This window comes from Bacillus cereus group sp. N31, from assembly GCF_016483245.1.
GTDB classification, from domain to species: domain Bacteria; phylum Bacillota; class Bacilli; order Bacillales; family Bacillaceae_G; genus Bacillus_A; species Bacillus_A toyonensis.
Genome location: NZ_JAEHCH010000019.1, coordinates 57672 through 115342, shown reverse-complemented (window position 1 = coordinate 115342; position 57671 = coordinate 57672). Strand labels below are relative to the sequence as shown.

Sequence of the window (57671 nt, the reverse complement as noted above, 5' to 3'; positions counted from 1 at the left end):
TTTCACTTCATTTTTATAAAAAGCAAACAATGGTTCAATGGCTGGACTAGATAAAAGAGGAATTGCCTTCTCAATCAATTCTCTATCCCAATCAAACCAACGCATTTCCATTAGCATATTAATTTCTGTATCAGTGAACCGTTTCTTTATTTCCTTAGCAGGATTTCCACCTACTATTGTATAAGGTGGAACATCTTTACATACGACAGATCCAGCTGCAATAATTGCACCTTCGCCAATAGTAACGCCAGGCATTATAATAGCATTCATACCAATCCAGGCATCGCTTTTAATGACTGTATCACCCTTCGGTTCATATGATTGTTCTATTTGCTCAATGAATGGATAAACTGTAATCCATTCAGGGTGATGATTATGATTCCCACCCATTAAAATGACAACTCCACTTGCAATACAAACATAATTTCCAATAATGAGTTTATCAAGTTGCCAACCCATCTGTTCAATTGGATTGAAAAGTACTCGAGACTTAGCATCGCCCCATAAATATCTAACGCAACCATCTTCAAAATTTTGATCGCCATAATATCCTGAATAATAGGAGTACTCTCCTACTTCAATAAGTGGATTTGTTACTATATCTTTTAAATACTTCGTTTCAGACCAATGATTATATAATGGATGCTTCATAATTACATTCCTCGCTTCTAAGTATGGTAGATTTAATAATTTACTTAGAAGCTTAATACGACAGCTACATTTTTAAACTTTTTCAAACGACGAATCATTATCTTCAAGCCTTTCTTTTATACTAAAAAAAGCATAACGCAATAAATTACACTAGTCAAATTGTTTAATTTTGAACACATCTTAAACAGCGTAATACTGCAACAAGAACATTAAAACACTCTAACTTTGATACAAATAATATATTGATTACATTTAGTTCATATTTTGTAAAAAAATTTTAATTGCCATGACAAAGCAAACAATAACCACTATTGGTCGTATTAATGACGTCCCTTTTGTAAGCACCATCTTTGCCCCAATATATGACCCTATAATTTGACCAAGCATCATAATCAGCCCAATTGTCCAATCAATTTGGCCAAAAATAATAAAATATAACAAAGCAGCGAAATTACTAGTAAAATTCAAAATCTTAGCATTTGCAGTTGCTCTTGTAGCACTATATCCACATAAAAGAATGAACGCTAAAGCAATTAAGCTACCTGTTCCTGGGCCAAAGAAACCATCATAAAATCCAAGGAATGGAGCCACTGTTAACGCAAATAACAACATACTTATTTTTCTCGGTCGATCTTCGTTTGCTATATTTGGAGATAATAGAAAATAAAGACCAATAATAATAAGTAAGAAAGGTAATATCATGATTAAATATTCTGCTCGTATCTGTAAAATAAGCCATCCACCCAAAATAGATCCAAAAAAGGTCATTAAGATAGACAAACGCATTTCTTTGAGATTAATTTCTTTCTTCTTAATAAAAATCACAGTTGCCATGAGGGTTCCGCTACTCCCTTGTAGTTTATTAGTTGCTATCGCTACAGAAGGAGACATACCTACTAATAACATTACTGGGATAGTTATCATACCACCGCCCCCAGCAATTGTATCTATCCATCCTGCTAAAATAGCTACTAAAAATAGTAATATGAGTAATTCAATAGTAAAATCCATATAAAGGAAATGGGAAGGTTTGAGCTATTACAGCCCAAACCTTCCCATTCTCCCTCCTCTCTTTAAACTAGTTTATGATATCTGTAAAGTAACTCTCTTTCTGGTCGCGTAATCGGCTGGAAACGTATTGCCTGCAAACAATTCTACGTCCATACTTATTATCACCAATCGGAATTTTATATTCTTCCTCCGATAACCTTTCTCTACCATGGGTTACATTTGTTTGCTTACCATAGTATGAATTTGGCATAATCAATAAATCTTCAGATGTAAGCGGGACTTTATAAGTAGGCATTGTCCGTAACAGTTCCAAAAACATGTCGAATTTTAACTTTTCTTCTTCACTTCCCCCCACATAAATCAATCTATTTTCTGCTCCATTCAAACAAGTTGCAATAATATCACCATTATCATCCAAAAATATAATTTGGTTTATTTCCCCTACGAATCCCGATATTTCACCATCCGCCATTCCTGCGATATGAGCAATAGGCATTTTACTTATCGCCAATATATCATCTTTACTGAAGTGATTTTCTTCAAGATGCTTTTGAAGTAATTTTGGTGTTCCAATATGAGTATTGGTTTTTAAATTTAACACCCCTTTTAATAAAAGAGCATCAACCCTCGTAAATTTGCCGCAAGTAATTTCCGAAACTATTAGTTCGACGGATTTATTAAGTCTATTCGATACAATGTCTAAATTCGTATTGAACGATTTCAATCTTTCTTCAATATGTAATTGATCTTTCATATCTGTATACACTGTCGCATCGTTATGTTGATAAAAGTTTCCGCCACCAGTGCTTGCACCGATATTTCGCAAAACTTCATCATTGTTTAAAGGGGAAATGAGATGAAATCTATTTTTCCCTGCATGTTCGGACGGATGAATCAAAGCATCATAATTAAAAAGTGTGGCAAAAAGCCATGTGACCCATTCAGCATAAAAATATTTTTTCATTCTATCGTGTTCGTTTTCACCATAATTAAAGCCTTTGCGATTTTCTCCAGGTAATAGGGTTTCCATAGGATCACACGGAATATTTTTAATAAGGATATGCGGTACGTTTCCACCACAATTCGCTTCTTTTATCATATGAAGTAGTTTTTTTACATCTGAATTCGGAGTTTTCTTTGAATAGTCAATCAAACAAATGAGCCACTCTTTTGAAAAGCTTGCAGCTATTTCTTGATCACAAGTATAAGGATTATGAGTTTTTAATTCATTGTCTATCAGATTCTTGATTTTATCCTTTAATACATTAGGAATAGTAATTTCTTCAATTTCCGTAATCTGCAGTATTCCTTTATTCATTATAAAACCTCCGTTATTTTATTTTTCTACACCATATCTCCTGTTAAATGAACTACCCACTTCTTTTTTGCTCCTTTGCTTTTCGTCAGAACTATTAGAACCACCAATTTACAGATACTAAACGTGAATGATACGAGATTTCCTCTTAGTTACATTTCTCCAACGAATTCCCCTTGAATTAGCATATTTAATTTAAAAATCTAATTCATTTTCTAAAAATTTCTGAAAATAGAAATCAGAATTTTCTTCATACTAACAGTAAAAATATAACACGAAACCAAAAAATGTAAATAGTTAGGATTTTTTATAAAAAATAGTCAGACTACTTTTAGGCTAATTCGCATTTCATTGGACCAGCTATTCCCCTCTATTTTATTTATAACAATTAAACAACCTGTCTTTGCAATAAAAAAAGTCCCCTGAATGATAGAGGACCTTCTTTACAAGTATATTTTATTTTAAAGTTCTTACTTATCTTTTATTTTAAAAGATATTGCTGTAACTTCTTTATTAACAGTTCTGTTCCCTCTGGACTTACAATAATCTTCCCATTCGCTAACGAAATATTCTTATCTGAAATATCACCTGTAATTGCACAAGCTTGTGAAGATTGATATTTCCGCAAAATAATCTGATCATCTTCCACAAACATTTCTAGCGCATCTTTTTCTACAATTCCTAAACTCCGTCTTATTTCCATTGGAATAACAATACGCCCCATACTATCTGCTTTACGAGTACTCCCTCTTGATTTCATAAAATGTCACCCTTTATTTTTATCTACTACTACAGGACTTATTTTAGCAATAAACAGCAATAAGGAATAGTTCGTATTACAGCACTTATTTTAACAGGAAATTCCAATAAGGAATAGCTCATATTAAAGCTTTCTCTTGTTTATTTCTGGTTTTTAAAATATTTATCATTGATTATCTTAATATATTGTTTTCTTTCTGTTAGTTCAAAAATAAATAAAGCCTTATTAATATAGTTAAAACCATCTTCACTAGATTGCTGAAGTTCTAATAAATTTGAACCTTTTTCGAAATTTAGTTCCCCTAATAAGTATAAACTATTTATATTAATGGCTAATTTAATACCTATATCACTGTACTTTATTGCTTCTACATGTTCATATGTAAGATGTAAACATTTTGTTAAGTTATAAATAATTCTTAATTTAATTTCTTTATTTCTAGGAAATTCTATCTTATTAAAATTACTTAAACATTTCTTTAATATGCCTATACTTTTTTCATATTCTCCATTTTCCGCATAGATTACTGCCATTGTATGCATAATATCTATTTCTCTTTCTGATAAAAAATCAGCATTGGTTACAGTTAGTTTTAATGCATGATTTAAAAGATTTAAAGCAGTTTTTGTTAATCTGTTCACCATAAATATAGCAATTGCTTCATGCCATAGTAGAAATTGTTTATTTTCTTTTGACTCGAAATTATTTTCGTTTTTCTCTTTTTTCACTATTTCATAAAGCTCTTCATATTGTTTTTGTTTTATGCAATCTCTTATTACATATTTTACGTTTTCTACATATTTTAATTTTTTATTTTGAGTTAGCGCAAATATATAATTCGGATCAATACCAAGTCTTTCAGATAATTGATACAACAATATGCTAGATGGATAAATAATACCTTTTTCTATCTTACTAATCTGACTTTGTGAACATATTCCCCGACATAGTTCAGATTGTGATATATTTTTTTTCTTTCTAAGTTCTTTAATAATAATACCGAGATTATAGAATTCCATTTCTCCCCCTCAAATGTAACAATTTATGAGTATAAGAATATTTTCCAACTTTTAATGTGATGTAAAATTAATATAGTTACAATTACTAATTATATTGATTTATAGTTTCTTTTACAAACTTGTATTAAAATGAGAGAAATTATTACAATTAAAGGGAATAAAGAGTATTTGATATGATTTTTCAGCTTTATTTCAAATAATAGTTTCTTTTGATTTTTATATGAATAATTTCGAAGGAGCTTATTTTATGAAAAGAATGTTAACCGAAAGAGAGTTAGAAGTGGCTATTTATGTAGCAAAAGGATTAACAGATGCAGAAATTTCCAAAAAGATATATATTAGCCCTAGAAGAATTTCAACGATAATTAATCATATTAAAGAAAAATGGCGTATTCATTCTAGAGTGGAATTAGGTATTTTAGTTTATCATTTTGGGTTTATAGATGCACCCTTATTTTCAAATAAAGAAAGTCATTTATTTGAAAAGATTGCACAATAATTGGCCAAGTATAATTCGTTTAAGTTACAAATAAAAACAGAAAAACCGCTGAACTTTTATTATTTATGGTAATTCTGCATTCTGAAGTTGATGGGCATGTATGGATTGTTAAAAAAACATATAAATCTTATTCTTATAGATATTTTAGTAAGAATGATTGTACTAGAAACTTTTAAAAGGTGAAAACATACCTTTAAACAATGTTTCTTCCGCAACAGCAAGTATAGCTTTTCATTTAAAAAACCTATCCATTTTGATTAAGATTTTTTCAAAAAGGGTAGGTTTCTTCAGTTTATAGGAAAGTTATACTAAACTCATAAAAAAATACAATAAAATAGGTAAAAATGCTATCGCGTCTTTACCTATCCTATGGATAAACAGATTCTCATAAGAAATAGACAACTTCCCAAAGAATTATAAATATATTATTTTAAATTAATTGGTTGTTGTTGAGTAATACAATGAATCATACCACCATTTTTATACAGCTCTCTTACATCTATCCCCAACACTTTACGATCAGGATAAAGTTTTTGAATCATCTCATTTGCTATTTTATCATTAGGATCATTATAGTTTGGAACTAAGATGACTTCATTCGCTATATAATAATTGATATAGGAACCTTTATAATCAAGCTTCTTCCCATTTTTTAATGTAACATTATTCTTACTTAACGGTAGATATACATACTTGTACTTATTACCTGTAGCATCTTTTGCCTGCAGCAACTTGTTAATATCTTTGCCAGACGCTCCCCATTCAGCCAAATCTTTTTCTTTTAACGTTATAATAGTAGATTTATCGTGGAATTTGGCAAATCCATCAATATGAAAATCAGTAATATCTAAGTTAGGTGCTCCATCTAACCAAATAAAATTTGTTACCCCAAGTTCACTAAAATATTTTTCAATATCCTTTTCTGACAATTTAGCGTTCCTATTTTTATTCGTCACAGCACTTCTAGTTAATAAAACAGTTCCATTACCATCCAATTCAAATGCGCCACCTTCAAGAACAAATTTATTCCAATTTATTCTTTCAATGCCTAACTGATTGCTAAGATTCTCACGAAGACGAGCATCTTTCTTATATGGCGTTTTCTTTCCCCATCCGTTAAAGCCTGGATCTAATATCTTTAAATTTTTGTCATTATCGTAAACAAAAATTGGACCAGTATCTCTAGCCCATACATCGTCAGTAGGTGCGATAAAGAAATCAATTTTCTCCATATTTACCCCTTGATCCGTTAGAACTTCAATAATTCTTTCTTTCTCTTCTTGATCATATGCAACAATATGAACTTTTTCGCCTTTACTTAAAGATTCTGTCATTTGAATCCAAATCGGTTCTACTTCTTGCTGATATTTTGACCCGTATGTAAGTTCATGAGGCCATTGTAGCCATGTTCCTTCATGTTTGCTTTTTTCATCTGGCATTGTATACTTTCCTACTATTTTTTGCGCCTCTACTTTCTTCCTATCTTCTCTCTGCGGTTTTTCAATTTCCTTCGCCTGGACTTTCTCAATTCCCTTAATTTGAGCATAACCACTAATAATAGATGTGGTTAGTACAGCACTCATACACAATTTCGTTATTTTTTGCATTTCTTAACCTCCTTTTCTGTTCCACTGTAAACCTTTACATAGTGTTAAGGTCAAGCTTTTTTAATTAAATTATTACGTATGAAGCACGATTTAAATCGAACAATATCTTTCTGCGCAAAATGCAAAAAATCCACTCCGGGGGTGGTATGAAATGTTAACTTGATGAGCATGTGTAACTCCACCATTTATAAAAACTTTGGAATGCATATAAAAAGGTTGGAGAATTAGCTTCTCTAACCTTTTTATATGCACTATTATGTTTATACCTCTAACATCAATCCTTTTGCCTTTTGCCTGTTCCATGTTCAACCTCATATAAATAACAAATAAGAATCAACAATTCCTACTATAATCACCATTGACCCCTATAACATCTCGCGCTTTTTTTCACTTGTTATCTTTTCTGCTCCGTCTACTGTATTTTTTATGAATGTATTCATTTCTAAAACTAATACAGTACATGAAATTTCATATTACATACGTATATATTTATTCAGTTTATAATTAACTATTCAAAAGCAGTTACGATTCTCTCTTTCATTTTCTGTATTACTTCACTGCTTACTATTTTTTGACCAGCAGGAAGTTTTAATATAGCAGCAGCCCCCTTACTAAGGTATATTTCTTGGTCATTATTTTGATTTACTATCAATATTCCTTGCCCTTCAAATTCAAAATAACTAAGATTTTTTGATTCATTTGTATTATTTGTTATTGCTTTATATAACTCATATAAATCTTTACTTCTATTTTCTCCACCCATTCGAATCGGTTCAGCATCATTCGCAACTATTAGTCCTTCTGGCTGCTCACCCTTCATAATAAACCACAGCTTTTCATTTGTTGGTAATAGTATATGCTTAAATTCAGAGCTATTTAAAATTTGCTGTGCTGAAATTGTTTCATAGATTGGTAACGAAAATGAAGAGGTTGTTATTTTTTCAAAACTTACATTTTCAGAAGAACTACTCTTACTATATTGATAATCTTTTAATGCAATCGATTGTACTGGTTCACTTTTATTTTTTGATGCATAACTAATTTTACTAGCGAAAATAATAACAGTCATTAAACAAATGCATGGTATCACAAGCTTAAGTAGTTTTCCCATTCATGAACCCCCACACTTTTAATATTATTAGTTTGCACGGATATTATAAACAGTTTCATTCCACCAAAAATTATTATTGTTATGGAACATACTGAAATTATGATTATAATGATCACCATACCAAGGGTCCATGTAAGTTATATAGTCTGTTCCATTTGTACCTTTATAGAATCCATCAAGTACTAGAAAGTGTCCGATGTTAGCTCCATTTTGCCACATAATGAGTGCAATCATCGGTTGATTACTATTAATTTGATTTTTGAACCAATCATACGATTTTGCTCCAGAACTTATAGCTGAGCTAACACCATATCCCGATAATCCATATTGTATTTCACGTGAAGTTGCAGGATTATTATATGATCCACCTTTGACATATCTAACATACTGGTCTTGTGAAGGAGTTTTCCCAAAATAATTTAAAACTGAAACCGAAGTGCCCGCCCAACACCAATTTGATCTTTCTTGTAATATGTTAGGAACAGATAATTTACGATCTGTTGATGTATTTGGAGGATTTCCATTAATATAAGCTGACGTTACATATACTTTTTTCCCATCTTTAAAATAATAAAACCAACGATTATCTAAATTTCCTGTCCAGTAATCTTTAACCGCTTCACCATACTCCCATCCTTTAAAAGATACTTTTGTATTTCCGGGAATCACATCTAAAATATTTGCATTCAAACTTTTTTCTTCTCTAACATTTACATTCAATGGAGCAGTTGTTCCTGAAAATTCAACTTCTTCTGCTATTACTTTGTGAACACCAGTGAAACTAATTGTGAAGAACAATAAAAACATACAAACAATACATTGCTTTCTTCCCTTCATTTCTCCACCCCTTCATAAGTACTAAAAAACATCAACAATTCATCCTTATTAATTGTTCAAGCTTAATATTACATACTAACGAAAAAAGACTTCTCATAAAGTGAAACTTTAATTAGTGGGGGTTTTATTCATCCCCCACTGATTATTAGTTAAACCAATCGGGCTTTTATGGGCAGTTGATTCCCCACCTAACTTCTTTGCTCTCGCTGAATGTTGAGGTGGGGAATCAACTGCCCGGCAAATAGCGGGATAAATTCCAATACAAAAAAGTAGCCTATAAATTTTTATAGGCTACTTTTCATTTTATCGTTATTACTTAGCTAATTCTTTCGTTCCCTGCATTACATCAACGAAGAATCCCCAGTTGTTCACAACAGAAGAAATACTAATATGCTCATCTGGAGTGTGAACGTTGAATATATCTGGCCCGAATGAAATTGCATCTAATTCAGGCATCTTTTGAACGAATACACTGCATTCAATCCCTGCATGTACAGCAAAGATTTCAACATTTTTATTGTATTTTTCTTGATGTACTTTTTCAAACAAATTACGAATTTGTGAGTTTGGATTGTATGGCCACTCCGGATATTCTGACTCTAATTCAAATGTTGCTCCAACTAATTCAGCAATATATTTAATTTCATCGGCAATATGTCGTTTTAAACTACTTACAGAACTTCTTACTTCGTTTCGCAATTTAATTTCATCTTGCAGCGTTTCAATAACTCCTAAATTTGTTGAACTTTCTACAAGTCCTTTAATATCCATGCTCATACTTTGAATGCCATTTGGAATTAAGAATAATGATGAAATAAGCTGTTTTTGTGTTTCTTTAGCAAATACTTTTTCTACTTTTTCTACTTTCTCATCTAATTTTGTAAGTGTAACATGAACATCTGGATCAACAGCACGCATTTCTTCTTGTAATACTCGTGTCCATGATTTTAACTTTTCTTCAACTTTCTCTACATCTTCTTGACGTAATAAAATTGTAGCTATACTTTCACGTGGAATTGCATTCGTTTTTAATCCGCCATGAGCCTCACTTATATCAAATTGAATATTTATTGATAAATCACGTAAAACTCGTCCTAGTACTTTGTTCGCATTCCCACGTTGTTTATCAATTTCCATACCAGAATGTCCGCCCTTAAGTCCACCAACATATAGACGGTATGTATCCATATCAACTGGTGCCTCATCCCAAATTACTGGAATTGTTTCAACTGCTTTCGCACCACCTGCGCTACTTACAAGTAATTTATGATCTTCTTCAGAATCAATATTTATAAAAATCTTTCCATCAAAATGGTCTGCATCAACAGCAAAAGCTCCGCCCATTGTCGTTTCTTCTTCAGTAGTGATTACTACTTCAAGTGCTGGATGCGGAATATCTTTTGAATCTAATAAAGCTAATGCATATGCAACAGCAATACCGTTATCAGCACCTAAAGTTGTTTGATTCGCATATAGCATGTCTCCAATAATTCGTAACTCAATTGGATCTTTTTCAAAATCATGTACTGTTGCTTGATTTTTTTCACAAACCATATCCATGTGACCTTGAATGATAATAGCTGGTACACTCTCATAGCCAGCAGTTGCGTCTTTTTTAATAATGACGTTTAATGCTTCATCTTGAATCACTTCTAAGTTACGCTCTTTTGCAAAGCCCACTAAATAATCACTAATTTCCTTTTCATTACCTGATCCTCTAGGAATCTTTGAAATTTCTGCAAAATGATAAAATACAGGGTGCTTTGTTAATTTTTCTAAAGTAGAATACATTTTTCAAGCTCCTCTCAAAATGAAAAAATAGTATGTAAGTCTTTTATCATTATACCATGATTCATTATTTTACCTTTCTTTAAACGTATTAAAAATTTATTATGAACAGTTCAATTTAATCCTTCTGCGCTCTATACCTTATACTCTTACATCATTATTAGAATGTTGTAATCTATATCGATTTTTCTAATTTAACAATAGTTGTATACTTTTTAAAGAAACAAATTGAAGGAGATAAATAATATGAAAAAGCTTTTTGCTGTTATGACACTATGTTTATTATTTTCAAGCATTACTATTGGATGTGAGAGAGCATCACTAAATAGAATTGGTAAGGATGTATATTACGTACAGATAAAAGGTGAAGGCGCTATCGAAAAAGTAGAAGGCAGAAGCTTACGGAACTATACGTGACCCGCATATGATGAAGACGGAGTAAAAAAACAAATTACATTTAGAAGTACAAAAAAGAAAACGACCATAAATGAAATGATAATGCGTTTTTACGCCTTTATGTATATCAAGATGATACAGATAAAAATGAAATATCATCTATTGAAATGAAGTCCTACGTAGAAATTCAAAAAGTAGATTTACCTGGAAAAGTAAAAGAAAAATTAAATGTTAACTAATTTGAAACTAATCGGAAAATAACGGAATAAAAAACAAAAGAAAATGCTCTATGCATTTTCTTTTGTTTTTTGTACTCGTATATATTTTGAACTGCTATTATTCATAAGTTTTTCTAACCGATTTATATTTTCCGTTAATGCACCTTTCACAAGAGAGAAATCTGTATTTGATTCTTCTTTTTTTTCTTTAAAAAACGAAGACTTTTGTACATTTATTTCAGCCATCTCTTCTCCCCCTTTTCAAAAAGATACAATCTTCTATTTATATTATATAGCAAATAAAGACAGAGTGTACACGAATCATTTTCTTTTTAATTCTTCTTCTAACTTTTCTACTTGCTGCAACGTATCTCCTTTGATTAAAGAGAAATCTGTTGTATCTTCATTTTCTTCTTTGAAAAAATCATTGTCATAATCTTTTATCACTACAATCACCTCTACGTGCTAGTGTAGGAATGATTGTCCCATTTTATTCAACTTTGTCGAATTTTGTTTTGAATTTATGTATAGAAGAAAAGGACAGAAAAACAATTCTGTCCTACTTACTAAAATAACTATGATGTATTGTTAAATTATAGACATTTTCAAAATCTCGATCCTGCAGGCTATTCTTCTTCCCATCAATCACGATAAAAACATCATTCATTATTTTTGCTGGTATAATTCCCACGTTTTCTACTTGCACTGCTTTTTGTTCATTCAATTGCTCTATATGCTCTATAGGTATTGTAATACTAAATTGAGAACGAATACCACGAAAGCCCGTATTTAATTCATTCGCTGCTTCAAATACAACGATTTTCGCTCCAATTTTTTCCCCGTATGAATCTAAAAATGCGTTTAAGCTTTTTGTATATTCCTCTTCCGTATGCCATTCCATCGTCCCAAATGCTGCTGGATTAATATTTTGGATAATGTTCGTATATATTTCTCCTCTTGCTTTTGAAGCGATTAATGACCGCTTTATGGATTGAACAGTTTTACCGATATCGCTAAATTTCGCTCCCCATATTTCGGAAATATTAGGTGTTAAAATAAATGAAATATCAACAAAAATGACCATCGCAGTGAACATTAATAAGTTTTTCCAGAGGGTTAAATCGATTCCTTTAATCATGAAATAAACTGTGACTGATGTTATGAATAATCCATACCAAGTTTTTCGAATTCGCTGCTTTTTCTCTTCATATAACTCTTCATTTCTCCAATAAAAGAAAACAAGAACTACAAAAACGATTGCTAAAATAAATAAGCCAATTCGAATGTTAGAGATCGTCAATTACATCACCCTCCATTCAAAAACTACTCACGATATCATTACATGCGCAAGTAGTTCTCTTTATGACAAAAGACGTGGACAAGCTTCTAAATTTAGCTACATCGCATATACATTAGAAGGAGGCCACGTCTTTTATCATGAGTCTACATTGTATATGTAGACAAGCATGCATTTCAAATTTTCATGTTAAAAAGAAATATGTTTCGGAATTTCCCCTTCAGGTACTTCTCCATCCATACTTAAGTAATAATGGCGAATCGGACGTAAATTTTCGTCTAATTCATAAACGAGCGGAATGCTAGTTGGAATATTTAATGAAACCACACCATCATTTGAAAGGTTGTCTAAGTATTTCACTAGCGATCGAATTGTATTACCATGTGATGAAATAATTACTTTCTCACCACTTTTTAATGATGATGCAATTTCTGAATGCCAATACTCCAGCACTCTCTTCTCCGTATCCTCTAAACATTCCGTCAATGGAAATTCACCTTTTTTGAGCGTTTTGTATCTCGGATCGTTCGCTTCATATCTAGGATCTTCTTCAGTAAGAGCCGGTGGTCTTACATTGACACTTCTTCTCCAAATATGAACTTGTTCTTCACCGTATTTTTTTGCAGTTTCTTCTTTATTCAATCCTTGTAGCGCTCCATAATGCCTTTCATTTAGTTTCCATGATTTATGTATAGGCACCCAAGTAAGATCCATTTCATGCAGAACAATCCATACAGTCCGGATTGCTCGTTTTAATACCGATGTGTAAGCAACATCGAAAGTATAACCGTTTTCCTTTAATATTGCTCCTGCTTCTCTTGCTTCACTTAATCCATTCTCTGATAGATCTACATCCGTCCATCCAGTAAAGCGATTTTCAAGGTTCCATAAACTTTGTCCGTGACGAATAAGTACAAGTTTTATCATTATAATTCCCCTCTCGGAAATGTGAATTTTATTGTTCCATCGCGTACACGTATAAAGTATCTAGTAATGCATTTTTTTATCCATTCACTCTATGATTTACCCATAGTTGCCAAATGCATGGATAAAATTCTTTCTTTTTCAAACTATAAAGAAAGGCCTATTTCTCATTATTTTTGATCAACTGGAATTTCTCTTTTCGATATCCATGCATCATGACCTGAACGGCTATTTGCCATTTCGTTCATAACTTGATGCCAATTCTCTTCACATGATTCACCAAATTTTGAAAAAATAGCACCCATTTGCTTTCTTTGAACATCACTTAGTTTTTTCTCTAAATCTGTACCTTCTTCTGTTAAGGATAATTGTTTTACTCGACGATCATGAGTAGCTTCATTACTTTCAATTAGTCCTTTTTCCACAAGTTGACGCAGTGGTCCGTGAAGAGCTTGTTTACTTATTTCTAATAGCGATAGTAACTCATTTACACTTATCCCTGGAAAACGTGCGATAAAAAATAAAATTCGGTGATGTACTCGTTGTATACCATACTCTTTTATAATTTCATCTGGCTTTTCAGTAAATGTTTTATATGCAAAATAAAATAATGCCAATGCCTCATTCATCTGTTCTTCTTTATGTCGTGTCATCTACTTTCCCCCTGTATGTAAATTATACCACAATCCAGTAATGAATATTTTAATCAACGCACTTGAACTTCTGTAATCCATTGAAGCATTCATTACACGAACTAAAATAATTAGGAGATGATTCTCTTGAAAACGCAATACACTGTAAGTACATATTTATTAGATCGATTACATGAATTAGGAATTGAGCATATATTTGGTGTTCCTGGTGATTATAATCTTGCCTTTTTAGATGATGTGATTGCACATGAAAATTTAGAATGGATTGGTAACTGTAATGAATTAAATGCGGCATATGCAGCAGATGGATATGCTCGCATAAAAGGCGTCGCTGCTCTTATTACCACTTTTGGTGTCGGGGAATTGAGCGCCATAAACGGCATTGCCGGCTCGTATGCCGAAAACGTACCAGTTATAAAAATCACCGGTACACCAACAACAAATGTAATGGAGAATGGAGAACTCGTTCATCATACATTAGGTGATGGAAAGTTCGATCACTTTTCCAATATGTATCGAGAAATTACGGTAGCACAAACAAATTTAACCCCTGAGCATGCCGCTGATGAAATTGACCGTGTATTACGTACATGTTGGAATGAAAAACGTCCAGTTCATATTAATTTACCGATCGATGTATATAATAAACCAATTAATAAACCTACGGAATCAATCTTAAATCATCCCATAGTAATTAATAAAGGCGCATTAGAAAAAATGCTTCTACATGCTATTTCAAAAATAAATAACGCCAAAAAACCGGTTATATTAGCTGATTTTGAAGTGAATCGTTTTTATGCTGAAGAAGATTTACATCAATTCGTAGAAAAAACTGGCTTCCCTATCGCATCACTAAGTATGGGAAAGGGCATATTCCGAGAAAAACATCCTCAATTTATAGGAATTTACACTGGCGATGTTAGTCCTCCATACTTGCGAAAAAGAGTTGATGAATCTGACTGTATCATTAGTATCGGTGTGAAATTAACTGATACTATTACCGGTGGCTTTACACAAGGTTTTACGAAAGAACAAGTTATTGAAATCCATCCCTATACTGTGAAAATTATAGATAAAAAATACGGACCGGTTGTAATGAAAGATGTACTACAACATTTAAGTGATTCAATCGAGCATCGTAATGAAGAAACACTGGAAGTTAAGTCGTTTATTTCAGAATCATCATCTATTACTAAAGAGTTCAATCCAAAAGCACAAATCGTTACACAACAACGTTTTTGGCAACAATTGTATCACTTCTTACAAGAAAACGACGTCTTAATTGCAGAGCAAGGAACACCATACTTCGGTAGTGCCGCTATCCCTTTACCTAATAACGCTTCATTTGTAGGACAACCGTTATGGGGATCTATCGGATATACACTTCCCGCTCTATTAGGAACACAACTCGCTAATGTAACACGGCGTAACATTTTAATTATTGGTGATGGTTCTTTCCAGTTAACTGTTCAAGAATTATCCACTATGTTACGTCATAATTTAAAACCAATCATATTTTTAATTAATAACAACGGATATACTGTTGAACGAGCGATTCATGGACGAGACCAACCATATAATGACATACAAATGTGGGATTATAATAAACTGCCAAATGTATTCGGATCAGAAGAAAAAAGTCTCACATTTAAAGTAAAAGATGAAATAGAGTTAGCAGAAGTCTTAAATAAAATAAGTTTTAATATGAATCGACTTACCTTTATTGAAGTTGTAATGAGCCAAGGGGATCAACCTGAATTATTAGCTAAACTTGGAAAAAGATTCGGCAGCCAAAATTCTTAAAAAGAAAAAGCATCGCTATAAATCATAACGGGTTCAGCTAAAAGTTGTAAAACTTGTTTTGCCACTCAAAATATATGTCAAAAAGGATGGTAAGTGCCATCCTTTTTGACATATATTGAACTTTTACTATTTATAAACCCCTTCTTCGACTAACACCCTGTGTAACAAGCTAAAATTTTTAATCAATCTTTAACTTTATAGCTTTAGTGGCAATAAATGTTTTAATATGCTTATCTAATATCCTTGTTCCACCAAAATCATCCTCGTAAAAACCTGTTATAACAAAACCAGCTTCAATTTGGCCTTGGATTTGGTCTTCTAAAGTATGCGCATATTCTATTGTTTGATTTGAATCGATGTAATCTTGAACTTCATCCTCTGGTAAATAATCCAATGTTGATGAAGGAATTGAATGTTTAACATCAAGAATACCTTTTTGTTCTTGGTTATCATCAAAAATCCATAGTAACGGATTTGTAAATCCAGCAATAAGAATACCTTTATTCTTTAAAACCCTAGAAACTTCATTCCATACAAGATGAACATTTTTTATAAACAAATTAGAAACAGGATTTATAACAATATCAAAATATTCATCCTCAAAATCACCAAGGTCTGACATATCTCCTTGTACTGTTTTCAAAGTCAAACCATCCCGTTTTGCTACCTTTTCATCTTGTTCTAATTGCTTCTTAGATATATCAGTAACTGTTACATCTGCTCCAGCAGCAGCTAGAACTGGTGCTTGTTGTCCGCCACCTGATGCTAAGCAAAGTATCTTTAATCCATCTAATGACTTTGGAAACCACTCTCTAGGAACTGATTTTTCCGTAGTGACTGTAATCTCCCATTCACCTGATGTGCTTTTCTCAATAACCTCGCTACTTACAGGCTGCGTGTATCTAGAACCTTCTTCCACCTTCTTATCCCATGCATTACTGTTTTGTTGTGTAGTATCCATTGCGATTTTTCCTCCTAACTACCTAGTTGCAATTTAATTGTAAGATTATTAACTATTTATACATTCCTTTTTTTATTAACCTACCAGATAGTAAATACTTAGTATATATTTATCTTAACAAATAATCGACCGTAAATATAAAAACATTCTAAATAAACATGAAATTAGACAACTATTCAATTCATTTAAAATAAACGATATTAATTAACAATTCCCCAAAAATGATATACCAACAAAAAAGGCGTTCCAAACCTGTTGACAGTTGGAACGCTTTTTAAAGTTATTTAATTTTTCAAACTCTTAACTGAACACATTATACAAATAAGTGATGCTTCTTTTTTATCCAGCAAGCGTTAACTGCCAAGACACACCATACTTATCATTTAACCAACCAAACTTTTTACTAAATGGATAGGCACCTAAAGGCATAAGAATTGCTCCATCCTGCGCTAGTTTATGAAAGACCGTTTCAATTTCTTCTTCTGTCTCACAAGTTACATAAAGAGACATAGCTGGAGTGAATGTAAAATTATGATTTACATAACTATCAATACACATAAACTCTTGGCCATTTAGCGTAAAAGTTGCATGAATTACAGTTCCCTCTTTACCAGGTCCATTTTCATCGTAGCGAGAAATACTTACAATTTCTGATTGATCAAATAGGGATGTGTAAAAATTCATCGCTTCTTCAGCTTTTCCTTCAAACATTAAAAATGTAGTAATTTTTTGATTTGTGTTACTCATATAGAGACAGCCCCTTGTTATGTATTTATGCAAAACATATATCGGCCAACAAAACCGAACGTACATTCTTATAAATGTATTGTCTATAAAAACGATGAATTTGTCAATTATCTAATTTTCATTTCTTCTTAAACAATGCTGTCCAAAGAAATGATTCCCCAAACATATCATTCGGTTGTTTCATTTGTTTCATCTTCCTAATTTCAATTACTTCAAACTCTTTAAATATCTCTCTCAATTTTTCTTCAGAATATGCAAGACCACCTTGTAAACTCCAACCTCTATATACGTCCCAATCTGTTATTTCTGATCCATTTCGTTCATCCAAATCACCTGCCGCAAAACATGTTAATCCGAAATAACCACCCGATTTTAATGAGTTTTTAATTAAATCCACATAATTTATTCTTCTATGCGGTGGAATGTGATGCAAACAACCCGAATCGTATACAAAATCAAATTCGTTTTGAACCTCTAACTTAAAAATTGAATTACAAATAAAATGAATTTCTATTCCTTTTTCTAATGCCCTCTCTTTAGCCCAATTAATGCCTTCTGCAGATAAATCCACTGCTGTTACATCAAATCCTTGAGTCGCTAAATAAATGGCATTTCTACCTGGACCACATCCAAGTTCTAATACTTTCCCTTTTGAAACTCTCTCTTTTTGTATATACGAAACTAGATTCTCATCTGGAATATTTTCAAAAAACGGAACATCCTTTTCTCTATTGGCATAAAATTCATTCCAAAATGGTTCTGCAGGTCTTAATAATGAATCAAGCATTTTTAAAATGTCTTCTTGTGTATGTAACGTTTCATTTTTCATTTGCACTCCTCCATATTTTAATAGTCAGAAAATCATTATATAACCTCCTGAACATTCAGACAAATAAAACTCCACATTTTATTCTTTCTTTATTTTTCAATTCACTTTAAATACGGTAAATGAAATTATCAACTTTACTCTCATTGAGCAAATGCATACCAACCTAATCTTAAAATACAAAAAGAGCCACAAATTTTTGTGACTCCTTCTGCATTCATAATTGTATCAGGATTTTTTTATTATATATCGATTTCTCTATTAACAAACAATATATCTCTTCATCCCAATTACCACTTCATATTTTAACGCCCACGTCTTTTCTGACCTTGATTTGTACTACTTTTCTTATTGCTTGGCTTATTAAATGATCGATTATTTTCATTTCTCGAATCACGTCTTGAACCTTCGCGGCTATCTCTTTGACGATTTTGACCTGGTTTCTTCGGAGCCGGCTTTGGTACCGGTTTTCCATTTTCATCTACACGTTTTATCTTCGGTTGTTCGATTATTTCTCTTTGTATTGGTGCACCAAGCGTTTTTTCAATTTCTTCTAAATGTTTTTCATCTTTCGCTGCAACGAACGTAATTGCAAGACCTGATCCACCTGCACGTCCTGTTCGGCCAATGCGGTGAATGTAACTTTCTACATCTTCAGGGATATCATAGTTAAATACGTGCGTTACACCATCTACATCAAGTCCACGAGCTGCTACATCCGTTGCGATTAAGTACTGAATTTTAGCTTCGCGGAAACTCTTCATGACTCTTTCACGTTTCGCTTGAGGTATATCACCATGAAGTTCAGCACAATTATAACCTAGTCCTTTTAAATTATCATAAAGCTTACTTGCTCTAACCTTTGTACGACAGAAAATAACTGCTAAAAATGGCTGATCACGATCCATAACAAAACGAAGTGCATCTGGCTTTGCACGATCTGTCGTCTCAATGACACGCTGTTCAATTGTATCTACCGTTACTTCTTCACTTTGTACTTGAATCATTTGCGGCTCATCCATATAACGTTTCGCCAATTTTTTAATATCTTTTGGCATCGTTGCTGAGAATAGCATCGTTTGTTTGCTACCAGGTGTCTCATCTAAAATATCTTCAATATCATATAAGAAACCGAAATAAAGCATTTGATCCGCTTCATCTAGTACGATCGTTGAAAGATTACTTAGATCAATTGTTTCACGTCGTATATGATCTAATAATCGTCCTGGTGTTGCTACAACAATATGTGTATTACCTTTTAATTTTCTCAATTGTTGTGCTACATCTTGCCCACCATAAATCGCTAGTACATTAATATCTTCTCTTTGAACAAGCATTTTTTTAATTTCAGTTGTAATTTGCAGGGCTAGTTCCCTTGTTGGTGCAACAATTAAAGCCTGAACATCACTAGACTCTGTATCGATTTTTTCTAAAATCGGTAACACGAATGCTAACGTTTTACCCGTTCCTGTTTTCGCCTGCCCAATAATATCTTTACCTGACATAATAACAGGAATTGCTTTTTCCTGAATTGGTGTTGCTTCCGTAATTCCATTTTCACGTAATGTATGATTAAAAGTTTCACTAATTCCTAATTCTAAAAAGTTTTTCAAATAGACCACTTCTTTTCCTTATTTTTCACATTAGCTTTTATTGTACCATTTGTTTCGCCAAATATGAAAAATAAAAAAATTCTTATCTTCTTTTTTTATACTCATCATGTACTAGATGAACTAATTTTTTTTGTTTTTTCTCGGAATTTATTAATGCTTTCATGTTAGTAGTAGACAAAATGAACTTTTTAATTTTTCTATTACTCCAAATTAGTCTTGTATACTTTGTATCTTCGTGTAGCTTTCGAAACCACTCGAATTCACTTAACTTTGCAATATGATGTTTTAATTTCATATCATTTCGAGGATAAAATGTAATTATAGCCATTATTACATCAAGCAATAAACTCATCTTTTCCCCTCCTATACATATATATTTCAATGTTAAGGAAACATAGTTACAAGGTGATAAAATTGACCAATACATTCATAAAGATATTTTGTATATTGTTCTTACTATATTTTCAATCGACCTCAATTATTATGGCAAAATCTCAAACAAATGTGATAAGTGAATTTAAACAAGCTTTACTCCAAAATGATAAAAAATTAATGCGGTCATATGTAACAGAAGGGATTGAACTACCTACATTCCAAAAGGAAAAACCTATTCATGAAATTAAAATAATACCATCTCCAAAAGAGGATACTACAATTCTTATTTCCTATTTCAAAGACACTGATGATGAATTTACTATCGGTTACATTTTAGAAATAATAACAAAAAACAATAAAATATCTCAAATTAATCAAATTTATGATGGAACTAATCCTCTAATGAAAGAAGCTACTATTGTAAAAAAATATGAAATGAAGTGTAAGGAGCATATACTTACTCCTACAAAATTCCCGTTCGAAATTCATGAATTTCAAGGGTACATCTATAACGATTACTTAGAACTACGATACTACAATAAAGATAGTAATGGGATTTTTAAAATCACTGTTTCACCAGTTCAACATAAATTAGATCAATATGTACATAAGGGCACTAAATTTTACATTTTAAAACATAATATAAAGGCAGTATATAATCCTCATTTTGATTTAGCATACGAACTTATCTTTCAGAAGGACGGTTTTCAATATAAAATCGCCCTTGGTAACAAACTATACATAAAAAGAAAATACAATGTTATTGATTTAATAAGAATTGCGGAATCTATGAATTAAAAAACCGATCTTTTCAATATAAGAAAGATCGGTTTTTTTATATATTTTATATAATGAGTTTTCCTCCATGATAGCAATAATAACTTGCTGCTTTAAGGTTTTTAATTCTCTTTAAAGATTCTTCCGCTTTTTCTATATCTAAGCAAAAATTTGGATTAGCTATTACTAATTCATTATTATCTTGAACGGCCGCATCCCCTGTAATTACACAGTCTAAGTCCGGAAAATATAATGAAATATGCCCCGAAGTATGTCCTGGCGTCGCTACTATTTGACATTTATCATTCAAAATCATTTGACCATCATATACTTTTTCATCGACAGAAATATGTCTTATATTTTTTAACTGTTGTATAAACCATTCACCAAATTCTTTCTCTTCAATTGGCATATGTTCTAACATTTCTTCAGCTTGAACTAGTCTCTCTGATTTTATTTCACCATTAATGTAGTTGGATTCTATTTCACTAGCAATAACATGAAGTTGAGGATATTTCACTTTGAAATCGTATAAAGACCCTATATGATCATCATCATAATGAGTAATAATTATATTTTTTAAGTTTTTCATCTCATATCCATGTTTTAAAATTTCATTTTCAATTAAAGGTAAAAAATTTTTATAACCTGTATCTACTAAAGTTAATTCATTGTTTAATATAATTAAGCTCGGATAAATCCATTGTTTTCGCCCGTTACATTCAAATTCAATTGGTAATTCTATTATCTTCATTTCCCTTCCCCCATACCGTTTATTAAATGTTTAATAATAACTGCATCATCCACATACATTTTACTATACATATCACGAATTGAAGTATGGGCTTCTTTAGTTTCTGTACAAAATTCAAACTTGGTCTCACTTCCCATCAACAGATTTCCGACAAGCTTCTCGATTAAATCCGTCTGGGTATCTTATTGCTAATTTAGATATATTCATTTGAGCGATGTCATCTAACGTATATTCCACCTCATGAGCCGTGATAGAGATTATAGTACATAATGTCACCCAATTCTAAAGCTAACCTATAAGTATTGCCGTTCTCTTCTCCTAAACAATGAACCGGATCAAATCCATGCCCATGGAAAATAGCCTTTCTTACAATATCAGCAACCTCACCATTTTTGACTACATAAATTTTATTATCCATACTATGTAATGAAACACTGTAGGTCGTTGCATCATAAACATTATATTATTTTGAACAGGTAATTTCCTATTCTTATGGAATTATAAATTAAGAAACAAAAATAAAATTGATTATTCCCTCACTTCTTTGTCCATCCTTTTAAAAAATATATGTTTTTGTAAAAGGAGTGTTTATATGGAGAAACAGACGCTTTGGAAAAAATTCAAAAAAAGCTCCGCAAACCTTGGAAAATCCAGCGTATATGAAAGTATTATTTTATTTTACACAATGAAAAAGAAAACGTTACCTACTAAAGCAAAACTCATAATATTAGCTGCTTTATCCTATTACGTATTAACAATCGATTTCATTCCAGATATAGCTGCTATTATCGGGATTGGCTTATTAGATGATGTTTTAGCAATTGCTGTAGCGCATAAATACGTTATGAGGCATGCAGACGCTGAAATTCGTGAAAAGAGTAAAATTAAAATGGAGTCATTGTTTACTTCGGCACACATTTAACGAAGAAAGATAGGCTCTCGCTTGTCTTTGTTCACTACTTATCCATCATCTATAGCTTTTAATCCAATGATTTGAACAGTGTTAAAACAGAAAAAAGAACTAAAATAATCTTTTAGTTCTTTTTTAACAAATCAATTTATTTTTGAACAATCTTTAAAAAGAGCCTATTTTAATGTACCAACTAATACAGGCTCTTTTCTAATTCAAATTTGCAAAATCCGCATCATTTTACGCTATACTTTGTTACTTCAACAACATTTCTCTTTCATCGCTTTCATCATAGACATAGTTGTCTTCATCATTTCATCACATTCGTTCATTTTTACCATCATTGCCTTATCCATTTCTACATCCATTTGCATCATGTTATTCATCATCATTTTCATACACTTCATTTCACACATCATTTTTTCCATAGACATCATCATGTTTGTTGTTTCTACCATCATAGTTTTTTCCATATTAACATCCCCCTAGAATTTTTATGTTACAAGTATAAAAATTCCTTTTTGTTTTTCTAAAACCTTCTTAGTTTACCTCATACAAATATTTATCAATATATTTCCCTCTCTATTGATCATTGATTCGCTTTATTTATTGTCACGCTGAAAACGTACATATAATAAAAAGCATCTTATTTTAGATGCTTTTTATTATATGATTGACACTATGAGCCCATTTATTTCGTGAACATAGGTTAAATCTATTATTTTTCATAAAATTCATAAATTCGACTATAACGTATTATAGTTTTATTCATATACTGTAGTAGATTACTAGAAAGGAGGCGTATATATGGAAAGTTGTATTGTGTTCGTTAACGGCCAACCTTTTTTAGTACTCACAGTTGCTGGCATCGAAATTGCTAGATTGGAAATTACTCTTCAAGTAGCACTAGCTTTGAGAGTTCTCGGTATTCCAATCTGTGAGTAGTCCATTTAAGTAAGTTTAAAAGAGGGCTTTCGCTCTCTTTTAAACTGTTGTCAATACATGTACTTCTATTCGCTTAGCAAGTGTAAATTATAACTTTATAAAATTTATAAATAATTATTTACGCTAAAAGGACTTTCTGTAACACACACCTGCAAACAATTCAACATCCTCTTCCTATCACGTTCTTTATAATGATTTAAACATGCAATTTGGATCCAATTATTTTTTTGCAAATAAGATGACTCATAATGAACAATGTATCCTTGCAATGCTAATGCATCGCCTACTGCTTTAGAAGTATTCCCTTCATTTAACTGAATGGTGAGTATAATTTGCGCGGTGTGCTCTTTAGGTGAAACAAGCTTTAACCCCATATTAGTAATAGCTTCTTCCATATAAGCATATGTCTCTTTTATTTTTACAAACGCCGTTTCATCCCCAAATTTCTTCAATGCTTCTTGCAGTGCGTAAATTAAATTCCATGAATGAGAATATGGAATACTGTCATTCATTTCATACATACCAATGTCCATATACGCAGGTATTGCTTCGTTTTTCTCTATATTGTGATTATGAAAAACGAAAGATAATCCTGTAAATGATTTAATCGCTTTCCCGCTAACGCCACTTGCAAAATATACATCCTTCAAATCTATCGGTATTGCTCCAATTGAACTAATACAATCTACACATAGTTTCATATGATATTTTTTACAAAAAACATTTAGCTCGTCCAAATTATTTAACATTCCAGTTGATGTTTCATGATGAACAAACCAAAGCCATTCATAATTTCCACTTACAATTATTTTTTCTAATTCGATTTGTTTAAACGGCTCTCCCATTTGTTTTTTATACGTATCAAAATTTAAATGTGCTCGTTTTGCCTGCTCAATTAATCTATTACCAAACTCTCCATTCGCTAAAACTAACCCTTTACCTTTTAAAGAACGTATCTGTAAAGCAATCGCATCATTCGCTAACGTCCCTGTTCCTAACATAATTTGTACATGTTTTGCTTTTGTCATTTGAAGTAATCGTTTCTTTACATTGTCCATTGTCACTTGAAATGACTTAGAACGATGCGAAATAGGCTTAGTAGAAAACGCCTTTTGAACATTCTCTTCCATGTCTACTGGACCAGGTAAAAACGTAAATTCTTTCGTCATAATACCTCCAACACTCGATTCTTCGAACATAGTAGGTGTAACATACATTGGCTGAAAAGCTGCTTCTTCTGTTCCAACTAACGTATGGAAAGATTTGAACCCCATTTGCTCATATAAAGGCAGCTCACGTGTTGTAGCTGAAATGAGTGCCAATTCATATCCATTTAGAAGCAAATAACGATGTAAAAAGCGAATTAATCCTAACAACGCTCTACCATTTCTATATTCACGTTCTACTGAAAGCAAACGAATTTCATATACGTTTTCACCATGTTTGTTTAAATATACATCTAAATTTGAGATTTTATTATGTAATGAGAATGGGCGTTTTCCTCTTACCGCGACCATACCTACTAACTTCTCACCGTCTAAACAAATTAAATATGTATTTTCTTCATGAAATCGATCTATACGAAAACGTTCCTCCGTTTCTTCATGTTGCGGAATTTCTTCTACAAATGTTTTATAGTTCAATTTATGTATACTTTCAAATTCCCAAGCTTGATCAGCAATTTTATAAATTATCCCCATGTCCTATCCCCTTTCTTTCTACTTATTGCTCGTTGTTTAATTCATAAAAATTATAAGTGGAGATACCCCCACTTATAAAGTGAAACTTTAATCAGTGGGGGTTTTGTTCATCCCCCACTGATTATTAGCCTTCACCAATCGGGCTTTTACGGGCAGCCCGACCCCCACCTAACTTCTTTGCTTCCGCTGAATTTTGAGGTGGGGGTCTTACTGCCCGGCAAATAGCGGGATAAAAGGTTCACTTTATTCTCGATTTACATATAAAATAAGAACAATAATAAGTACACTTAATATAGTCGTACCAATAGAGTAAGAATAAAAAACCATACAAATTGGTAAACAAGCGATTGTAATTAACCCTGGCTTTGTAAATCCTTTAAATATTAAATAAAAAACAATAAAAATACCTATGAGGGTAAGCGCTATCAAATAATCAAATGCGATGAGTCCTCCGATAAATGTCGAAATGCCCTTTCCGCCCTTACCTTTAAACAACATTGGGTAAATATGTCCAATAATAACGGTCAATAATGTTAACATTACGAATGTAGCATCTTCAAAAAGATATTTTGCTATACAAACTACAATTGCACCTTTAATCGCATCACCTAAAAATGTAGCGACGAAATACCATTTTCCATATACACGCCCCATATTTCTTGCGCCAGGATTTCCGCTTCCTTCATCCCTAATATCAACATTATGTCTCAACTTTGTTACTATATAAGCGGTCAAGATGTTACCAAATAAATAAGAAGCTATCAAATACAAAAACTGCATACTATTAATCATGTAATCATTCACTTTCTACATGGGAATACATATACACTATTCAATTACTACGTATATTGTACATTTTTCAATCTACATCCCTTTGTACATTTTAACACCATATTTTTTCAAATCATACAAAAATTCTCATTTACCTATTTACACTTTAAAATATAAATCCTTCATTAAATAATATGTTCCTTTCACTGCCATTTCTGATTGTGATACAAATGTAAGTTCTTCAATCCTTTCCTCACAGCACTTCTTAAATACATCATATATTTCAGGAACTAAACGTAATATGCTACCACTTACTGCAATTGGAGTTAAAAACTTACATCGCATCTTATTATAAACATCTACTGTAATTCTCGCTAATTCCTTACCAGCTTGCATCATAATTTCATGTGCACCCTCATTCCCATTTCTCGCTTCCTGAATAACTAATGGTGCGATTGCTGCAACTTTATCTTTTGAAGAAGTATATACTAGGCTTTTTATATGAGACGGTGTCAAAAGTTGAAACTGCCTTTGAATATTCAAGCTTAATGGACAAAGGCTAACTCCTTGATCGAATTGTAATGCCATTTTCTTTAAAGCTTGTAATGCAATCCAATATCCGCTTCCTTCATCCCCTAAAATATGTCCCCATCCACCGCTATACTCGTATACTGTCCCTTTCTTTCCTAGGCAAATCGCACCTGTACCGCCAATTGTTAAAATTCCTTCCTTCCCTTTTAAAGCAGCTGCATGTGCAATCATTGCGTCATTAAAAACTGCAATTTGTGTTCCGTACTTCTTTTTTAAACGTATTGTTAATTCATTTGTATTTGCTCCACTTATACCTGCTAATCCTAAACAAATACAAACGCAATGCTCATTTATTAAACGTTCCCAACATTGATTAATCGCATCTATAATATGTGTGAGTGCATTCTCATAATTTATTACTATATTTCCAAATCCACTCGTACCTCTCGCAAGCTCATTTCCGTCTTGATCAAATGCAATTGCTTCTGTCTTCGTCCCCCCACCATCTACTCCAATCATATACTTCATTTACTTGTCCCACTTTCATCTTCTATTCGTAGGGAAAGTTACATTCCCTAAAACAACCGGTTCCTTAGCACCTGTAGCACTCGGCACATTACTCGGATTACGATGGTACGTTTCGTTTGCTAAAACTGCAAATGCGATTGCTTCTTTCGCCGCTGAAGAATACCCAATATCTTCTTGAATACATATTCTGCATCTTTTTTCTCTTAATTTATTCTGTATCATTTCGACAAGTGTGTCATTATAGCTTCCGCCTCCACCTAGAACTACCTCATCAATTTCATACAATGGAAAAATAAACTCCTTATAATGCTGGACAATTGAACTTGCTGTAAACATCGTGACAGTCGTCAATATACTTTCTTTACTATATTTTTCAAATCGCTTTAATAATTCACTCACAAACTCTTTTCCAAATTGTTCTCTACCTGTTGATTTGGGTGGTTTCATTTTTAAGAATGGATGGTTCATACAGTATGTTAATATTTCATCTACAACTACTCCCTGTTTTGCAATTTCACCATTTTGATCATATGGTAAATGGAATAATCTTTGACACACTTCATCAATTACCATATTTCCTGGACCAGTATCAAAAGCAATAACACTTTTATTACTTCGTTTACTTGGAATGACTGTAACATTACCAATTCCACCAATATTTTGCAGTATCCTATTTTTAGTTTGATGCTGGTATAAAATAATCTCTGAATATGGTACAAGTGGTGCGCCTTGTCCTCCTGCTGCCATATCCATCGTTCGAAAATTAGAGATTACTGTTGTTTCCGTTTCATATGCTATAACGGCTGGTTCTCCAATTTGTAATGTCGAAGAAATAAAATTGCCTTCTTGCTTTGGCTGATGATAAATCGTTTGTCCGTGAGAACCTATTAAATCTAATCGTTCCAATGACAAATTAGCCTTTTTACAAACTTCCTTTACAGCATTAGCAAAACATAAACCAAGCTTAAAGTTCAAACTGCATATCAATTGAACATTAGATGTATCAATTGATAAAGCCTGCTGTATCTCATTTTTTATATCCTTACAAAATGGAACAGTAGTAAAATGAATGAGTTCAACTTTAGAATCTACACCGTTTCCTTTTATATGAACGAGCGCTACATCTATTCCGTCTAACGATGTACCGGACATTATCCCTGCAATATACATACTATGCATGCCCCCTATTCACTAAAAAACAATTATGTAAGTAAACAACGTACAACCTACAGAAAACAATATAAATCTAATAAACAACTGGACTTTCGATACAAAGGTGCCATCAATGAAAGAAACAACGATCGTAAGCAAAACACTTGCCGCAATACTTGTAACGAGCCATATACTATGCATTTGTGATAGATTTAGCATTCTTAATACAGGTACTAAAAGTAAATTTGCACATATTACTCCAAACAATAATATAAATACACCTTTATAACTAAATTTTATATTCATTCCTTTACACCTTCTCTCAGTTTAATATGAAAGAAGTGATAGACAAAAAGTCTATCACTTAAAATAACCGTATAAAGCTTAAGAACTAACAGATTCCCCGTCACCATTCTTTTCAATTTCAAGCATATTTTTGTCATACATTTTAAAGAATGGTAGGTAAATAAGAAATGATATCGCTATATTTATAAAAACTAATACCACTGCGCGCCAATCCCCACCTGTGGCTAAATACGCGCCAATTGGAGCTGGTAATGTCCACGGCGGCATAATATGTGTTGGCGTTACAAATCCCATCGCAGTTGCTGAGTATGCAACAGTTGCTGTTACGAGTGGTGTAATGATAAACGGGATAATTAAAATTGGATTTAGTACAATCGGTAATCCGAAAATAACAGGTTCATTAATATTAAAAATACCAGGAACAATACAAGTTCTTGATAATGCTTTCGAATATTTTGATCGACCAAATACAATCATAACTAATACAAGCCCTAACGTCGCACCAGAACCGCCAATCCATATAAACCATTGATATAACGGTTCTGGTGATATGAATGGCAACTGATCTGCTCCACTAGCAACTGCTTCACCATTTTTCCCTAAGTAAACTTCCCATAATGGCCGAGCAACAGTTCCAACAACCGACACACCATGGATTCCGAATGACCAAAAAAATGTAATTAAAAACACTGGAATGATTACACCGAAGTAACTATCACCAGCTTTTACTAATGGTGCTGCTAATTTATCAACAACATGGTGTAAATCAATGCTAAAAACGACAGTTACTAGACTCATTATAATAATAACGAATGCAGCAGGTATAAGTGCTTCAAATGAACGTGATACAGATGGCGGTACTTGTTCTGGCATTTTAATCATTACATTTTTCGTCTTACAAAACCTTAAAATCTCTACGGATAAAATAGAAACAATCATCGTCACAAATAATCCATGACCTCCGAGATTTGTCATCGGAAGCATAAATCCTTTTTTATCAATTAATTCAGGGGTTAACGTTAATAGCAGTGAACATACCGCAAGCTGTGCTCCTGATAAAGCATCTAGCTTATAACTTTTTGCTAAATTATATCCTATTCCAAATGCTATATATAAAGACATAATAAACATCGTTAACCGATATGGTATTAATATACTTGTTTGATTTTTCAATGCCCATACTGATATGAAACTATCTTTCGGTAATGGTGGAAATGCTACTATTAAAAAGAAACTCCCTACGATAATAAATGGTAACGCCGAAATAACTCCATCACGGATTGCTTGTAAATGCCTCTGTTCAGAAAGCCTTGCCATCGGTCCAGATAAGTTTTTATCAAGAAACGTGACAAACTTATTCATAACGCTTCCCCCTAACTAATTAATTCATTTACAGTTTTCAACAAAGTCGGTCCACCAAGCGGTGTGTATGCTTGCGGTGGAATAATACCGCACGGAATGGATTCCTCTTCTGCAAATTTTTTTACAGAGTCAAATCGGTGTCTTATTTGAGGTGCAACCATTACAACATCCCAACCATTCTTTACTTCTTCCTCTACCTCATTCGTTCCAATTGCATGCACTTCCATGCTCACACCTTTTTTCTCCGCTTCTTTTTTTAAAGCGTTTACAACAATTGCGCTGGACATTCCTCCAGAACAAACGAATAAAACTTTCATTATTGAAGCCTCCTATACTTATAAATTATTTCCTTCAAATGAAAGAAAGTTTCACTTTACTAACAAGCATATGAAGACATGAAACGATTTAGTTATACTGAAAGTAAATTTCACTAAAAATATTTTTCCTATTAAATTAATGTTTCAATATTTATTTTTCTCAATTGCAAGGCCAACCTCACATCATATATTATTTTAAATAATCGTATAATAGGGAGGCGTATAAATGATTATGAAACGTTTATTAATGATGTGTTGTATCATCATCTTGTTTACTCCTTTCTCTTTCATTTCCCCTCACTCTACCTATGCTGAAGTAAATACTACTTACAAAAAGCATGAATTACGCGCTGTATGGATAGCATCTGTTCTTAATATTGATTGGCCCTCAAAAACTGGCTTACCTATCGAAAAGCAGAAACAAGAATTTATAAAATTATTAGACGATGTAAAAAACACTGGTATGAACGCAGTCGTTGTACAAATAAAACCAACCGCTGATGCTTTTTATCCTTCAAATTACGGTCCTTGGTCTGAATACATTACAGGTACACAAGGAAAAGACCCTGGATACGACCCGCTCGCATTTATGATTGAAGAAGCACATAAAAGAAATATAGAATTCCACGCATGGATTAATCCATACCGAATAACGATGAATCACACTGATATAAATCGACTATCAGAAAATCACCCTGCAAGACAACATCCCGATTGGGTTGTACCTTACGGCGGGAAGCTATATTACAACCCTGGTATTCCAGAAGTGAAAAACTTTATAACAGAAGGCGCTTTAGAAATCGTAAAAAATTATGATGTTGATGCAATTCATATGGACGATTATTTTTATCCTTATAAAGTAGTTGGCGAAGAATTTCCTGATCAAAAAACATTTGAATTATATAATAACGGGAATTTTTCAACTATCGAAGATTGGCGTCGCAATAATGTAAATGAACTCGTAAAAGGTTTAAATACTGCTATAAAACAAGAAAAATCATACGTAAAGTTTGGCATTAGTCCGTTCGGCGTATGGCGAAATATAGCTGACGATCCAACTGGCTCTAATACAACCGCAGGTCAAAGAAACTACGATGATCTTTATGCTGACACACGTGAGTGGATACAAAAAGGGTACATTGATTACATTACACCGCAAATATATTGGAATATCGGTTTCACACCTGCTGCATATGACATATTAATAGATTGGTGGGTAAAAGAAACAAATAACAAACCGATTCACCTTTACATCGGTCAAGCGGCTTATAAAATTAATAACAACTCTGTCCCTGCTTGGTCTAATCCAGAAGAATATCCGAAGCAAATCGCATTAAACCATCAATATCCACAAATAAAAGGTAGTATGCATTTCAGTTTAAAAGATATAAATAACAATCCACTCGGAATAAAAGATAGACTCTCCAAAGACATATATATACATCCTGCATTAATCCCGCCCATGCCTTGGCTTGATCATGATCCACCAAAACAACCTATTTTAAAAGGTGCCATTCCAAGAGATGAAGGTATTGCTGTAGGAATAATTGACAATAGAGATAATGACTCTGCTTATTACGCCATTTACCGTGTGAATGAAAAAAATGAAGTGGATATACACAACCCAAAACATTTACTTACCACTGTAAGAAAAACAAAACTTGGAGAAATTTACGTAGATAAAACGGCTATTTCTGGAGAAACGTATACGTATGTGGTAACTGCAGTTGATCGATTGCATAACGAAAGTGTTGCTTCTAGTTATACTACCGTTAAGGCAAAATAAAATCTCAAAAAAAACGCCTTAAAGCTGAGAAACACTTAGCTTTTAAGGCGCTTTTTCTATTTATTCTTAAACTTCTCAGTCGCTGCTCTCATCTTCACATTCAAATCATGATCAATGGAGTCCCGAATATCACGCTCTACTACTTCCATTTCTTTTTTGAAATTTTGCAAGTAGACTTTTAACTCTTCTTCTTTTTCTGGTCGTTGTGACGGAGGTAATTGCACCACTAAAGATAACATCGCAGTTAAATCTTTCATTAAGAACGTTTCAAGTTTATGTTGTTGTTCAAACATACGCTGCTCTTGATAATACGGCAATGCATTTAATACTGAAATTGTAATAGCATCAACTGTTCTTTGTAATGAAGGATTTATCGAGCGTTTATACGTTTGAATTGTATTCAATGCATCTGGATATCGATCATAAAAATACAATTTATAAAACGATAGGTCTGACGGTTTTACAGTTTGCTGCGTTTCTTGTCTTAAGAAATCTTTCACTTTCATCACGGCCACATCGATATCTTCATTTGTAAGCTTTTTCGTTGTTTTTGCCATTACATGCACTTTTTTCTGTTTTTCTTTCGGTAACATTGAAAATACTTGCTCTCTCGTACGTTGACTTGATGTACAGAAAAGAGTATTCAATGTATGTTGTTCTTTCTTTCCTTCTGTACGAATCCATCGATAAAAGAGTGGATGTTGCGTAAACTCTTGTAAAAACGGTGTCGATTTATTCGATAATTTTTCTATAGAATCTTGCGCCCTCTTGTATGGTTTCGTCCATGAAAAATACAGTTTACGTCCGAAATATACTACTAAAACAACGACAGTAAATGCGATTAAAAGTAATGTACCTAATAGTACTAATACTGTTTGAATGAAACTCATTTTTTCACCTCCTCTAATAATCTGTTATTTTCTTGGACGTTGAATGAGTTTCTGCTTCATCTCATCATTAAATGTGTCTAATTCAATGACAAATTTCTTACTAGACTCAATAATACGTTCTGACGATTTCTCAGAAGCTTCAATCGCAGCGAATACATTTTGGAATGATTCACGTAATTTATCCATGCTAATAGCAGGATTTTCAAGCAACTTTGTTGTTTCTTCTGTATTTTGTTTCAATGCTTGAGAGTTACTTAATACCATTGATTCAATTGCTTCATTTGTCGCATTAACAGCATCAATTGTTTTACGTTGATTCGTTAATGCTAGCTGAATAGCAGCTGAAACTGTTACAACGTTTTGCGTCATCGTAATTGCATTACGAATTGCCTCTGTTAACTTTTCATTATTTTTCTTAATGATATCTACAGATGCAATCGATTGTAATAGTACACTTTTCGCTTGCTGCATATTACGTGTACGTACAAGTATCTTTTCTAATGCATCGTTTATTAATGGAATATCTCTTTGACGCTCTGGGTTTTGCTTCTCAGCTTCAAGCATCCCAGCAAGTTTTTTCCCTAAGTATACTTGTTTATCAAGAGCATGAATTTTATCATGCGATTGCTCTTTTAACATTTCAAGGCCAACCGTATCTTCTTGCAAATTGTCACGGCCAATTAGAAGGGATCTAATAATCTCCTCGATTTGCTTATCTATAGATTGGTATTTATGCACATATGTTTCAAGTGGATTTTTTTTGAATACTTTAAACATTATTTTCTTCATACCACTTGCTTTTAATGAATTCGGATCAAGCTCTGATACCACTTTTCGTAACTCTAACAATGTATTTGGAATTTCTTCATTTTTCCCATTCATCATCGCTGTTACAGGACGTTTTAACGCCGATAACGTTTGTCCTGCTGCTTGTTGCTCTTTATCCCCTAAATCTCCTAGCTGAGACAATACTTTTGATAAATCTGTATTTTGCTCGCTATTTAACTTTTGTACATAAAGATCAGCTTCTTTATTCAATTCATCAAGTTCTTCATCTTTTATAACTGTATCAACTACTACTCCTACATTATTATCTTTCACAATTGATACGGGTTCTTTTTTCTCGAGTTCAGTCAACAAAATCGCTCCTTTATTTATATGTGCGAATTTATATGCACTATTTTTCATTTCATTTATCGTATTTCATGTACAATCAGTCTGTTTGAAATCGATTTTTCAAGAAATATCTGCTTATGCAGTCATTCCCTGTTTCTTAGTATAAGTATACCTGTTATCCACATTATTTTCCTCAGACTTAAGACCTAGAGAAGAACATGCTGAAGGCGGATTCTTCGTATGTTATCTATATAATTTACATTCTTTCTGTCATGCTGTAGTCTATCTTTTGACATTTGCCCGCTTTCAATGTGATAATTATATTACGTTCACTTCTATTTATTTTTGCGCGCTACAAATGCTCCCTTTTGAAACGCTAATAACACCGTTTCAAACACATCATCCTCTTCAATCATTTTTATGAAATCAGCTAATTCACTCGCATGGGAAGTTGCATTATCAATAACAAGAAATCCTTTTGGTTGTAAAATACGTTTTATATGCTCAAGCCACCACATGTATTGTGTACGCTCTGAATCTAGGAAAATAAAATCAAATGAATAATCGAGTTGCGAATCTAAAAATGCCCCTGCTTCTTGATTATGAACATCGATTCTTTGTAATAGGTTTGCCTTTTCAAAATTTACAAGCGCCTCTCCCACTCGTTCTGAAGAAAGCTCTACCGTTGTTACATTTCCATTTGTTTTTTCTACCGCATTCGCTAACCACAATGTAGAATAACCATTAGAAGTTCCAATTTCTAAAATTTTTTTTGCATTACACCCTTTTACTAAAATTGATAAAAATTGCCCCATTTCACGAGAAACATTCCGTAATTTTTCTTCCCGTGTTTTTTTATTCCGATCATGCTCTTCTCCATATTGTTCAAGTTGAAATAATAATGAATTTAACGTATCCATTCTTTTCATCGCCTTTCCAAGCAATATGATGAAAAAGCTCTTGCTGCCCGTCTACTTTTCATTATATGCGAAACGAAACCCTTTTTCTCGTTATATGACAAAGATTTTAATTTTTTTATAGCATATTGTTTCGTTTTTTGGTAAAGTTAATTTCTACGTGCAATTATTCCATTCCTATCATTTTACATTAAAATTGCAGTTATTAAATAATATAAACCCCATTTAAATGAATCGGTATTTCAAATTCAATTAAGCGCCCTTTTCGGACGCATTTTCTTTTGTTTATATATTTCTCGAAGAAAGGATGCTTACAATGAACGTGATTAGCTTAGATGCTGCAAGAAAGCGAAAACAGCATAAAAAATTAATGATTACAATACCGATTATTACACGTATTTATGAAGAAGACGGGGAAATTAAATTTGAGGTAGCCGGGGAAAAAGATGTACCTCTTGAAATGTTAGAAAAGTAATAAAATAAAGACGCATTTCAGTTGAAATGCGTCTTTATTTTATATTTTCACGTTTAAATGCATAAGTTTTTCAGGATTAACCATCATATAAATGTTTGAAATTTTCTCATTCTCAAATGCAAATGAAAGTACATAAGTCACTTTATTATTTATAGTAACAATAACTCCTGGTGCACCATTTACCATTTTAAAATTAACATTGTACTCTGCCGGGAATTTTTTCGCAATTCCAAAAAACAAACGTATAATTCTATCTGCAGAATAAATCGGATGAATTGCAGTTGTCACTTTACCGCCACCATCTGCTTTGAATATCGCATCTGTTTTTAATACTTCTAACATGCCTTCCGCATCCCCACACTGTAATGATGATACAAACTTTTCAACATAAGCAGCCATTTTCTTCGTACTTAATTTTGATTGCTTCGGTTTATCCAAAATACTTTTTCGTGCCCGTTGAAAGATCTTCCTACAGTTCACACTACTCTTATCAACAATTGAAGCTATTTCTTCGTATTCATAACTGAAAACCTCTCTTAATATGAATACAATCCTTTCCACTTCAGACAGTTGTTGTAAAAGTAATAAATATGCTGTGGAAAGGGATTCTTTTATTACAAATGACTCTGATGGCTCATCACTCTCTTCTACAAGTGGCTCTGGTAACCACATCCCCACGTACACGTTACGTTTATGCGCTGCCGAACGTAATTTATCGATTGAACGATTTGTCGCCATCTTACACAAATATGCTTTCATATTTTCGATAGACTGTATATCCTCTATATTATCAAGCGAGATAAATACATCCTGAACGATATCCTCAGCATCCATAACACTCCCAAGGATTCTATATGCTAACGAAAATAATAATGGCTGATATGCTTCATATAATTGCTCCGTTTCCATGATGAACACCTTCACTTTCTAATTGCTTTAAAATGTGTAACGCTGCACGTTTTCCGCTTGCTACTGCAGCATCAGCTAATAATTCATCCTGCCCAGTCCAATCACCTGCAACGTAAACACCTGGCATTTCAGGGATATTAGGACCTGGAGTTTCAACTCGTTCAATATGAGAAAAATCATATGCCACTGTTATTTTCGGTAAATATTGCTGCGCAACAACTTCTCTTTTCCAATTTGGATGTAACAACTCCATCGCACTTTCTAACTGTTCTTTATCTTCATGAATATGATTCATCTCTAGCGCAGGATTATGGTACTTAATTAGACTCACTGCAATGGATCCATCTTCACTTAATTTAGCTGCTCTTGATTGATTCGTGAAAAATATAGGTTGATCTAATCCTAATGCAAATTGATGTGTAGGATTGGGTAATCGTCTCAAACCAATATCTAATGCAGCAACGGTAACCGGTACCGATTGTTCACTCCATCTATGCAAACTTGTTCCTTCTGTCCCTTTTATTATTTTACAAGCCTCTTTCGGTGGAGTCGTCACGATGACTGTACCTACTTCAAATACCTCATCGTCAAAACAATGTATTCTTTGTTTATCTTCATCATGCTCTATTTCCAAAACATGCTTTTTAGCCAAAAATTGCACCCCGACATTATTGGCTATATCTCTTAATTTTGTTATAATCGTCTCCCAACCACCATCTACATAAAGTACACCTTCTTTCATAGATAGTTGTGTTTGCTTTAGTACTGAAGAAGCTATTTGTATTGTAGGAGCAAACGTATATGTTGTTGTTCGGCATAGGGCATAAAATATATTGCGAACCATTGGATCTTTTATTTCATTTTCCGCCCATGCAGTTAGGCTCATTTTTGGAACTTCTCCTACATCTAAATTCCCTAAACGAATCATAAGACGTGAGAATTGTACTTTTGCAGACCACGAAAGTAGTGGCGTTGATAAAATAGAGCGAAAATCTGTTGGGATAGTGAATATATCCCCTTTCCATATTCCATGTGCTTTTGTAGTTGGTATTCCACCCGGAAGATTCATACCGAGCTCATTAAAAGTTAAAAATGCTGCTCCTCCTCTATATAAGGCATGTGCACCAAGATTCATGCAGATCCCATTTTTATTTATAGTCATCCCTCGACCACCAAATCGACTGGACTTTTCTAATACAATCACTTTCTTTCCAGCTTTCGCTAAATATATAGATGCTGTTAATCCAGCAAGCCCACCGCCAACAATTGCTACATCAAATTTCTTCATAATAAAATCCCTCCTTATCGTTCTACATACAAGACGAACGATTAAGGAGGGATGTGACATGAAAATACATTTTTATTTATCTACTTACTTTCATTATTTTTTATTCGGTCATATTGCATTCGAAATAACTCAATTGCAAATGGAATATCCTCTTCACTCTTTATATAATAACTTATCCATCCTGATTCAGGTAATATGTGATGTGCTTTCACTAATCCTTGGTTCACTAATTCATCTCGCTTTAACTTCGGAAATGGTAAATCAACTAATTTATCACCATGAAGATGACCAAGTTCCTTCTTACCATAATTTATTTCAATACCACCAAATCGATGCGGTTTTTCAGAAACACCCGTCCAGCTGAGCACTTCATTTCTAATCATTTCACTAAATGACATAAACATTCACTCCTTATAAATGATTGATGTAATTTAAAATTAACATTTTCATTACTTTTTTCCATCAATCAAAAGTATGAATGAGAATACGAATATAGTTTAATCTCAACACCTTTATTTTTTACATATTTAAAACAATTTTAAACGGGATTTATTCTATTGAAATAAGTTATGAACTCAGCCCCATTTACTCTGCCTACTCACAACTACAAGAATCTCAAAACGTATCAAGTGTTTCACAAATATGTATCACCACTACAAGTGTGCTAGATTGCTATAAAATCCTTGGAATGATTCATCAATTATACAAACCAACTATAAACGATTTCGAAGATAATATAGCACTTGAAAATAGCCATTTTAATAACAATTTATTAACTACAGATCCGATCGCTTTCCACAATCTAGTATCGTATGAACTATTTGAAAATATCATAACGGCTTATACTTCAGATTTACAACCCATTTATTTACCAGATAGTGCTACAATTATTGATTCTACTTTCTCTGCATTTCCAAGAATTTCACATAACATGAAACAAGCAAAAGTAAATGGCATACCTGTTCCACTTAAAACAAAGGTATCTCATTTTGACGTCATATAAATCCATTTTGGTTTAAAACAAAACTTGGCATTATTGTGGCTAAATTACGCCTATACCGCTAAAGCACAATTAATTATTCAGCAATAACCTATCTTAAATACAAGACCAATTCCTTTCTAAAAGGCATTGGTCTTTTCATATAACGTAACCATTAAAATATACTTTAATATTTTTACTCCTTACCTAATATCACGAATTCCGCCTTTCGTTCGTTCACTCTAATTTTTATCCATATTAACATTATGAGAAATAAGAAGTACAGGCTATATTCTTTATAAAATAAGTGAATGTATTACGATACAAACAAATGCACATAACTAACACTAGGCACATATCCTAAATTTGTATCCATACTTTCCAATAGAAAGGCAGGTAATACAATTGACTTCCAATATCGACTACACCTCTCCTTCAACCAATTTCACTCATGATGTAAGTAAAAGTAATTTTTTTAAGAAAGATGCCCAAAACTATATAAACGTACTTGGCATAAAACAATTAAATACTTTAGAAAACACTTCTTTACTAGATATTTATTTAAGTACAGGCAATGTTGTAGAACCACATATTCATCAAAATGCAGCTGAACTTGTTTACTGCATTTCAGGATCTGCTGTTGTTTCTTTACTTAATCCATTTACAAATCAAATATTAAACTTACCGATAAAACCAGGGCAAGTTGCCAACATTCCACAAGCATGGTGGCATTACGAAATCGCTTCAACGGATAATACTCATTTATTAGCTATTTTCGATGCCCCAACCCCAGAAGTTATTTTTGGTTCTGATATTTTAAGATTAACTCCAGCCAATATGATGGCTCATACTTATTGCCTCAATAAACAACAATGGAAACAAGCGGTATCCCCTATTCAATCTACTACAGTAATTGGTCCTCCAGCAAACTGTAATCAGAACCGCGGAACTCAGCCTCCTAATCCACAACAAAATTTATATTACCAAGATTCATATTATTTCCCTCTTTACTGGGGATATTAATTTATCTCATTAAAAAACAATTATTTATCTCCTTGGAAAATACCTAGGAGATTTTTTATCGTAACAATTAATAGAGTACATACATATAATAGTTATATATTTAATTGGAGGTGATAGTACTATGAGTAATTATAATTATCGAAAAAACTACTCTCATAATAAAAATAGTAGTTCATCAACATCCTCTCAGTCTTCGAATTCTCAATCTTCCAATTCCCAATCACAAAGAGATTTAGCCGAGCAAGGCTATGTAAAGAAAAAAGGATGTAATTGTAATAAAAATAAATAGTTTATTTAATGGATGAATTCTTTTATAGTAGAATTCATCTTTTTTTGCTGATAGGACATTTTTCAAGTTATATAACTTATTTCTTCAGCGATAAAGTGTAAATTATATTTTTTATATGAACTTAACAATGAATTACTGTTCAATTGATTCATTATTTATTTTCTACAAAAATATAGTCCTCCCTAATTTTATTAGGAAGGACTATATACAAATCCCTGTTTAATTTCTAATTAAACATTGTAACAAATTAGACGATATTAATACCTGCACTTACAAATCCAGCAACTGCAGCTATTGGACTTGCTGCTGTTAATGAAACGTATAATAATACTTTATCCCCAGCTGCTACTGGAATAGCTTCAGCTATGATCCCTGATGCTGTAGAACCAATCGCTATTGCGGCAAATGCTGGTGTTAATAAAAGAGGTGCGCCTTGTACTGTAAACGTATTGCTTGCTGCAGGTGCAGTTAATATTTGTATTTGCACTTGAACAGGTGATATTGGAGCTAATGCAGCTGTTGCACTAAAGAAACCTGCTAATGACGTGATAGTTCCTGCACGTGGTGCTACAAATGCATAATCACCTACACCTAATGCTAATGTGATACTAGTTCCACCTGTTAACGCTACACCAGGCTGACTAAATCCAAATCCAAGAAGAGTTCCTGTATTAGCTATTAACGCGTTAACTAACGCAGATGGTGTTGTACCTGAAGCAAATGGAATAATAGCTCCGCCACCAGTTGCTCCTGTTAAACCTGTTGCTCCCGTTGGACCTGTTGCTCCTGTTGGACCTGTTGCTCCTGTTGGACCTGTCGCTCCTGTTGGGCCTGTCGCTCCTGTTAAGCCTGTTGCTCCTGTTGCTCCACCAGTACCTGCTGGACCTGTCGCTCCTGTTGGGCCTGTTGGGCCTGTTGGACCTGTTGCTCCTGTTGCTCCCGTTGGACCTGCTCCGGTTCCTGCTGGACCTGTTGGACCTGTTGGACCTGTTGGACCTGTCGCCCCTGGAGTAGCATTGATTAATTGAATTAATAAATTAAAAAGAAGTTGTAAAGTTGCAGAATCAACATTTGAGTTGCAGGATATAGGGATAAGATCTAAAGCGAAGAAGAATTGTGCAAGGGCGCTATAAAATTGTTGCAATAATGTTGACAATTGTCCTAAATTAGGTGCTGGAGATTGTAATAAAACTATAATACTTTGAGTTAATTGTTTCAAAAAATTAACTTCTGGGGAAGGTAATAAGGAATTTAAGAAAATTAAAAATTGATTAAATAAATCGAGTAACACTAATCTGTTTGCATTACTTGGATTTGCAAAAAATGCTGAAATAGCTGATACTAATGAGTTTAGTAAAGTAATTAATTGACTTAATTGTTCCCTAGTAATAGGAACTGACTGTGGATTTTTACAACAATCTGCTGAAAAAACAATCGGATTGCAGTTATTATGATCAAAACAATCATTATGTTTCATTTATTTCCTCCTTACTTTTCTTATAGTTGAGTGTTTTCCTATTCTAAGTACTATAAAAGATGCGATTGAAAAAAGTAGTTGAGTTATATGTTTCTCTTAAAATAGGAAACATGAATGATAATCAAACTTGAAAACGTTATTTAATTATGTTCATGACTCACATATTAATTATATGTTTTTAATAATTGACTGCTTAGATTAAACACCTAAACTTAAGAGTTTATTTTATTTTTCCACGTTTATCTCTTAGAGCCAAAGACACATTTTAAGTTGAATACAAAACTCGAATTTACGATTAATATACATTCCGCAAGTAACAACATCATTTTTTCATATAAGTAAAGAACATTTCTTTACTAAAATTGGGCTCACCTTATAAAGGGGAAGCCGTTTCTATTATAAAAAACTCTCATACAATATAGTGGACAAGTTATTTTATACTTCGTTCTAATAAAATATTGTAAGGAGTGAGAATTAATTGCCTATCATTCAACCATTTATGGCATCTAGAAGATTCACATCTACACTAGGAGCCGGGACTGGCACAGGCGCAGCCTTTGCGGTTGCTGCCACAGCTTGCTTAAACGATGCGGGTACTACTGCAACTGCTTTTCCAACTTTCACGTATTACAACCTATATGTAAACGGTATCCTTCAGCCAAGCGTGAACTCCAGTGTTACTACTGGCCCTACTGGCGCTATTACAATTCCTGGTGGAGATGCATTAGACGGCGGAATTCCAATCACAATCGAATTTATCGTCACTTAATGTTAACGAATGTAATTTAAAACAAAAAAGACAGATTCCTTTTAAAATAAGAATCTGTCTTTTTTAATTAATAATAATAAATTGCAAAATAATTGAAGACCCTTGCGATGGTGGTTGATTATCCAATAAAGTTAGTTTACCAGTACTAACTTCATAAAATGGTTGTGGTTGCAGAATTCCATTAATAAACAAATTTATATATGAAACCTCACTAGGTGATAATATATTCGTCGTACCATATTGAGCTATCCCATCTGCATTTGTATATATAAGTTTCTCTCCATCTGAAAAAGTGTAATATAACAAATTGGTTGTTGTTATGGGGCCAATCCCCCCAGTAGGACCTGTTGCTCCGGTTACTCCTGTTACTCCCGTTACTCCCGTTACTCCGGTTACTCCCGTTGACCCCGTTACTCCCGTTGGCCCGGTTACTCCCGTTACTCCTGTTGCTCCTGTTACTCCCGTTGACCCCGTTACTCCTGTTGCTCCCGTTGATCCCGTTGATCCGGTTACTCCTGTTGCTCCTGTTGATCCTGTTGCTCCCGTTGGACCTGTTACTCCCGTTAGCCCTGTTACTCCTGTTACTCCGGTTGCTCCTGTTGATCCCGTTGATCCCGTTGGACCTGTTACTCCCGTTACTCCTGTTGCTCCTGTTGCTCCTGTTGCTCCTGTTGCTCCTGTTGCTCCTGTTGATCCCGTTGGACCTGTTACTCCTGTTACTCCTGTTGGACCTGTACTTCCAGTCGGAACATAAATTGGTGGAAGAGCTGGAAATGTAGGGCCGATATTCTCAGGTCCTATCCTACCTTTATTCATTGATAATTTATCATTCCGCTTCAATTCAATACCTCATTTCACATGTTTTTAACTAACATACATTATCATGACTCTATCATTAAGGAATAACTTCATAACTATCTTTTTTCTTTCCAAATGATTCATACATTTATTAAACCTTTTACCGTTACTATAAACTACTTCTATTAATAGAATAAAATGATAGTTCCACTCTAAAAACACTACACTTATTAGGTTCTAATTTAAAAATGAGGTGATTTATTTGCAAGATAAAAATGAAAAAATAAAAGAAGAACTACTATCAATGGCTCTTGAAATAATTCTTCCATACAGACTTACAGGACCTACTGGGAATACTGGTCCTACCGAAAGTACTGGGTCAATTGTTACAACAAACTTTATGTTCGCTAATAATACATTAGGTGATCCCATCTCAGTTATATTAAGTGGAACTAATATTCCACTTTCTGGATCTGTTTTTTCTCCCGCTATGTCAACTTCAAATTATAATAATAATTTAATTACTAATTTAATTGCTGGTAATACAATTTCACTTCAATTATTCGGTATATTATCCATTGTTAATTTAGTTGGAGGTGGTTCAACAGGTGCCTCTCTAACAATTATACGAATCGATTAAAAAATGATTCATTCTTTTTCTAATACACATTATTAAATACCAAGTCTATCATAATAATAAGAACCACCCAATTATTTCATGGCGTTGATTACGTAACACAGAACAAATTACACTATATTTATAGTAGAAACTATCTATACTAAATTTTCCGTATATACATTATCAATTTACACTCACCCTTACCGATGTTACATTAAATAAGAAGACAGTTTCTCCTTTACGAACCATCTCTCAATACGTATTTGAGAAACGTACTCCAATCCTATACGCGAGAGCAATACTATGTTGGCACTCAAACGAGTGTCTTTTTTTTGTAATTTAACACAAAATAAAAACCATCTTGTATAGATGGTTTTTATTTTTTATATTATATATATAAATGTATACTTATGTAGCTGGGTAATAAATTGTCATGCTTAACCGAGTCAACGATTCCCCTAAATTATGATAAGAGTGTGATCTATCGGCCTTAAAACGAATGGAATCTCCACTATTTAATTTATACTGACAATTATTCACTTTTATTGTCAATTCTCCTTCAAATACCGTTATAAATTCTTCTGCTCCTTCTTTATGCCCTTCTGAACTTAGTTTCCCTTCTGTTTCTATTTCAACTGTATAGATTTCAAAATGTCTATCATCTTGAAAAGGAAAAGAAGGATACACTTTATATTTCCCATTATCTTCAGACAATACTTGAACATCATCCCGTAAAACAACTTTTATATCGGGTTGTGGATTATTGATTAAAGAAGTAAAAGACACTTTCAATCCATTAGCAATTTTCCATATTGTTGTTAGTGTCGGACTTGATTCTCCTCTTTCAATTTGTCCAATCATCGTTTTACTCACTCCTGTTAATTGAGAAACCTTTTCTAAACTTAATTTTTCTTTTTCCCGTATTGTTTTTAAATTTTTCACTAAAATAAGTTGAATTTCTTCCATAAAAAAACACCCCTACACTATATACAATATAACGACCGTTATGTATAATAAAAAGCACACGTTATATTGTTCTTTTCGATCATTATAACATACAAAAAATAATAAGGTGGTTTTGAAATGCCCATATTTTCTTTTTTATTATTTGTTTTTATAAGTAGCTTCACACCCGGTCCTAACAATTTTTTAGCTATGACATACGCCAATCAACACGGGTTAAAGAGGAGCATGCAATTTTGCTTTGGAGTAGCTTTCGGCTTTTTCATCCTCACTTCTTTATGTAGTTTCTTTAATGTAGTACTACTTAATATCTTACCCATAATCGAATTCCCTTTAAAAGTTTTAGGTGTAACATACATGTTATATTTAGCTTTTAAAATACTCACTAGTAAAGGCAGTACGAATCCCAGTGAAAAAGATAATAAAAACTTATTTACAGTGGGGATTTCTCTTCAATTCGTTAACCCTAAAGGGATATTATTCGGACTGACTGTAGTATCGACTTTCATACTCCCTTACTACAATTCATATTCAAGTTTTCTACTTTTTTCATTATTTCTAGGTGTAGTCGGTTTAATGAGTACATGTAGTTGGAGTTTATTTGGTTCAATATTCCAAAAATTATTAATAAAACATAACCAATTATTTAACATCATTATGGCCGTTTTATTAGTCTTCAGTGCCGTTTCAATCGTTATACACTAGTTCAATGCTCATTCTAATTTTAGATTTTTGTACTTTTTCATACCAATCTATATTTCCTAATCTTTGTCCTTAATGTCATAAATATTTAGTTTCCACACCCATCTGTTTTTTATTCACATACTGCCCTTAACTAACTACTTTTCTCTAGTAGAACTTTGATATGGGAATATTGTTGTACACAGATCCGCCCTTATTTATTCTCGTATTACCAGCCTATAACCTTTCATACCGTTTCATTGAGCACCTGATGCTGGATCGGAAATAGAGTATGGTAATCCCTTTAAAGTTTTTTCAATTCTAGATTATCTATCTTCTAAAACAAAGTACTCAAAAAAGAAAACCACAACTTAAAACATTAGTTGTGGTTTTCTTTTTTCGTAATATTCACTTTAAAATCTATTTATAATAATACTGAAAAATACGGTATAATATAAATTACTGTTCTTTGGGAGGGTTATAATGTCTGATAAGTATAAAATTTTCATTCTTATTGTTACCGCATTTTTTTCTTTCTTTTCCTTAATAAAAGATTTCCGCAACACTTCAAAAAGTTTCTTTTGGGGTAGTTTTGTAATTCTTACAAGCTTCATCATACTTTTAACACTCGCTTTAGATTTAACTCAAATACTCCTATATTCAACGCAGATAGCGCTTGAGATTATTACAATACCACGTAAACTATTTCTACCATCTGTCACTGAGGCCGCTAGTATTTGCTAACAAAGTATTTTAATTTTCTTATGCATGCCAAAATATATTTTGGCAAATTTGACACACATTTATATCAAACAAGCATATTTTATTGTATGGTGACTATCTAATAATACAAATTTTTAATTTTTATAAGATCTTCTTATTTTTAATTAAAAATCTACAACATTCTAAAACAGTATGCACATAATATCCTCAATTCCCTTTTTCAACATGAAACTTGTCTCAGAGCGCCTTTAACAGCGCTCTTTATCTTTAATAAAGGTTTTATTAAAATTTAGGTTAAAAATTAATACCCTATAGTCATGATAGCTATTTACTGTTTCCAAAATAAGCTGCATTAATAATATAGAAATGAAATACCTATAAAAATTATTACTTTACTATTTCTTTAAACATGCTAGTGAGGTGATTTTGATAGATTATCAAAACAAAGATATGTTCATTAACTTTTCACTTTTAGATATTAACCGTATTATTCTCCCACATTCTCCTACTGGACCTACCGGCTCCACTGGTTCCACCGGGCCTACTGGGGCTACGGGCTCTACCAGTTCCACTGGCTCCACCGGGCCTACTGGGGCTACCGGTTCTACTGGGTCTACTGGACCTACTGGCTCTACTGGACCTACTGGTTCCACTGGCTCTACCGGCTCTACCGGTTCCACTGGTTCCACTGGCTCTACTGGGCCTACTGGGTCCACTGGTTCCACCGGTTCTACTGGTTCTACTGGTTCTACTGGTTCCACTGGCTCTACCGGTTCTACTGGGTCCACTGGCTCTACCGGTTCTACTGGACCTACTGGCTCTACTGGACCTACTGGCTCTACTGGTTCCACTGGACCTACTGGCTCTACTGGTTCCACTGGTTCCACTGGTTCCACTGGCTCCACCGGGCCTACTGGCTCTACCGGTTCTACTGGGTCCACTGGCTCTACCGGTTCTACTGGTTCTACTGGACCTACTGGTTCTACTGGACCTACTGGCTCTACTGGACCTACTGGCTCTACTGGACCTACTGGCTCTACTGGTTCCACTGGTTCCACTGGTTCCACTGGGCCTACCGGGGCGGCTAGTGTGGGATTAACAAACTATCTATATGTTTTTGATACTACTAACCAATCAATTGCAGTGGGAAGTAGTGTTACTTTTAACACAAATGGACCTATAACAGGAACTTCCCTTAGCCACATCACAGGTACTGGAAATATTATAATTAATACACTAGGAACATATGTAGCAGAGTTTCAATTAGAGGCAGCGCGCGAAAACCAATTCTCCCTTGCACTAAATGGTACACCAATTCCAGGTGGGCGTTTTGGTACGGGGTCACCGCATACAATAAATCAAGGTACTGCTGCTTTTACCGTAACAGTTGTTCCTTCAACATTGACTTTAATAAATAATACCTCTTCAGCAGGCACTATCACTCTCTCAAATAGTGATGGTGGCTCTTTAACAAATGTATCTGCAAGTATAAGTATTTTTCAGGTCGGATAATTAATTTGGTTAGAAAAGTAATTCATAAAGTTTACAAATATAAAAAATGAGGCTTCTCATTTCTAGAGACACCTCATTTTTTATATTAAATTTTAAACTGACTCGTATAAAGATCAAAGTAAAACCCTCGATCTTTCATGAGAGATTCATGATTCCCTCTTTCTAAAATACTCCCATCCTTTATAACGAGGATTTGATCTGCCTTTTCAATCGTTTTGAGTCGATGAGCGATTACGAAACTCGTTCTACCTCTCATTAAATTGTTTAATCCTGCTTGAATTTGCAATTCTGTTCTCGTATCAATATTAGATGTCGCTTCATCAAGAATTAATATGTCTGCATCTGCTAAAATTGCCCTTGCAATCGCAAGAAGTTGTTTTTGTCCTTGACTTAAATTCGATCCTTCTGAAGCAATCTCTGTTTCATATTGTTTCGGTAAATGTTTAATAAAAGAATGTGCCGATGCAGCCTTTGCTGCATTGATTACTTCTTCATCACTTGCATGTAATCGTCCATAACGGATATTATCCATAATTGTCCCAGCAAATAAATACGTATCTTGTAAAACTACTCCTATTTTACTTCGTAAAGAATTGATATCATAATCTTTTATATCTTTTCCATCAATATGAATTTGCCCTTGCTGTATATCATAAAATCGAGTTAATAAGTTTATGATTGTTGTTTTTCCCGATCCCGTTGGACCAACTAAAGCAATTGTCTCTCCAGGCTGTGCCTTAAGACTTACTTCTTTTAAAATTGTTTTATTTTCCACATAACCAAACGAAACATTCTCAAGTTCAACATGCCCTTGTATATTTTGTACAATGAATGCGTCTTTTTTATTTTGAATTTCTGGTACCTCATCCATAATTTCAAAAACTCGTTCTCCCCCCGCAACTGCCGCTTGAATCGTATTCATTAACGTTGCAAATTGACTTAGTGGTCTTGAGAATTGACGAGAATAATTAATAAACGCCGCAATGACACCTACTGTTGTCATTCCGTTTAAGACCATAACTGATCCAGTCCCAATTACAAGCCCCATTCCTAAGTTATTAATAAAGTTCATACTCGGAAAAATAAAAGCTGAAAATGTATCAGCCTTCGTTGCTGAAATTCTTAGTTGTTCATTAATTTTATTGAAATTTTGTACGGTTTCTTTTTCTTTCCCGTATAACGTTGTAACATCCGCGCCTGTTATAGCTTCTTCAATAAAACCATTTAATTCTCCTAAATCTTTTTGACGCTTTGCAAAGTTTTTACCACTATATGCAACAAGTTTTTTTGTAACGAAAAGCATAATAGGTACTGTAATTAAAGTTACAAGTGCCAAAATCCAATTTAATGAGAACATCGCAATCGTCACACCTATAAAGGTTAAAGCTGATGAAATAATCTGTACGACACTTTGCGTCAACGCTTGATTTAAATTGTCAATATCATTTGTCACACGGCTCATTAAATCACCTTGAGAACGTACATCAAAGAACCGTAAAGAAAGCGTTTGGATTTTCTCAAATATATCTTGTCGTATTTTTTGAATTGTCTTTAATGCAACATTAATCATGACATACGTTTGTAACCATGTTAAAAGCACCGTTACACCGTAAATTGCAATAAGTAACATACACATTCTTGCCGTACCGTTTAAATCTTTTGGTACAATATATTGATCTATAATTACTCCCATAAAATATGGACCTAATAACCCAAGTAATGTCGTAACAAATACTAGAAATATAACGAACATTAGAGCAGCCTTTTCATACCCCATATAGTTCCAAATCCGTTTTACAGTTCCTTTAGTATTTTTAACTTTTCCACTCTTAGGCGAGTTACGTCCACCTTTATTAGCAAATTGTCCTTGAAAATTACGCATGTTCTTTCCCACCTTCTTTATGCAAATTACCACCTTGGGAAAGATAAATTTCCTGATATACCTCACATTGTTCTAGCAGTTGTTCATGTGTACCATCACCAACTAATTCACCATTATCTAATACGAGAATTTTATCAGCATCTATTATAGATGCGATTTTAGAAGCAATTAATAATGTCGTTGTTCCTTTATATTCTGTTCTTAATGCCGATTGAATGTTCGCTTCTGATTTCGCATCAACTGCTGATGTAGAATCATCTAATATAAGAATAGATGGTTTTCTCACAAGCGCTCTTGCAATGGATACACGTTGTTTTTGTCCACCTGATAAATTCGTCGCACCTTGTGTTAAATTATAATGATACGATTCTTCCAACTTGTAAATAAACTCAGTCGCACACGCAGATGAAGCTGCTGTTTCCAATTCATCGTGTATTGCATCTTCTTTACCGTAACGTAAATTCTCTTCTATACTTCCTGAGAACAACAATGCCTTTTGAGGTACAAAACCTATTGAAGCACGTAATTTTTGTAAATCGTACCTCTTAACATTTATTCCGTCAATACAAATTTCACCTTGCTCAATATCATATAAGCGTGGTAGCAGTTTAGCTAAAGTAGACTTACCACTCCCTGTAGAACCGATAATCCCTACTTTTTCACCTTTACGTATGCTGAATGAAATATCTTTTAAAACGTATTCATTATTTTTCGTATAACTATAACTAACATCTCTAAAATCAATATTCCCTTCGATTTTCTCAGGTTCAATTGCGTTAGCTTCGTTCATAATATCAACTTCAGTATTTAAGACTTGTTGTACACGATCCGCAGATGGAAAAGCTCGAGCAATTTGAATAAATACCATACTAATAGACATAAGTGCCATTAAAATGATATTCAAATAGTTAATAAATGCTAAAATCGCACCTACTTGAAGAGTTCCATTAAATACTTTTTCTCCACCAATCCATAGTGTTGCGACAATTCCACCACTTACAACTAGCATAATAATTGGCATCATTAAGGAAATAAGCTGCACAGCTCGAATATTTATCTTCGTTAAATTTGTATTCACATTTCCAAACTGAGAAATTTCATATTTTTGTCTTACATACGCTTTTATAACACGTACACCAGATAAATTTTCTTGTAACTTTGTATTCACTTTATCTAATGCTTCTTGCACCTTTTTAAACGTTCCACTCGCTTTACTTGCAATTAAAATAATCGCCAGTAATAAAATTGGTACAACTACAAGTAATATTGGAAATAACTCTCGCGCTGTTACAAAAACAATAATTATACTTCCGATAAATAACAAAGGGCCACGAACGAGAACACGTAATGTCATCGTCATCGCCGATTGAATTGATGTAATATCATTTGTCACAATCGTTAATAATTTTCCGGTTCCAAATGCATCCCGATTTTTACTAGAAAATGTTTCTATTTTTGTAAACACATCTTTTCGTATGTCTGTAGCGAAATTTACAGCTGCTTTTGTAGAATACATCATACACCCAAGTCCTCCAACTAACCCAAGTGCCGCTGCTCCTAACATAAGAAGCCCCATTTTTATTACATAATTCAAATCCCTATTTGCAATCCCAACATCAATAATATGTTGCATAATAGTCGGTTGAATTAAGTCCATCGCAACCTCAAGTACCATAAATAGCGGTCCAATAATAGCGAAGAACATGTATGGTTTTAAATACTGTAATAGCTTGCGAAATGATTTCATACATAATCTCCTTTTTCCATGAAATTACCACTGAGTAATTCATATCCCTCCTTATTTAAACCCTATAGTTTGTAATTTCTTCTTTACTTTTATTATATTATGCAAATTAATATTTAACATTATTAAATGATAAGCATTAATGACTTTTCGGTCAATAAATGTGCTTTATAAATATACAAATACAAAAACCGCATTCTTAATGAAAAGAATGCGGTTTTTTATCTATATTTCTTCAATTGTAAAATCGAAAAACTCAGTCTCAAATCCTTTATTTTTAGAAGGACTACACGTGTAAAAGCCTATTTTAACAGGCTCATTCCCTATATCCTCCATTAAATGAGCGATTCTTATTTGTTCCCATCGCTGACTTATTTTCACATATATTAAATAATCACCGCGTTTTCGAATAATTCGAAAACGAAGTTGTTGCTTAGCTGCTTCAGTTGGATAATCTTGCGTTGACCAGTCAGAATATCCATTATTCGTTACGACAGCACCTAAATGAGATGGCCCCTCAGGGATATATTCTAAAGAAGTTTTTAACCAACAGTTCTCCGAAATCATAACAAAAAGACCTGCTTGATCGTATGTCGCATTTGGATTCATACGTAACTGAACTTCAGCCTGAAAATCTGTCATAATCTCATTATAAAATACATGACCATTCATTATTTCAAAGCCATAGTGTGTTTTCAGCCAAAAATCTGTTTCTGCCTTCGAATGGACAATTAATGTATGATTTTCTTCCAGTTTGTAATATTCAGGTACATTCATTACGGTAAGTTGCTCAATATGATTTGGTATATATGATGTTTTCATAATTCCTCCATAAAAAAGCAATTAAATTAATATTTAAAACTCGGTTAACACCGGGAATTTATAACCTTTAAAATCTAATTCCTTATTACTTCGAACCATTAAATACTTACTAGTCTGTAATTCTGTATATTGTACATCATCAATTCCTAATTGATCTGGGCAAAAATAAAATTCAATCTCCTTAAATTCCCCAGAGATTTCCTCACATAATTCATCTAAAATCGGAAGTACCGGAGCAAACACTCCATATAATTTTAGTTTTTGATTTTCTATTGTAAAAACAATCAACGTATCTAATTTCTCTGAATAATATAGGTTTTCATTCCATGTTGAATCATACATATTTAAATAAAACGAAGAGCGGTAATTTAACGTTGAAAATGTATTAGAAAGCCTTTGGCCATTTTCAATCATCTCATGTATTAATTGTCTATCCTCTTCATTATAAAAATCTAACTTTTTAAGTTGAGAATCTTTATCACTCTTGTTTTCGTATGATACTTTCATCAAATATTCTTGCACAATTTGAAAACCAAATGGTTTATATAGTTCTGGATTTTCAGTAAATAAAAGCGCACACTCACATTGCTCATCAATTTCTTCTATCATCTTACTAAACAATTGTTTCATTAACCCTTGTCGACGATGATTCGGATGTGTCATTACCGATTGAATACCCACTGCATTTATTTTTTCACCATTCATTAAAAGCGGAAGTGAAAATGCAGCAACATTCGCAATCACTTTGTTATCTTGTAAAAATGATAAAGCTTTATATGTATAATCCCAATATCCTTTCTCCGTAAAATCACGTAATGTTTGACTTTCAATACCAAACACTTCTTCAAATAAAGGAAATAACTGCTCTCTTTTCGGTTCTTCTATTAGAAGATTTACAAATTTTTCAACATTCCCCATGTTGTCCCTCCATACTTCAATTCCATAAAATTATATATGGTTATATGACCTGACCTTAAAATAATAGGTCTTACAAATCAATATACTATCATAAAATATAAAAAAATAATCCAATTAATTTTATGTTTTCACAATTAGAAAAAAGTCGAATAAAACAATATTAAGATTTTTGTATATTAATAAGGTTATTATATAAAAACAGTGCTTTCTAGTTAGTTTTTACTAATAGAAATGCACTATTTATAAAAATATTTTTTTATTCTTTTATTCCTTCAAGCCTCTCCTTCGTATTTATTTCTTCTCCCCTCAGTCGCTTTTCAAATGTCTTTCTCCAACTAGTAGAAAGTGCATGTACTTCTAAAATTCTCTTTATCCCTTCTATATTTTGTTTTTCCTTATGCATAATACGATTAGCAAACGCTACTGTAATACTTATTGGATCAGACTTCAGCAACTTTAACGTATCAACTGGCGATACCCACCCTTCTTTTAATACACGAAAATAAAATCCTGTATATCCTGTTTCTTGAAAATACAGTGGTAACTTTGGAATATTGTATTTCTTAGCTAACTTAAAACAAGGTTGCCTTGGTTGCGTTACTTGTACTATCGCTTCTCCGAGCTCAAACGTATCACCGATACAAACATCCTCTTCACGCATACCACTTACTGTTATATTTTCTCCGAATGCTCCATATTCAAGGTCTTGATTCAATGTTTCTTCCCAATAACTATAATGTTCACCCGAATACACACAAACCGCTTTATCCACCCCTCCATGATGAACTAAATCCGCCTGACCATCACCTTTAAATTTTAAAAATGATAAATATATAGGTTCCTTTGTTTTCGTTTTATTTATACCCGTATGAATTAATTTTCCTCCATACATAACTTCTTTTGGGAATCCTATATTTAGTGATAGTACCTCATATAATTTATTCATCATAATTGCCTCTCTCACTTTCCGCACAATTTTTTAAAAGATTGATTTATTATTTCAAAACCTTTATCAATTTCTTCATTTGAAATAACAAGAGGCGGTAAAAAACGTAGTACATTATCAAATATCCCTGCCCCAATACTTATAAGCCCATTCTTCCAGAATTCATCAATTAATTGTACTGTTAGTTCTTTTGCTGGTTCTTTTGTTATACGATCCGTTACAAGTTCCATTGCAACCATTGCACCAATTCCACGAACGTCACCTATGACTTCGTATTTTAATTGCATTGCATGTAAATGTGACATTATTCTATTTCCAATTTGTTGAGCTCTTTCAACTAGATTTTCTTCTTCCATAATTTCAAATACAGCAAGACCGGCTGCGCATGATAACGGACTTCCTGCAAAGGTCCCACCGATTTGACCCCTTCCAGGAACATCCATAAACTCAGCGCGCCCAACAATCGCACTTAATGGTAAGCCTCCAGCTATTGATTTTGATAATGTAATAATGTCAGGTTCTATATTAAAATGTTCCGTTGCAAACCATTTTCCAGTTCTGCCAAATCCAGTTTGCACTTCATCCATGATCATTAAAATTCCATATTGATCACAAATTTCCCGGATTCGTTTTACAAATAAAATGGAAGGAACAATAAATCCCCCTTCTCCTTGTACTGGTTCCATTACGATTGCCGCTACTTTTTCAGGTGATACTTCCTCTAAAAATTTTTCAAACTGATAGATGACTTGAGAATCCACTTCTTCAGAAGAAACTCCTTCTGCAGCTCTGTAATAGTACGGATACGACAATATATGCATGTCTGAAACGAACGGGCCAAATCCTGCTTTATATGGGGTTTCTTTCGTTGATAAAGACATCGTCATTAATGTTCTCCCATGAAATCCTCGTTCAAACGAGATTACTTTACTTCTCCCTGTTACTTTACGTGCGATTTTTACAGCATTTTCAATCGCTTCCGCACCACTATTTGCAAACATCGTTTTTTTCTTACTTGTTCCTGGTATTTTTTCATTAATTTTCTCTGCTAAAGCAATATAGTTTTCATATGGAGTTACATGAAAACAAGGATGAATAAATGACTTTGCTTGTTCTTGTACCGCTCTTACAACTTTCGGATGACAATGACCAACATTTTGCATTCCAATACCACCAGCAAAATCAATAAACTGATTCCCATCTACATCTGTAATGATCGCTCCGCTAGCTTTTTTTACATATAAAGGTGTTAAATGATATATTCCTGTCGGTACAGCCTCCTCATACCTTTTTTGAAGTACTTTTGAATAACTGCCTGGTAATACGCTCGATTTCAACAATTCCTCTTCACCTCATCTAATCTTTATCATCAATCTATTTCTAATAAAGTGATTATAAATCGCACAAAACCATTGTTCAATTCAATTATTCATATAATAATGATAGGTATATCCTATGATTAAATTTGAGGTGATTCCAATCGAATTACGACAATTAGAATACTTTTTAGCTGTTTCGAAAGAATTGCATTTCACAAAGGCAGCCGAAAAATTAAACATTTCCCAACCTTCACTAAGTCAACAAATACGTGCGTTAGAACATGAAGTAGGAATGCCACTTTTCGATCGAATTGGTAAAAAGATATCTTTAACTGAAGCAGGAAAGATTTTATTATCACATAGTAAAACCATTTTTCATGAAGTCGAACAAGCCCGTTCTGCTATCCAGGACTTAAATGGATTACAGTACGGATCCTTAACAATCGGCTCATTGTTAACCGTTGTAAATTATTTACTACCGCCAACCCTTTTACACTTCAATAATCTTTATCCAAACATTGAGCTTTCTGTGTTAGGACTTCGCACAGGAGAAATTCGCGAAAAATTGTTACAAAACGAATTAGATATTGGTATTACATTTCTCCCGGTACAAGATAAAGAAATTGTTTCTATCCCGCTATATAAAAGTGAACTTACATTAGTTATTCCAATCGGTCATCCTTTAAGTGAGCTTGATCACGTGTCTATTAAAGAATTACAGAACTACCCTTTAATCCTTCTACCAAAAAACTTTTATTTAACAGAACTACTTACGACCTATTGTCAAAACTTTAGCTTCAAACCAAAACCAATTTTAGAAATTAGTACGATGGAATCTTTAATTCAAATGGTTTCAAAAGGTATGGGAATTACAGTGTTACCCAAACCTTATATAGACTTTTTGCAAAACGAAAACATTCAAGCTATTAAAATAGAAGATCCTACTCCAACTATAGATATAGGACTGATTTATAGAAAAGATAAATATATGTGCGCTGCAACTCGAGAATTTATTGAGCAACTAAAAATAACAGTACATTCTTTACAAAACTAATGGATATTTATAAAAACACTATAAAAACTAATTTATTTTAAATTCTCACTAAAATAAGAACTAGGATACTTTTACAATCAATAGTTTCCTAGTTCTTATAATAAATGTGTATCTCTATACTAAATGATTCCCTTTTCCACCAACGTCTCTGCGATTTGAACTGAATTCCAAGCCGCACCTTTTAACAAATTATCGGAAACGATCCAAAGATGGAATCCTTTTGGCGTATCAGGGTCTTTCCTAATTCTTCCGACAAACGTATCTATTTTCCCTTCTGCATATAATGGCATTGGATACAGCTGTTCACTAGGGTTATCTTGTAAAATAACACCTGGTGCATCGAGCAGTACTTCTTTAATTTCTGTAACAGTTGTTTCTTTTTCAAGTTCTATATAAACTGATTCTGAATGACCTGATACAACTGGAACACGTACACAAGTAGCTGCCATTTTCAGGTTTGGGTCTTCTAAAATTTTCTTCGTCTCTTGAATCATCTTTACTTCTTCAAAAGTGAAATCATTATCAGTGAATATATCTACTTGAGGCAGTACATTAAACGCAATTGGATAATGCTTTTTATCTTTTTTCACTGGTAATATAGCACTCTCCACTTCTTCACCTGTAAGCATCGACTTAGCTTGTTCTTTTAATTCATGAATCGCATGAATTCCAGAACCTGATACAGCTTGATAAGTGGAAACGATAATTCGTTCTAAACCGAATGATTTTCGGATTGGCTGAAGAGCTGTTACCATCTGTAATGCTGAACAATTCGGAACTGCAATAATACCGTTATGCTCCTTTAAAGTGTGTGAATTAACCTCTGGAACAACGAGCGGTACATCGTGCACCATTCGGTACTCACTTGTGTTATCAATTACGATTGCGCCACAAGAAACTGCGTGATTTACAAATTGTCTAGACACTTCTCCTCCAGCACTGAAAAAGGCAATATCTACACTTTCAAAACTAGTTGTTTTTGCCTCTTGTATTGTAATCTTTCGCCCTTTAAATTGTACTTTCTTACCAGCAGATCGTTTTGACGAAAGGAATGTAACTTCAGCTATATTAAACTTTGTTTCTTGTTCTAACAGTTCAATAATTTTCTGACCTACTGCACCTGTAGCTCCAACAACAGCTACATGATAGCTCTTTTTACTCATTTTTTCTCCTCCAATACTGCTTACATGAATTTCCCCACAACATAATATTAAAAGAAATTTAATCATTTGAAAAATTGAAATACATGATATAATCATTCACAAATCATGATATTAAAAGAGGGGTCACTTATGGAAATGAGACATG

59 protein-coding genes and 3 pseudogenes (2 of these 62 cut by a window edge) are annotated in these 57671 nt (G+C 33.2%); 17 read left to right on the top strand and 45 right to left on the bottom strand.

All coding sequences use genetic code 11. The features are described from left to right. The 5 genes from JDS81_RS21355 to JDS81_RS21335 form a co-directional block, all read right to left on the bottom strand. A protein-coding gene (locus JDS81_RS21355; protein WP_000682551.1) for a CatB-related O-acetyltransferase crosses the window boundary here: on the bottom strand, positions 1–651 show its 5' portion. 9 nt of this gene lie to the left of the window's left edge; only the first 651 of its 660 coding nucleotides appear in the window; the start codon lies at positions 649–651; the stop codon falls past the left edge of the window. 252 nt (positions 652–903) lie between these two features. After that, positions 904–1662, bottom strand: a complete 759-nt coding sequence (locus JDS81_RS21350; RefSeq protein WP_000347979.1) for a TSUP family transporter — start codon at positions 1660–1662, stop codon at positions 904–906. A gap of 67 nt (positions 1663–1729) precedes the next feature. Further along, positions 1730–2980, bottom strand: coding sequence for a hypothetical protein (locus tag JDS81_RS21345; RefSeq protein WP_097954101.1), 1251 nt, complete (start codon positions 2978–2980; stop codon positions 1730–1732). 478 nt (positions 2981–3458) lie between these two features. Then, the gene (locus JDS81_RS21340; RefSeq protein WP_000842219.1) at positions 3459–3737 is read right to left on the bottom strand and encodes an AbrB/MazE/SpoVT family DNA-binding domain-containing protein; all 279 of its coding nucleotides are present in this window, start codon (positions 3735–3737) and stop codon (positions 3459–3461) included. A 140-nt stretch (positions 3738–3877) separates the two neighbouring features. Then, complete coding sequence (locus JDS81_RS21335) at positions 3878–4756, bottom strand: helix-turn-helix domain-containing protein (protein WP_097954102.1); 879 nt, start codon at positions 4754–4756, stop codon at positions 3878–3880. Between the two features lie 247 nt (positions 4757–5003). On the opposite strand from JDS81_RS21335, the gene JDS81_RS21330 reads away from it, so the two are divergent. Continuing rightward, entirely contained in the window at positions 5004–5255 is a 252-nt protein-coding gene (locus JDS81_RS21330) for a response regulator transcription factor (RefSeq protein ID WP_000827556.1), read from the top strand. Positions 5256–5680: 425 nt separating this feature from the next. Here the strand turns inward: JDS81_RS21330 and JDS81_RS21325 are convergent, their stop codons facing one another. The 4 genes from JDS81_RS21325 to pepD all read right to left on the bottom strand — a co-directional run bounded on the left by JDS81_RS21325 (position 5681) and on the right by pepD (position 10601). Continuing rightward, complete coding sequence (locus JDS81_RS21325; RefSeq protein ID WP_142311450.1) at positions 5681–6862, bottom strand: agmatine deiminase family protein; 1182 nt, start codon at positions 6860–6862, stop codon at positions 5681–5683. Positions 6863–7370: 508 nt separating this feature from the next. Further along, positions 7371–7973, bottom strand: a complete 603-nt coding sequence (locus JDS81_RS21320) for a hypothetical protein (RefSeq protein WP_097954104.1) — start codon at positions 7971–7973, stop codon at positions 7371–7373. Between the two features lie 27 nt (positions 7974–8000). Next, positions 8001–8810, bottom strand: a complete 810-nt coding sequence (locus JDS81_RS21315; protein WP_097954105.1) for a papain-like cysteine protease family protein — start codon at positions 8808–8810, stop codon at positions 8001–8003. 312 nt (positions 8811–9122) lie between these two features. After that, on the bottom strand, positions 9123–10601 hold the full coding sequence (gene pepD / locus JDS81_RS21310) for a beta-Ala-His dipeptidase (protein ID WP_097954106.1): 1479 nt from the start codon (positions 10599–10601) through the stop codon (positions 9123–9125). 243 nt (positions 10602–10844) lie between these two features. Between pepD and JDS81_RS21305 the strand changes: the two are divergent. Next, positions 10845–11233 (top strand): annotated as a pseudogene (locus JDS81_RS21305) (YxeA family protein). A gap of 48 nt (positions 11234–11281) precedes the next feature. Here JDS81_RS21305 and spoIISB read toward each other — a convergent pair. The 5 genes from spoIISB to JDS81_RS21280 all read right to left on the bottom strand — a co-directional run bounded on the left by spoIISB (position 11282) and on the right by JDS81_RS21280 (position 14086). Continuing rightward, positions 11282–11458 carry a stage II sporulation protein SB gene (gene spoIISB / locus JDS81_RS21300; protein ID WP_000808012.1) on the bottom strand — a complete coding sequence of 59 codons (177 nt, stop codon included), beginning with the start codon at positions 11456–11458 and terminating at the stop codon, positions 11282–11284. Between the two features lie 75 nt (positions 11459–11533). Then, positions 11534–11659: a hypothetical protein gene (locus JDS81_RS21295; protein WP_000588713.1), complete on the bottom strand. Its 126-nt coding sequence runs from the start codon at positions 11657–11659 to the stop codon at positions 11534–11536. 112 nt (positions 11660–11771) lie between these two features. Then, the gene (locus JDS81_RS21290) at positions 11772–12512 is read right to left on the bottom strand and encodes a type II toxin-antitoxin system SpoIISA family toxin (RefSeq protein WP_000155915.1); all 741 of its coding nucleotides are present in this window, start codon (positions 12510–12512) and stop codon (positions 11772–11774) included. A 186-nt stretch (positions 12513–12698) separates the two neighbouring features. Next, entirely contained in the window at positions 12699–13436 is a 738-nt protein-coding gene (gene gpmA, locus JDS81_RS21285; protein ID WP_097954107.1) for a 2,3-diphosphoglycerate-dependent phosphoglycerate mutase, read from the bottom strand. A 167-nt stretch (positions 13437–13603) separates the two neighbouring features. Next, positions 13604–14086 carry a MarR family winged helix-turn-helix transcriptional regulator gene (locus tag JDS81_RS21280; RefSeq protein WP_000196695.1) on the bottom strand — a complete coding sequence of 161 codons (483 nt, stop codon included), beginning with the start codon at positions 14084–14086 and terminating at the stop codon, positions 13604–13606. Positions 14087–14212: 126 nt separating this feature from the next. Between JDS81_RS21280 and JDS81_RS21275 the strand changes: the two genes are divergently transcribed. Next, entirely contained in the window at positions 14213–15889 is a 1677-nt protein-coding gene (locus JDS81_RS21275) for an alpha-keto acid decarboxylase family protein (RefSeq protein WP_142316331.1), read from the top strand. A gap of 178 nt (positions 15890–16067) precedes the next feature. Here JDS81_RS21275 and JDS81_RS21270 read toward each other — a convergent pair whose 3' ends face one another. The 5 genes from JDS81_RS21270 to JDS81_RS21250 form a co-directional block, all read right to left on the bottom strand. Beyond that, complete coding sequence (locus JDS81_RS21270; RefSeq protein ID WP_097954109.1) at positions 16068–16850, bottom strand: class I SAM-dependent methyltransferase; 783 nt, start codon at positions 16848–16850, stop codon at positions 16068–16070. A 339-nt stretch (positions 16851–17189) separates the two neighbouring features. Then, positions 17190–17597 (bottom strand): VOC family protein, encoded by a 408-nt coding sequence (locus tag JDS81_RS21265; protein ID WP_097954110.1) that lies wholly within the window; start codon positions 17595–17597, stop codon positions 17190–17192. A 118-nt stretch (positions 17598–17715) separates the two neighbouring features. Next, positions 17716–18426, bottom strand: coding sequence for a class I SAM-dependent methyltransferase (locus JDS81_RS21260; protein WP_097954111.1), 711 nt, complete (start codon positions 18424–18426; stop codon positions 17716–17718). A gap of 302 nt (positions 18427–18728) precedes the next feature. Continuing rightward, positions 18729–20045: a DEAD/DEAH box helicase gene (locus JDS81_RS21255; RefSeq protein WP_097954112.1), complete on the bottom strand. Its 1317-nt coding sequence runs from the start codon at positions 20043–20045 to the stop codon at positions 18729–18731. 73 nt (positions 20046–20118) lie between these two features. Further along, the gene (locus JDS81_RS21250) at positions 20119–20388 is read right to left on the bottom strand and encodes a hypothetical protein (RefSeq protein ID WP_000054888.1); all 270 of its coding nucleotides are present in this window, start codon (positions 20386–20388) and stop codon (positions 20119–20121) included. Between the two features lie 29 nt (positions 20389–20417). Between JDS81_RS21250 and JDS81_RS21245 the strand changes: the two genes are divergently transcribed. After that, on the top strand, positions 20418–21209 hold the full coding sequence (locus JDS81_RS21245; RefSeq protein WP_085450781.1) for a hypothetical protein: 792 nt from the start codon (positions 20418–20420) through the stop codon (positions 21207–21209). Between the two features lie 46 nt (positions 21210–21255). Here the strand turns inward: JDS81_RS21245 and JDS81_RS21240 are convergent, their stop codons facing one another. Next, entirely contained in the window at positions 21256–21942 is a 687-nt protein-coding gene (locus JDS81_RS21240; RefSeq protein WP_097954113.1) for an MBL fold metallo-hydrolase, read from the bottom strand. Positions 21943–22068: 126 nt separating this feature from the next. Further along, a pseudogene (locus JDS81_RS30505) lies at positions 22069–22330 on the bottom strand (MazG nucleotide pyrophosphohydrolase domain-containing protein); the annotation flags it as partial. Positions 22331–22534: 204 nt separating this feature from the next. On the opposite strand from JDS81_RS30505, the gene JDS81_RS21235 reads away from it, so the two are divergent. Continuing rightward, entirely contained in the window at positions 22535–22864 is a 330-nt protein-coding gene (locus tag JDS81_RS21235; RefSeq protein ID WP_000415068.1) for a YkvA family protein, read from the top strand. A gap of 248 nt (positions 22865–23112) precedes the next feature. On the opposite strand, the gene JDS81_RS21230 is transcribed toward JDS81_RS21235, so the two are convergent. Further along, positions 23113–23325: a hypothetical protein gene (locus tag JDS81_RS21230; protein WP_000416118.1), complete on the bottom strand. Its 213-nt coding sequence runs from the start codon at positions 23323–23325 to the stop codon at positions 23113–23115. A 334-nt stretch (positions 23326–23659) separates the two neighbouring features. Here JDS81_RS21230 and JDS81_RS21225 point away from each other — a divergent pair, with 334 nt between their 5' ends. Continuing rightward, the gene (locus tag JDS81_RS21225) at positions 23660–23797 is read left to right on the top strand and encodes a DUF3956 domain-containing protein (protein ID WP_000443202.1); all 138 of its coding nucleotides are present in this window, start codon (positions 23660–23662) and stop codon (positions 23795–23797) included. A gap of 104 nt (positions 23798–23901) precedes the next feature. Here JDS81_RS21225 and JDS81_RS21220 read toward each other — a convergent pair whose 3' ends face one another. From JDS81_RS21220 to JDS81_RS21190, 7 genes are all read right to left on the bottom strand, one after another. After that, complete coding sequence (locus tag JDS81_RS21220) at positions 23902–25497, bottom strand: aminotransferase class V-fold PLP-dependent enzyme (protein ID WP_097954114.1); 1596 nt, start codon at positions 25495–25497, stop codon at positions 23902–23904. 243 nt (positions 25498–25740) lie between these two features. Continuing rightward, positions 25741–26289, bottom strand: coding sequence for a glycerol-3-phosphate 1-O-acyltransferase PlsY (gene plsY / locus JDS81_RS21215; RefSeq protein ID WP_097954115.1), 549 nt, complete (start codon positions 26287–26289; stop codon positions 25741–25743). 138 nt (positions 26290–26427) lie between these two features. Next, complete coding sequence (locus JDS81_RS21210; protein WP_097954116.1) at positions 26428–27327, bottom strand: BadF/BadG/BcrA/BcrD ATPase family protein; 900 nt, start codon at positions 27325–27327, stop codon at positions 26428–26430. 15 nt (positions 27328–27342) lie between these two features. After that, positions 27343–28497 (bottom strand): anhydro-N-acetylmuramic acid kinase AnmK, encoded by a 1155-nt coding sequence (gene anmK, locus JDS81_RS21205; protein WP_097954117.1) that lies wholly within the window; start codon positions 28495–28497, stop codon positions 27343–27345. A 21-nt stretch (positions 28498–28518) separates the two neighbouring features. Further along, positions 28519–28785, bottom strand: coding sequence for a hypothetical protein (locus JDS81_RS21200; RefSeq protein ID WP_001021950.1), 267 nt, complete (start codon positions 28783–28785; stop codon positions 28519–28521). Between the two features lie 78 nt (positions 28786–28863). Beyond that, complete coding sequence (locus JDS81_RS21195; protein WP_097954118.1) at positions 28864–30147, bottom strand: PTS sugar transporter subunit IIC; 1284 nt, start codon at positions 30145–30147, stop codon at positions 28864–28866. Between the two features lie 11 nt (positions 30148–30158). Continuing rightward, a complete protein-coding gene (locus JDS81_RS21190) occupies positions 30159–30464 on the bottom strand; it encodes a PTS sugar transporter subunit IIB (RefSeq protein WP_000865901.1) in 306 nt (101 codons plus the stop codon). A 226-nt stretch (positions 30465–30690) separates the two neighbouring features. Here JDS81_RS21190 and JDS81_RS21185 point away from each other — a divergent pair, with 226 nt between their 5' ends. Beyond that, positions 30691–32250, top strand: a complete 1560-nt coding sequence (locus tag JDS81_RS21185; protein ID WP_097954119.1) for a glycoside hydrolase family 10-like protein — start codon at positions 30691–30693, stop codon at positions 32248–32250. Positions 32251–32306: 56 nt separating this feature from the next. Here the strand turns inward: JDS81_RS21185 and JDS81_RS21180 are convergent, their stop codons facing one another. The 3 genes from JDS81_RS21180 to JDS81_RS21170 all read right to left on the bottom strand — a co-directional run bounded on the left by JDS81_RS21180 (position 32307) and on the right by JDS81_RS21170 (position 35185). Further along, positions 32307–33140 (bottom strand): DUF3974 domain-containing protein, encoded by an 834-nt coding sequence (locus tag JDS81_RS21180; RefSeq protein ID WP_097954120.1) that lies wholly within the window; start codon positions 33138–33140, stop codon positions 32307–32309. 24 nt (positions 33141–33164) lie between these two features. After that, complete coding sequence (locus tag JDS81_RS21175; protein WP_000137414.1) at positions 33165–34277, bottom strand: toxic anion resistance protein; 1113 nt, start codon at positions 34275–34277, stop codon at positions 33165–33167. Positions 34278–34591: 314 nt separating this feature from the next. Next, positions 34592–35185 carry an O-methyltransferase gene (locus JDS81_RS21170; RefSeq protein ID WP_097954131.1) on the bottom strand — a complete coding sequence of 198 codons (594 nt, stop codon included), beginning with the start codon at positions 35183–35185 and terminating at the stop codon, positions 34592–34594. Positions 35186–35489: 304 nt separating this feature from the next. On the opposite strand from JDS81_RS21170, the gene JDS81_RS21165 reads away from it, so the two are divergent. Continuing rightward, positions 35490–35648 (top strand): hypothetical protein, encoded by a 159-nt coding sequence (locus JDS81_RS21165; protein ID WP_001100984.1) that lies wholly within the window; start codon positions 35490–35492, stop codon positions 35646–35648. Positions 35649–35687: 39 nt separating this feature from the next. On the opposite strand, the gene JDS81_RS21160 is transcribed toward JDS81_RS21165, so the two are convergent. From JDS81_RS21160 to JDS81_RS21150, 3 genes are all read right to left on the bottom strand, one after another. Continuing rightward, positions 35688–36557: a sigma-70 family RNA polymerase sigma factor gene (locus JDS81_RS21160; protein ID WP_000447133.1), complete on the bottom strand. Its 870-nt coding sequence runs from the start codon at positions 36555–36557 to the stop codon at positions 35688–35690. Then, complete coding sequence (locus JDS81_RS21155; protein WP_097954121.1) at positions 36535–37845, bottom strand: phytoene desaturase family protein; 1311 nt, start codon at positions 37843–37845, stop codon at positions 36535–36537. Before JDS81_RS21155 ends, JDS81_RS21160 begins: the two co-directional genes overlap by 23 nt. A gap of 80 nt (positions 37846–37925) precedes the next feature. Beyond that, complete coding sequence (locus JDS81_RS21150; protein WP_000010331.1) at positions 37926–38243, bottom strand: luciferase domain-containing protein; 318 nt, start codon at positions 38241–38243, stop codon at positions 37926–37928. Positions 38244–38398: 155 nt separating this feature from the next. On the opposite strand from JDS81_RS21150, the pseudogene JDS81_RS21145 reads away from it, so the two are divergent. Together JDS81_RS21145 and JDS81_RS21140 are read left to right on the top strand one after the other, a co-directional pair. After that, positions 38399–38935 (top strand): annotated as a pseudogene (locus tag JDS81_RS21145) (TGS domain-containing protein); the annotation flags it as partial. A 294-nt stretch (positions 38936–39229) separates the two neighbouring features. Further along, positions 39230–39847, top strand: a complete 618-nt coding sequence (locus tag JDS81_RS21140; protein WP_097954122.1) for a cupin domain-containing protein — start codon at positions 39230–39232, stop codon at positions 39845–39847. A gap of 536 nt (positions 39848–40383) precedes the next feature. Here the strand turns inward: JDS81_RS21140 and JDS81_RS21135 are convergent. Next, the gene (locus JDS81_RS21135) at positions 40384–41613 is read right to left on the bottom strand and encodes an exosporium glycoprotein BclB-related protein (protein ID WP_097954123.1); all 1230 of its coding nucleotides are present in this window, start codon (positions 41611–41613) and stop codon (positions 40384–40386) included. A gap of 478 nt (positions 41614–42091) precedes the next feature. On the opposite strand from JDS81_RS21135, the gene JDS81_RS21130 reads away from it, so the two are divergent. After that, complete coding sequence (locus JDS81_RS21130; protein ID WP_001121652.1) at positions 42092–42382, top strand: DUF4183 domain-containing protein; 291 nt, start codon at positions 42092–42094, stop codon at positions 42380–42382. A 63-nt stretch (positions 42383–42445) separates the two neighbouring features. Here the strand turns inward: JDS81_RS21130 and JDS81_RS21125 are convergent, their stop codons facing one another. Continuing rightward, a complete protein-coding gene (locus JDS81_RS21125; protein WP_199688615.1) occupies positions 42446–43222 on the bottom strand; it encodes a DUF4183 domain-containing protein in 777 nt (258 codons plus the stop codon). Positions 43223–43442: 220 nt separating this feature from the next. Between JDS81_RS21125 and JDS81_RS21120 the strand changes: the two genes are divergently transcribed. Further along, a complete protein-coding gene (locus tag JDS81_RS21120) occupies positions 43443–43820 on the top strand; it encodes a BclA C-terminal domain-containing protein (protein ID WP_141499415.1) in 378 nt (125 codons plus the stop codon). A gap of 387 nt (positions 43821–44207) precedes the next feature. Here the strand turns inward: JDS81_RS21120 and JDS81_RS21115 are convergent, their stop codons facing one another. Then, positions 44208–44765: a helix-turn-helix domain-containing protein gene (locus tag JDS81_RS21115; RefSeq protein WP_097954126.1), complete on the bottom strand. Its 558-nt coding sequence runs from the start codon at positions 44763–44765 to the stop codon at positions 44208–44210. Between the two features lie 117 nt (positions 44766–44882). Here JDS81_RS21115 and JDS81_RS21110 point away from each other — a divergent pair, with 117 nt between their 5' ends. From JDS81_RS21110 to JDS81_RS31195, 3 genes are all read left to right on the top strand, one after another. Beyond that, positions 44883–45467 (top strand): LysE family translocator, encoded by a 585-nt coding sequence (locus JDS81_RS21110; RefSeq protein ID WP_097954127.1) that lies wholly within the window; start codon positions 44883–44885, stop codon positions 45465–45467. A gap of 459 nt (positions 45468–45926) precedes the next feature. After that, positions 45927–46187 (top strand): hypothetical protein, encoded by a 261-nt coding sequence (locus tag JDS81_RS21105; RefSeq protein ID WP_097954128.1) that lies wholly within the window; start codon positions 45927–45929, stop codon positions 46185–46187. A 429-nt stretch (positions 46188–46616) separates the two neighbouring features. After that, complete coding sequence (locus JDS81_RS31195) at positions 46617–47678, top strand: collagen-like protein (protein ID WP_199688616.1); 1062 nt, start codon at positions 46617–46619, stop codon at positions 47676–47678. A gap of 85 nt (positions 47679–47763) precedes the next feature. Here the strand turns inward: JDS81_RS31195 and JDS81_RS21095 are convergent, their stop codons facing one another. The 6 genes from JDS81_RS21095 to gabT all read right to left on the bottom strand — a co-directional run bounded on the left by JDS81_RS21095 (position 47764) and on the right by gabT (position 55330). Beyond that, positions 47764–49560, bottom strand: coding sequence for an ABC transporter ATP-binding protein (locus JDS81_RS21095; RefSeq protein ID WP_097954962.1), 1797 nt, complete (start codon positions 49558–49560; stop codon positions 47764–47766). Then, positions 49553–51307 (bottom strand): ABC transporter ATP-binding protein, encoded by a 1755-nt coding sequence (locus JDS81_RS21090; protein WP_097954964.1) that lies wholly within the window; start codon positions 51305–51307, stop codon positions 49553–49555. Before JDS81_RS21090 ends, JDS81_RS21095 begins: the two co-directional genes overlap by 8 nt. Positions 51308–51529: 222 nt before the next feature. Further along, positions 51530–52126, bottom strand: a complete 597-nt coding sequence (locus tag JDS81_RS21085) for a DUF1349 domain-containing protein (protein WP_097954965.1) — start codon at positions 52124–52126, stop codon at positions 51530–51532. 33 nt (positions 52127–52159) lie between these two features. Next, entirely contained in the window at positions 52160–53044 is an 885-nt protein-coding gene (locus tag JDS81_RS21080; protein WP_097954967.1) for a GNAT family N-acetyltransferase, read from the bottom strand. A gap of 256 nt (positions 53045–53300) precedes the next feature. Continuing rightward, positions 53301–53993 carry an MOSC domain-containing protein gene (locus JDS81_RS21075; RefSeq protein WP_002038647.1) on the bottom strand — a complete coding sequence of 231 codons (693 nt, stop codon included), beginning with the start codon at positions 53991–53993 and terminating at the stop codon, positions 53301–53303. Between the two features lie 11 nt (positions 53994–54004). Further along, positions 54005–55330, bottom strand: a complete 1326-nt coding sequence (gabT, locus tag JDS81_RS21070) for a 4-aminobutyrate--2-oxoglutarate transaminase (RefSeq protein WP_097954968.1) — start codon at positions 55328–55330, stop codon at positions 54005–54007. Between the two features lie 130 nt (positions 55331–55460). Here gabT and JDS81_RS21065 point away from each other — a divergent pair, with 130 nt between their 5' ends. Next, complete coding sequence (locus JDS81_RS21065) at positions 55461–56363, top strand: LysR family transcriptional regulator (protein WP_080119771.1); 903 nt, start codon at positions 55461–55463, stop codon at positions 56361–56363. A 119-nt stretch (positions 56364–56482) separates the two neighbouring features. On the opposite strand, the gene JDS81_RS21060 is transcribed toward JDS81_RS21065, so the two are convergent. Further along, entirely contained in the window at positions 56483–57526 is a 1044-nt protein-coding gene (locus tag JDS81_RS21060; RefSeq protein ID WP_097954970.1) for an aspartate-semialdehyde dehydrogenase, read from the bottom strand. Between the two features lie 105 nt (positions 57527–57631). Here JDS81_RS21060 and JDS81_RS21055 point away from each other — a divergent pair, with 105 nt between their 5' ends. Beyond that, on the top strand, positions 57632–57671 hold the beginning of the coding sequence (locus tag JDS81_RS21055) for a LysR family transcriptional regulator (RefSeq protein ID WP_173781512.1). The gene runs 851 nt beyond the window's last position; 40 of the gene's 891 nt are visible here — the first part of the coding sequence; it begins with the start codon at positions 57632–57634; the stop codon falls past the right edge of the window.

Excerpts from the sequence above, each read along its gene's own strand:
- JDS81_RS21350 (WP_000347979.1), bottom strand. The coding sequence starts at position 1,662 with ATGGATTTTACTATTGAATTACTCATATTACTATTTTTAGTAGCTATT.
- JDS81_RS21345 (WP_097954101.1), bottom strand. The coding sequence starts at position 2,980 with ATGAATAAAGGAATACTGCAGATTACGGAAATTGAAGAAATTACTATT.
- JDS81_RS21340 (WP_000842219.1), bottom strand. The coding sequence starts at position 3,737 with ATGAAATCAAGAGGGAGTACTCGTAAAGCAGATAGTATGGGGCGTATT.
- JDS81_RS21335 (WP_097954102.1), bottom strand. The coding sequence starts at position 4,756 with ATGGAATTCTATAATCTCGGTATTATTATTAAAGAACTTAGAAAGAAA.
- JDS81_RS21330 (WP_000827556.1), top strand. The coding sequence starts at position 5,004 with ATGAAAAGAATGTTAACCGAAAGAGAGTTAGAAGTGGCTATTTATGTA.
- JDS81_RS21325 (WP_142311450.1), bottom strand. The coding sequence starts at position 6,862 with ATGCAAAAAATAACGAAATTGTGTATGAGTGCTGTACTAACCACATCT.
- JDS81_RS21320 (WP_097954104.1), bottom strand. The coding sequence starts at position 7,973 with ATGGGAAAACTACTTAAGCTTGTGATACCATGCATTTGTTTAATGACT.
- JDS81_RS21315 (WP_097954105.1), bottom strand. The coding sequence starts at position 8,810 with ATGAAGGGAAGAAAGCAATGTATTGTTTGTATGTTTTTATTGTTCTTC.
- pepD (WP_097954106.1), bottom strand. The coding sequence starts at position 10,601 with ATGTATTCTACTTTAGAAAAATTAACAAAGCACCCTGTATTTTATCAT.
- spoIISB (WP_000808012.1), bottom strand. The coding sequence starts at position 11,458 with ATGGCTGAAATAAATGTACAAAAGTCTTCGTTTTTTAAAGAAAAAAAA.
- gpmA (WP_097954107.1), bottom strand. The coding sequence starts at position 13,436 with ATGATAAAACTTGTACTTATTCGTCACGGACAAAGTTTATGGAACCTT.
- JDS81_RS21280 (WP_000196695.1), bottom strand. The coding sequence starts at position 14,086 with ATGACACGACATAAAGAAGAACAGATGAATGAGGCATTGGCATTATTT.
- JDS81_RS21270 (WP_097954109.1), bottom strand. The coding sequence starts at position 16,850 with ATGGATACTACACAACAAAACAGTAATGCATGGGATAAGAAGGTGGAA.
- JDS81_RS21265 (WP_097954110.1), bottom strand. The coding sequence starts at position 17,597 with ATGAGTAACACAAATCAAAAAATTACTACATTTTTAATGTTTGAAGGA.
- JDS81_RS21260 (WP_097954111.1), bottom strand. The coding sequence starts at position 18,426 with ATGAAAAATGAAACGTTACATACACAAGAAGACATTTTAAAAATGCTT.
- JDS81_RS21250 (WP_000054888.1), bottom strand. The coding sequence starts at position 20,388 with ATGAGTTTATTGCTTGATGTAATAATGGCTATAATTACATTTTATCCT.
- JDS81_RS21245 (WP_085450781.1), top strand. The coding sequence starts at position 20,418 with ATGTTAAGGAAACATAGTTACAAGGTGATAAAATTGACCAATACATTC.
- JDS81_RS21240 (WP_097954113.1), bottom strand. The coding sequence starts at position 21,942 with ATGAAGATAATAGAATTACCAATTGAATTTGAATGTAACGGGCGAAAA.
- JDS81_RS21235 (WP_000415068.1), top strand. The coding sequence starts at position 22,535 with ATGGAGAAACAGACGCTTTGGAAAAAATTCAAAAAAAGCTCCGCAAAC.
- JDS81_RS21230 (WP_000416118.1), bottom strand. The coding sequence starts at position 23,325 with ATGGAAAAAACTATGATGGTAGAAACAACAAACATGATGATGTCTATG.
- JDS81_RS21225 (WP_000443202.1), top strand. The coding sequence starts at position 23,660 with ATGGAAAGTTGTATTGTGTTCGTTAACGGCCAACCTTTTTTAGTACTC.
- JDS81_RS21220 (WP_097954114.1), bottom strand. The coding sequence starts at position 25,497 with ATGGGGATAATTTATAAAATTGCTGATCAAGCTTGGGAATTTGAAAGT.
- plsY (WP_097954115.1), bottom strand. The coding sequence starts at position 26,289 with ATGATTAATAGTATGCAGTTTTTGTATTTGATAGCTTCTTATTTATTT.
- JDS81_RS21210 (WP_097954116.1), bottom strand. The coding sequence starts at position 27,327 with ATGAAGTATATGATTGGAGTAGATGGTGGGGGGACGAAGACAGAAGCA.
- anmK (WP_097954117.1), bottom strand. The coding sequence starts at position 28,497 with ATGTATATTGCAGGGATAATGTCCGGTACATCGTTAGACGGAATAGAT.
- JDS81_RS21200 (WP_001021950.1), bottom strand. The coding sequence starts at position 28,785 with ATGAATATAAAATTTAGTTATAAAGGTGTATTTATATTATTGTTTGGA.
- JDS81_RS21195 (WP_097954118.1), bottom strand. The coding sequence starts at position 30,147 with ATGAATAAGTTTGTCACGTTTCTTGATAAAAACTTATCTGGACCGATG.
- JDS81_RS21190 (WP_000865901.1), bottom strand. The coding sequence starts at position 30,464 with ATGAAAGTTTTATTCGTTTGTTCTGGAGGAATGTCCAGCGCAATTGTT.
- JDS81_RS21185 (WP_097954119.1), top strand. The coding sequence starts at position 30,691 with ATGATTATGAAACGTTTATTAATGATGTGTTGTATCATCATCTTGTTT.
- JDS81_RS21180 (WP_097954120.1), bottom strand. The coding sequence starts at position 33,140 with ATGAGTTTCATTCAAACAGTATTAGTACTATTAGGTACATTACTTTTA.
- JDS81_RS21170 (WP_097954131.1), bottom strand. The coding sequence starts at position 35,185 with ATGAAAAGAATGGATACGTTAAATTCATTATTATTTCAACTTGAACAA.
- JDS81_RS21165 (WP_001100984.1), top strand. The coding sequence starts at position 35,490 with ATGAACGTGATTAGCTTAGATGCTGCAAGAAAGCGAAAACAGCATAAA.
- JDS81_RS21160 (WP_000447133.1), bottom strand. The coding sequence starts at position 36,557 with ATGGAAACGGAGCAATTATATGAAGCATATCAGCCATTATTATTTTCG.
- JDS81_RS21155 (WP_097954121.1), bottom strand. The coding sequence starts at position 37,845 with ATGAAGAAATTTGATGTAGCAATTGTTGGCGGTGGGCTTGCTGGATTA.
- JDS81_RS21150 (WP_000010331.1), bottom strand. The coding sequence starts at position 38,243 with ATGTCATTTAGTGAAATGATTAGAAATGAAGTGCTCAGCTGGACGGGT.
- JDS81_RS21135 (WP_097954123.1), bottom strand. The coding sequence starts at position 41,613 with ATGAAACATAATGATTGTTTTGATCATAATAACTGCAATCCGATTGTT.
- JDS81_RS21115 (WP_097954126.1), bottom strand. The coding sequence starts at position 44,765 with ATGGAAGAAATTCAACTTATTTTAGTGAAAAATTTAAAAACAATACGG.
- JDS81_RS21110 (WP_097954127.1), top strand. The coding sequence starts at position 44,883 with ATGCCCATATTTTCTTTTTTATTATTTGTTTTTATAAGTAGCTTCACA.
- JDS81_RS21105 (WP_097954128.1), top strand. The coding sequence starts at position 45,927 with ATGTCTGATAAGTATAAAATTTTCATTCTTATTGTTACCGCATTTTTT.
- JDS81_RS31195 (WP_199688616.1), top strand. The coding sequence starts at position 46,617 with ATGTTCATTAACTTTTCACTTTTAGATATTAACCGTATTATTCTCCCA.
- JDS81_RS21095 (WP_097954962.1), bottom strand. The coding sequence starts at position 49,560 with ATGCGTAATTTTCAAGGACAATTTGCTAATAAAGGTGGACGTAACTCG.
- JDS81_RS21090 (WP_097954964.1), bottom strand. The coding sequence starts at position 51,307 with ATGAAATCATTTCGCAAGCTATTACAGTATTTAAAACCATACATGTTC.
- JDS81_RS21085 (WP_097954965.1), bottom strand. The coding sequence starts at position 52,126 with ATGAAAACATCATATATACCAAATCATATTGAGCAACTTACCGTAATG.
- JDS81_RS21080 (WP_097954967.1), bottom strand. The coding sequence starts at position 53,044 with ATGGGGAATGTTGAAAAATTTGTAAATCTTCTAATAGAAGAACCGAAA.
- JDS81_RS21075 (WP_002038647.1), bottom strand. The coding sequence starts at position 53,993 with ATGATGAATAAATTATATGAGGTACTATCACTAAATATAGGATTCCCA.
- JDS81_RS21060 (WP_097954970.1), bottom strand. The coding sequence starts at position 57,526 with ATGAGTAAAAAGAGCTATCATGTAGCTGTTGTTGGAGCTACAGGTGCA.